At 68.5% G+C, this 56866-nt stretch carries 53 protein-coding genes (2 of these 53 cut by a window edge); 23 read left to right on the top strand and 30 right to left on the bottom strand.

Annotation, left to right across the window (positions count from 1 at the left end; translation table 11 throughout):
- Both rsgA and bcp read left to right on the top strand, forming a co-directional pair.
- Positions 1–729: the 3' portion of a ribosome small subunit-dependent GTPase A gene (rsgA, locus tag WDU93_RS05515; protein WP_337318410.1), read on the top strand. It extends 330 nt beyond the left edge of the window; the window shows 729 of its 1059 coding nt (coding positions 331–1059); the start codon falls outside the window, past its left edge; it ends in the stop codon at positions 727–729.
- Positions 730–748: 19 nt separating this feature from the next.
- Positions 749–1225, top strand: a complete 477-nt coding sequence (bcp, locus tag WDU93_RS05510; RefSeq protein ID WP_337318407.1) for a thioredoxin-dependent thiol peroxidase — start codon at positions 749–751, stop codon at positions 1223–1225.
- A gap of 21 nt (positions 1226–1246) precedes the next feature.
- Here the strand turns inward: bcp and WDU93_RS05505 are convergent, their stop codons facing one another.
- The gene (locus WDU93_RS05505; RefSeq protein WP_337318405.1) at positions 1247–1651 is read right to left on the bottom strand and encodes a hypothetical protein; all 405 of its coding nucleotides are present in this window, start codon (positions 1649–1651) and stop codon (positions 1247–1249) included.
- A gap of 205 nt (positions 1652–1856) precedes the next feature.
- Between WDU93_RS05505 and WDU93_RS05500 the strand changes: the two genes are divergently transcribed.
- Positions 1857–2105: a WhiB family transcriptional regulator gene (locus tag WDU93_RS05500; RefSeq protein WP_071641453.1), complete on the top strand. Its 249-nt coding sequence runs from the start codon at positions 1857–1859 to the stop codon at positions 2103–2105.
- 67 nt (positions 2106–2172) lie between these two features.
- Here the strand turns inward: WDU93_RS05500 and WDU93_RS05495 are convergent, their stop codons facing one another.
- Positions 2173–3648, bottom strand: coding sequence for a sensor histidine kinase (locus WDU93_RS05495; protein WP_337318394.1), 1476 nt, complete (start codon positions 3646–3648; stop codon positions 2173–2175).
- 24 nt (positions 3649–3672) lie between these two features.
- Positions 3673–4059 carry an Rv3235 family protein gene (locus WDU93_RS05490; protein WP_337318392.1) on the bottom strand — a complete coding sequence of 129 codons (387 nt, stop codon included), beginning with the start codon at positions 4057–4059 and terminating at the stop codon, positions 3673–3675.
- Positions 4060–4218: 159 nt separating this feature from the next.
- Here WDU93_RS05490 and WDU93_RS05485 point away from each other — a divergent pair, with 159 nt between their 5' ends.
- On the top strand, positions 4219–4815 hold the full coding sequence (locus tag WDU93_RS05485) for a hypothetical protein (protein WP_337318390.1): 597 nt from the start codon (positions 4219–4221) through the stop codon (positions 4813–4815).
- 19 nt (positions 4816–4834) lie between these two features.
- On the opposite strand, the gene WDU93_RS05480 is transcribed toward WDU93_RS05485, so the two are convergent.
- Positions 4835–5113 (bottom strand): helix-turn-helix domain-containing protein, encoded by a 279-nt coding sequence (locus tag WDU93_RS05480; protein WP_337318387.1) that lies wholly within the window; start codon positions 5111–5113, stop codon positions 4835–4837.
- Between the two features lie 97 nt (positions 5114–5210).
- Between WDU93_RS05480 and WDU93_RS05475 the strand changes: the two genes are divergently transcribed.
- Together WDU93_RS05475 and WDU93_RS05470 are read left to right on the top strand one after the other, a co-directional pair.
- Positions 5211–5831 carry an SAF domain-containing protein gene (locus WDU93_RS05475; protein ID WP_337318385.1) on the top strand — a complete coding sequence of 207 codons (621 nt, stop codon included), beginning with the start codon at positions 5211–5213 and terminating at the stop codon, positions 5829–5831.
- A complete protein-coding gene (locus WDU93_RS05470) occupies positions 5828–7054 on the top strand; it encodes a CpaE/TadZ family protein (RefSeq protein WP_337318383.1) in 1227 nt (408 codons plus the stop codon). The genes WDU93_RS05475 and WDU93_RS05470 overlap by 4 nt, the downstream gene beginning before the upstream one ends.
- Here the strand turns inward: WDU93_RS05470 and WDU93_RS05465 are convergent.
- Complete coding sequence (locus WDU93_RS05465) at positions 7002–8225, bottom strand: pyridoxal phosphate-dependent aminotransferase (RefSeq protein ID WP_337318381.1); 1224 nt, start codon at positions 8223–8225, stop codon at positions 7002–7004. The two genes, WDU93_RS05470 and WDU93_RS05465, sit on opposite strands and share 53 nt — an antisense overlap.
- Positions 8226–8308: 83 nt before the next feature.
- Complete coding sequence (gene secA, locus WDU93_RS05460; protein ID WP_337318379.1) at positions 8309–11101, bottom strand: preprotein translocase subunit SecA; 2793 nt, start codon at positions 11099–11101, stop codon at positions 8309–8311.
- A gap of 209 nt (positions 11102–11310) precedes the next feature.
- Here secA and WDU93_RS05455 point away from each other — a divergent pair, with 209 nt between their 5' ends.
- A complete protein-coding gene (locus tag WDU93_RS05455) occupies positions 11311–11979 on the top strand; it encodes a PadR family transcriptional regulator (protein WP_337318377.1) in 669 nt (222 codons plus the stop codon).
- A 34-nt stretch (positions 11980–12013) separates the two neighbouring features.
- Here the strand turns inward: WDU93_RS05455 and WDU93_RS05450 are convergent, their stop codons facing one another.
- On the bottom strand, positions 12014–13378 hold the full coding sequence (locus WDU93_RS05450) for an HNH endonuclease signature motif containing protein (RefSeq protein ID WP_337318375.1): 1365 nt from the start codon (positions 13376–13378) through the stop codon (positions 12014–12016).
- 145 nt (positions 13379–13523) lie between these two features.
- Here WDU93_RS05450 and WDU93_RS05445 point away from each other — a divergent pair, with 145 nt between their 5' ends.
- The gene (locus WDU93_RS05445; RefSeq protein WP_337318373.1) at positions 13524–14846 is read left to right on the top strand and encodes a coiled-coil domain-containing protein; all 1323 of its coding nucleotides are present in this window, start codon (positions 13524–13526) and stop codon (positions 14844–14846) included.
- 74 nt (positions 14847–14920) lie between these two features.
- Here the strand turns inward: WDU93_RS05445 and hpf are convergent, their stop codons facing one another.
- The 5 genes from hpf to mtrA form a co-directional block, all read right to left on the bottom strand.
- A complete protein-coding gene (hpf, locus tag WDU93_RS05440; protein ID WP_337318371.1) occupies positions 14921–15583 on the bottom strand; it encodes a ribosome hibernation-promoting factor, HPF/YfiA family in 663 nt (220 codons plus the stop codon).
- 65 nt (positions 15584–15648) lie between these two features.
- Entirely contained in the window at positions 15649–16332 is a 684-nt protein-coding gene (locus tag WDU93_RS05435) for a ComF family protein (protein ID WP_337318369.1), read from the bottom strand.
- Positions 16333–16423: 91 nt separating this feature from the next.
- Positions 16424–18127 (bottom strand): LpqB family beta-propeller domain-containing protein, encoded by a 1704-nt coding sequence (locus WDU93_RS05430; protein ID WP_337318367.1) that lies wholly within the window; start codon positions 18125–18127, stop codon positions 16424–16426.
- Positions 18127–19821: an MtrAB system histidine kinase MtrB gene (gene mtrB / locus WDU93_RS05425; protein ID WP_337318365.1), complete on the bottom strand. Its 1695-nt coding sequence runs from the start codon at positions 19819–19821 to the stop codon at positions 18127–18129. The genes WDU93_RS05430 and mtrB overlap by 1 nt, the downstream gene beginning before the upstream one ends.
- Positions 19822–19830: 9 nt before the next feature.
- On the bottom strand, positions 19831–20511 hold the full coding sequence (gene mtrA / locus WDU93_RS05420) for an MtrAB system response regulator MtrA (protein ID WP_337318363.1): 681 nt from the start codon (positions 20509–20511) through the stop codon (positions 19831–19833).
- Positions 20512–20671: 160 nt separating this feature from the next.
- Between mtrA and WDU93_RS05415 the strand changes: the two genes are divergently transcribed.
- From WDU93_RS05415 to WDU93_RS05395, 5 genes are read left to right on the top strand one after another with little or no spacing between them, the layout of a single operon-like run.
- Positions 20672–22009 (top strand): hypothetical protein, encoded by a 1338-nt coding sequence (locus WDU93_RS05415; RefSeq protein ID WP_337318360.1) that lies wholly within the window; start codon positions 20672–20674, stop codon positions 22007–22009.
- Positions 22006–22668: a DUF4129 domain-containing protein gene (locus WDU93_RS05410; RefSeq protein WP_337318358.1), complete on the top strand. Its 663-nt coding sequence runs from the start codon at positions 22006–22008 to the stop codon at positions 22666–22668. Before WDU93_RS05415 ends, WDU93_RS05410 begins: the two co-directional genes overlap by 4 nt.
- On the top strand, positions 22665–23870 hold the full coding sequence (locus WDU93_RS05405) for a DUF4350 domain-containing protein (protein WP_337318356.1): 1206 nt from the start codon (positions 22665–22667) through the stop codon (positions 23868–23870). The genes WDU93_RS05410 and WDU93_RS05405 overlap by 4 nt, the downstream gene beginning before the upstream one ends.
- A 56-nt stretch (positions 23871–23926) precedes the next feature.
- Complete coding sequence (locus WDU93_RS05400) at positions 23927–24850, top strand: AAA family ATPase (RefSeq protein WP_337318480.1); 924 nt, start codon at positions 23927–23929, stop codon at positions 24848–24850.
- A complete protein-coding gene (locus tag WDU93_RS05395; RefSeq protein ID WP_337318353.1) occupies positions 24851–26158 on the top strand; it encodes a DUF58 domain-containing protein in 1308 nt (435 codons plus the stop codon).
- Positions 26159–26231: 73 nt separating this feature from the next.
- On the opposite strand, the gene katG is transcribed toward WDU93_RS05395, so the two are convergent.
- Together katG and WDU93_RS05385 are read right to left on the bottom strand one after the other, a co-directional pair.
- Positions 26232–28445 carry a catalase/peroxidase HPI gene (katG, locus tag WDU93_RS05390; protein WP_337318351.1) on the bottom strand — a complete coding sequence of 738 codons (2214 nt, stop codon included), beginning with the start codon at positions 28443–28445 and terminating at the stop codon, positions 26232–26234.
- Positions 28446–28503: 58 nt separating this feature from the next.
- Complete coding sequence (locus WDU93_RS05385; RefSeq protein WP_337318349.1) at positions 28504–28932, bottom strand: Fur family transcriptional regulator; 429 nt, start codon at positions 28930–28932, stop codon at positions 28504–28506.
- Between the two features lie 165 nt (positions 28933–29097).
- Here WDU93_RS05385 and WDU93_RS05380 point away from each other — a divergent pair, with 165 nt between their 5' ends.
- Complete coding sequence (locus tag WDU93_RS05380; protein WP_337318347.1) at positions 29098–29874, top strand: aquaporin; 777 nt, start codon at positions 29098–29100, stop codon at positions 29872–29874.
- Positions 29875–29880: 6 nt separating this feature from the next.
- On the opposite strand, the gene WDU93_RS05375 is transcribed toward WDU93_RS05380, so the two are convergent.
- Positions 29881–30870: a stage II sporulation protein M gene (locus WDU93_RS05375; protein WP_337318478.1), complete on the bottom strand. Its 990-nt coding sequence runs from the start codon at positions 30868–30870 to the stop codon at positions 29881–29883.
- 16 nt (positions 30871–30886) lie between these two features.
- On the opposite strand from WDU93_RS05375, the gene WDU93_RS05370 reads away from it, so the two are divergent.
- Positions 30887–31696 (top strand): RDD family protein, encoded by an 810-nt coding sequence (locus WDU93_RS05370; RefSeq protein ID WP_337318345.1) that lies wholly within the window; start codon positions 30887–30889, stop codon positions 31694–31696.
- On the opposite strand, the gene WDU93_RS05365 is transcribed toward WDU93_RS05370, so the two are convergent.
- On the bottom strand, positions 31697–31921 hold the full coding sequence (locus WDU93_RS05365; protein ID WP_337318343.1) for a DUF3499 family protein: 225 nt from the start codon (positions 31919–31921) through the stop codon (positions 31697–31699).
- Between the two features lie 68 nt (positions 31922–31989).
- Here WDU93_RS05365 and WDU93_RS05360 point away from each other — a divergent pair, with 68 nt between their 5' ends.
- The gene (locus tag WDU93_RS05360) at positions 31990–32421 is read left to right on the top strand and encodes a hypothetical protein (RefSeq protein WP_337318341.1); all 432 of its coding nucleotides are present in this window, start codon (positions 31990–31992) and stop codon (positions 32419–32421) included.
- A gap of 25 nt (positions 32422–32446) precedes the next feature.
- Here the strand turns inward: WDU93_RS05360 and WDU93_RS05355 are convergent, their stop codons facing one another.
- The 4 genes from WDU93_RS05355 to manA all read right to left on the bottom strand — a co-directional run bounded on the left by WDU93_RS05355 (position 32447) and on the right by manA (position 38380).
- Positions 32447–33832, bottom strand: coding sequence for a DUF5719 family protein (locus tag WDU93_RS05355; RefSeq protein ID WP_337318340.1), 1386 nt, complete (start codon positions 33830–33832; stop codon positions 32447–32449).
- Positions 33829–36726, bottom strand: a complete 2898-nt coding sequence (locus WDU93_RS05350) for a glycosyltransferase (RefSeq protein ID WP_337318338.1) — start codon at positions 36724–36726, stop codon at positions 33829–33831. The genes WDU93_RS05355 and WDU93_RS05350 overlap by 4 nt, the downstream gene beginning before the upstream one ends.
- Before the next feature lie 68 nt (positions 36727–36794).
- On the bottom strand, positions 36795–37112 hold the full coding sequence (locus tag WDU93_RS05345) for a WhiB family transcriptional regulator (RefSeq protein WP_337318336.1): 318 nt from the start codon (positions 37110–37112) through the stop codon (positions 36795–36797).
- A gap of 146 nt (positions 37113–37258) precedes the next feature.
- Positions 37259–38380 carry a mannose-6-phosphate isomerase, class I gene (manA, locus tag WDU93_RS05340; RefSeq protein WP_337318334.1) on the bottom strand — a complete coding sequence of 374 codons (1122 nt, stop codon included), beginning with the start codon at positions 38378–38380 and terminating at the stop codon, positions 37259–37261.
- Between the two features lie 49 nt (positions 38381–38429).
- On the opposite strand from manA, the gene WDU93_RS05335 reads away from it, so the two are divergent.
- On the top strand, positions 38430–39845 hold the full coding sequence (locus WDU93_RS05335; protein WP_337318332.1) for an O-antigen ligase family protein: 1416 nt from the start codon (positions 38430–38432) through the stop codon (positions 39843–39845).
- Positions 39842–41140, top strand: coding sequence for an O-antigen ligase family protein (locus WDU93_RS05330; protein WP_337318330.1), 1299 nt, complete (start codon positions 39842–39844; stop codon positions 41138–41140). Before WDU93_RS05335 ends, WDU93_RS05330 begins: the two co-directional genes overlap by 4 nt.
- A gap of 10 nt (positions 41141–41150) precedes the next feature.
- Here the strand turns inward: WDU93_RS05330 and galE are convergent, their stop codons facing one another.
- Positions 41151–42140 (bottom strand): UDP-glucose 4-epimerase GalE, encoded by a 990-nt coding sequence (gene galE / locus WDU93_RS05325; protein WP_337318329.1) that lies wholly within the window; start codon positions 42138–42140, stop codon positions 41151–41153.
- 77 nt (positions 42141–42217) lie between these two features.
- Here galE and WDU93_RS05320 point away from each other — a divergent pair, with 77 nt between their 5' ends.
- Genes WDU93_RS05320 through WDU93_RS05310 form a run of 3 tightly spaced genes read left to right on the top strand, consistent with a single transcriptional unit; the run spans position 42218 to position 45705 of the window.
- Positions 42218–44128, top strand: coding sequence for a glycosyltransferase (locus WDU93_RS05320; protein ID WP_337318327.1), 1911 nt, complete (start codon positions 42218–42220; stop codon positions 44126–44128).
- Positions 44125–45078: a glycosyltransferase gene (locus tag WDU93_RS05315; RefSeq protein ID WP_337318324.1), complete on the top strand. Its 954-nt coding sequence runs from the start codon at positions 44125–44127 to the stop codon at positions 45076–45078. Before WDU93_RS05320 ends, WDU93_RS05315 begins: the two co-directional genes overlap by 4 nt.
- On the top strand, positions 45079–45705 hold the full coding sequence (locus tag WDU93_RS05310) for a hypothetical protein (RefSeq protein WP_337318322.1): 627 nt from the start codon (positions 45079–45081) through the stop codon (positions 45703–45705). It abuts the gene before it with no gap.
- Positions 45706–45736: 31 nt separating this feature from the next.
- Here the strand turns inward: WDU93_RS05310 and WDU93_RS05305 are convergent, their stop codons facing one another.
- From WDU93_RS05305 to WDU93_RS05275, 7 genes are all read right to left on the bottom strand, one after another.
- Positions 45737–46825 carry an acyltransferase family protein gene (locus WDU93_RS05305; RefSeq protein WP_337318320.1) on the bottom strand — a complete coding sequence of 363 codons (1089 nt, stop codon included), beginning with the start codon at positions 46823–46825 and terminating at the stop codon, positions 45737–45739.
- 65 nt (positions 46826–46890) lie between these two features.
- Positions 46891–47625: an ABC transporter ATP-binding protein gene (locus WDU93_RS05300; protein WP_337318319.1), complete on the bottom strand. Its 735-nt coding sequence runs from the start codon at positions 47623–47625 to the stop codon at positions 46891–46893.
- Entirely contained in the window at positions 47625–48416 is a 792-nt protein-coding gene (locus tag WDU93_RS05295; RefSeq protein WP_337318317.1) for an ABC transporter permease, read from the bottom strand. Before WDU93_RS05295 ends, WDU93_RS05300 begins: the two co-directional genes overlap by 1 nt.
- A gap of 10 nt (positions 48417–48426) precedes the next feature.
- Complete coding sequence (gene glf, locus WDU93_RS05290) at positions 48427–49563, bottom strand: UDP-galactopyranose mutase (protein ID WP_337318315.1); 1137 nt, start codon at positions 49561–49563, stop codon at positions 48427–48429.
- A 63-nt stretch (positions 49564–49626) separates the two neighbouring features.
- A complete protein-coding gene (locus WDU93_RS05285; protein ID WP_337318313.1) occupies positions 49627–50733 on the bottom strand; it encodes a hypothetical protein in 1107 nt (368 codons plus the stop codon).
- Complete coding sequence (locus tag WDU93_RS05280) at positions 50730–51863, bottom strand: glycosyltransferase (RefSeq protein ID WP_337318310.1); 1134 nt, start codon at positions 51861–51863, stop codon at positions 50730–50732. Before WDU93_RS05280 ends, WDU93_RS05285 begins: the two co-directional genes overlap by 4 nt.
- Before the next feature lie 37 nt (positions 51864–51900).
- Positions 51901–53196, bottom strand: a complete 1296-nt coding sequence (locus tag WDU93_RS05275) for a nucleotide sugar dehydrogenase (protein ID WP_337318309.1) — start codon at positions 53194–53196, stop codon at positions 51901–51903.
- A 65-nt stretch (positions 53197–53261) separates the two neighbouring features.
- Here WDU93_RS05275 and WDU93_RS05270 point away from each other — a divergent pair, with 65 nt between their 5' ends.
- On the top strand, positions 53262–54437 hold the full coding sequence (locus WDU93_RS05270; protein ID WP_337318307.1) for a glycosyltransferase: 1176 nt from the start codon (positions 53262–53264) through the stop codon (positions 54435–54437).
- Here WDU93_RS05270 and WDU93_RS05265 read toward each other — a convergent pair.
- Positions 54421–55530, bottom strand: coding sequence for a glycosyltransferase (locus WDU93_RS05265; RefSeq protein WP_337318305.1), 1110 nt, complete (start codon positions 55528–55530; stop codon positions 54421–54423). The genes WDU93_RS05270 and WDU93_RS05265 overlap by 17 nt on opposite strands.
- Positions 55531–55568: 38 nt before the next feature.
- Positions 55569–56645, bottom strand: a complete 1077-nt coding sequence (locus WDU93_RS05260) for a glycosyltransferase (RefSeq protein WP_337318303.1) — start codon at positions 56643–56645, stop codon at positions 55569–55571.
- 56 nt (positions 56646–56701) lie between these two features.
- On the opposite strand from WDU93_RS05260, the gene WDU93_RS05255 reads away from it, so the two are divergent.
- Positions 56702–56866, top strand: the 5' end (the start) of a protein-coding gene (locus WDU93_RS05255; RefSeq protein ID WP_337318301.1) for a glycosyltransferase family protein. It continues 825 nt past the right edge of the window; 165 of the gene's 990 nt are visible here — the first part of the coding sequence; its start codon is at positions 56702–56704; its stop codon lies beyond the right edge, outside the window.

The following is a 56866-nucleotide window of genomic DNA, read 5'->3' as shown; positions in this document are numbered from 1 at the left end:
CCGCGCACCTCCCTGCTGCGCCGCAGCGCAGACGACACGGATCAGGTCGAGCGTGTCATCGTCGCGAACGCCGATCAAATGCTCGTGGTCGTGGCCGCCGCGGATCCGGAACCGCGGGAGCGCCTGGTCGATCGCTACCTGATCGCAGCTCTGGATGCCGGCATCCGGCCGCTCCTCGTGGTGACAAAGACCGATCTCGCTGACCCCACCGCCTTCCTCAGCCACTTCGACGGACTGGACGATCTGCGCGTGTTCACCAGTGCACGGGGCAAGATGCCGGTCGCCGAGATCGGCGAGGCACTGGTCGGGCATTCGACGGTCTTCGTCGGGCACTCGGGTGTCGGCAAATCGACGCTGGTGAACGCGCTCGTTCCGACCGCCCATCGAGCGACAGGACACGTCAACGAGGTCACGGGTCGTGGGCGCCACACCTCCTCGTCGACCGTGTCGCTGCGCTATGAGGGCCCGAGCGGCTCGGGGTGGGTCATCGACACTCCCGGCGTGCGATCGTTCGGCCTGGGGCACGTCGATCCGGCGAACATCCTCGCGGCGTTCACCGAGCTCGCTGTGATCGCCGAGAACTGTCCCCGGGGCTGCACGCACCTGCCCGACGCCGAGGATTGCGCTCTGAATGAGGCAGCGGCCGCCGGCGAGCTCGGCGCCAGCGAGCGCGCACGTCTGGACTCGCTGCAGCGTCTGCTCGAGACGTTCTCCTCCCCCGGTCGCTGACCGCCGGTAGGCTGACCAGGTGACGAACGAGCGACTCGAACCCGGTGCCCCTGCTCCCGACTTCACGCTGCTCGACCAGGACGGCACTGCGGTGTCGCTGGCCGATCTGCGCGGCACGAAGACGATCCTGTACTTCTACCCGGCGGCGATGACGCCCGGATGCACGACACAGGCCTGCGACTTCCGTGACAGCCTCTCCTCGCTCGAGGGCGCCGGCTATCGCGTGATCGGCATCTCCCGCGACGAGCCGGCGAAGCTGGCGGAATTCCGCGCGCGCGATGGGCTGTCGTTCACCCTGCTCAGCGACCCCGACCATGCCGTGCACTCGGCATATGGCACCTGGGGCGAGAAGATGAACTACGGCAAGGTCGTCGAGGGCGTCATCCGCTCGACCTTCGTGCTCGATGAGGACGGCATCATCACCGAGGCGATGTACAACGTCAAGGCCACCGGCCACGTCGCGCGTCTGCGCAAGATGCTGGGCCTGGACGCGTGATCTGCGACCGTCCCGGCGCGCTCAGTCCGCGTCGGGGCGGTGCGTGCGCGGGTCGGAGCCGCCCTCGCGACGTGCGGTGAGGATGAGCAGCACGAGCCCGGCGACTCCGGCGACACCGAGGCCCAGTGTGAACGTCCACGGCACCGGCTGCAGCGACAGCGACGACAGCGCCAGGGCGATCGCAATCACCTGGAAGAGGATGCCACCCGAGCGCGCCCATGAGACGCCGCGCAAGACGCCGAAGCCGAAGGCGACCAGGGCCGCCGCGCCGATGAGCGTCAGCACCACCAGCGCTGCACCGGTGGGTGTGGACGAGGCCCGGCCCGAGGTGAGGGCGAAGAGTTCGAGCAGCGAGACGACGCCGAGGGCGACGCCTTCTGCCATGAGGACAACAGCGGCGGCGAGGGCCACTCCCGATCGACGCACGCATGCTCCTCTCAGGGGTTAGTCACAAAACCCTTGATTTCAGATTGTTTCTGTAACACAATGGAAACAGCCATGTGCTCCCACATCGGAGTGGGGCGAGCACTCGCTCGCATCACCAGGGTAGCGGAACCCGAACCGACGCCCGAATTCGAGCGCCGCAGATGCGACCGCCCACACCGAAAATCTCGATAAGAGGAGCCCCCCTATGGATTGGCGCGACAAAGCCGCCTGCCTGACCGTCGACCCCGAACTGTTCTTCCCCGTGGGGAACACCGGCCCCGCTGTCGACCAGATCGAGAAGGCCAAGGCAGTCTGCGCCACCTGCACCGTCACCGAGATCTGCCTGCAGTACGCTCTCGAGTCCGGCCAGGACTCGGGCGTGTGGGGCGGCCTGTCCGAAGACGAGCGCCGCGCCCTCAAGCGTCGCGCCGCCCGCGCCCGCCGCGCCGGCTGAGCCGCGACACCCCGACGAAGAAAAGGCCCCCGATCTCTCGGGGGCCTTTTCCATGTCTTCGGTCGCGTCAGGCCTTGATCCAGCGCAGCGGAATCTCGATGGTCACCTGGGTACCTTCCCCCTCCGCGCCCTTCCACTCGATCGTGCCGCCCAGCTCGCCCTGGATGAGGGTGCGGACGATCTGCGTGCCGAGCCCCTGTCCCACGCGCCCCTCTGGCAACCCGTGACCGGTGTCGGTCACGGTGACGCGCAGCGTCTCATCGGTGCGGGTGGCCTCGATCCGCACGACGCCCTCCTGACCGGCGAGGCCGTGCTCGACGGCATTGGTGACGACCTCGGTGAGCGCCAACGACAGCGGCGTCGCATACTCGCTGGGCAGCACCCCGAAGCGCCCCGCGCGCTCGGTGCGCGCCCGAGTGCTGGGCGCGGCGGCGACCTCGGCCACGAGCTTCAGCACGCGGTCGAACACTTCGTCGAAGTCGACCGTCTGCGACAGGCCGCTGGCGAGTGTGTCGTGCACCACGGCGATCGCCTCGACCCGGCGCATGGCCTGCGTCAGCGCATCGCGAGCCTCTTCAGAATGCGTGCGGCGGGCTTGGATACGGAGAAGTGAGGCCACAGTCTGCAGGTTGTTCTTCACCCGGTGGTGGATCTCGCGGATGGTCGCATCCTTGGTGATGAGTTCCTGCTCCTGGTGACGCAGCTCGGAGACATCGCGGCAGAGCACGATCGCGCCGATGCGTGTGCCGTGGTCTTTCAACGGAATCGCGCGCAGCGACACGGTCACCCCGCGCGCCTCCATGTCGGTGCGCCAGGGCGCCCGCCCGGTGACGACCACCGGCAGCGTCTCGTCGACCTGACGCGACGGCGGCAGGATGCGCGTGATCACCTCGGCCAGGGACTCGCCCTCGAGCTCGTCGTCGAAGCCCATCCGGTTGAACGCCGACAGGGCGTTGGGGCTGGCAAAGGTGGTGATGCCGTCGACGTCGATGCGGATCAACCCGTCGGAAGCGCGCGGAGCGCCACGGCGAGGGGCGGTCGGGGCGGCAAGGTCGGGGAACTCACCCGAGGCGATCATCCGGAACAGGTCATTCGCGCATTCGTCGAATGACATCTGCTGGCGTGAGGGCATCCGAGCTTCACCGAGGTTGGTGTGTCGGGTCAGCACGCCGACCACCGCGCGACTCGCGCCGGATCCGCGCACGATGGGCACCGCGCGCACCCGCGTCGGGGTCTCTTCGAACCAGTCCGGCGAGGAGGAGTCGACGATCTCTCCGCTCTCGAACGCCGCCTGCACCTGCGTGCGCCACTGCGGGCGAACACGCTCCCCCACGATGTCGCGGTAGAACAGGGTCGCCGGGCCACTGGGCCGGGAGTGAGCGACGGCGATGAAGGTGCCGTCTGCGGTGGCCACCCAGGTGACGATGTCGGCCGAGGCCAGATCGGCCAGCAGCTGGCCGTCGCCCGCGAGCCGATGCAGCCACTCGATATCGAGGTCGTTCAGCAGGCCCTGGGCTTGGATGAGATCACTGAGGGTTGACACCCCACCAGCCTAGGGGCGCGACGTTCAGAGGATCGCCAGCGACGTGGCGCGCCAGCGCCGGTCGAGTCCTTCTAGTCGAATCGCGACGGCCCTCGTGCGCCCGGGTCCTGCGACCACGATGGCGGCTTCGACCACCCCGTCGGCGGGTGCCGAGTGCCGGATCGACAGGATCTGGAAGTTGGGGCGGATCGGTGCCGTCCCTCGGGCGCTGCGAGCGCGGGCCGAGAGGTTGGCCCGCGTGACGAGCACACGATACGCATCCTCGTTGAACCAGCGGGCGAGTTGATCGACCTCCCGAACGCCGGCGAGCACCTCCAGAGCACCGTGCGTCAGGCTTCTCAGCAGCGGCTCCGGATCCGGCAGCTCCGCAGCCGGCGTCGGCTGTGGTGCGAAGTACTCGTTCAACATCATCGTCCGTGCCCCGATCCCCCCGGTCGTGGATGTGCCGCCCCCGTTTCGCGGTGCGGCGTCCTGAAAAGTAGAACACGAGTCACCGATATTCTGAACCCGACCCAAGAACCTGTGGATAACTCGCCCGGACGCGACGAACGATCCCCTACTGTCGGGCAGGTGGAATGGGAGCATCTCTTCGATGACCTCGAGGGTCAGCTCGCCGCGGAGTGGGAAGCTGAGCGCGCGGCGCTGGACGCCGAGTCTGAACGCCTGCGCATCTCCCGGCTTGCGCTGCGGGAGCGGTTGCGGATTCTCGCGTCCTCCGACGCCCGCGCGACGGTCGCACTGGCCTCGGGTGACCGGCTGACGGCCAGGGTCAGCGGACTGGGTGCCGACTGGGTGGGGCTGACGCCAGCCGATGACCCCCGACTGATTCTCGTGCCGATCGACGCGATCGAGCAGTTCGGCGTCGACCATGGCACTCTGCTGGCCTCCTTGGATGCCGAGCAGCCGGCAGCCTCGCTGCGCGAGCGGATGACGCTCGGCTTCGTGCTCCGTGATCTCGCCCGGCGGCGCGTTCCCATCCGCATGTCACTGCGTCAGGGCGACCCCCTCCACGGCACGATCGATCGCGCGGGCGCCGATCACCTCGACCTGGCTGTGCACGACCCCGGGGAACCCCGACGCACGCACACGGTGCGGGCACACCTGATGGTGCCGTTCGCCGCCATCGTGTGGGTGCGCGCAGAGTGGGCGGATGCCGGGATGCCCTGAACGCGGAAACCGCGCCCGCTCAGGCTCCGCGGAACGGCGTGGTACCCCACACCTCGGGGAAGCTCGCTTCGCTGGCCTGTCGCCATAGCGCCATCCGCCTGGCCTCTTCCGACTGCTCCGCGAGGTAGTCGGCGATGCTGGCCTCTTCCACGCGCCACCGCGGCGGCGAGCCGAGCTGCGCACCTCGCAACCGTCCTTCGAGCACGAGGGCGACGACCTCGTCGACCTCGATGTTGAGCAGCTCGGCGACCTGCGCGGGGGCAAGGAAGCGAGGTGCCGATGCGGGCGTGTGCGGCATATGCCTATTCTCCACCGAGAGGCCCGTTTCCGTCTCCCCCGACAGGCGTTGTGGATAACTTCTTCGACTCGATCGGGCGATCTGTGACGATGTCTGCATGATGACTCGCTCCCGGCCTCGACGCGCCTACTTCGTCGACGTTCGCTTCATCGTCGGCATCGTGCTGGTGATCGCCTCCATCGCCGGGGTCTGGGCCCTTGTCGCGGCGTCACGGCAGACCACGCCGATGCTGCAGGCGACGACGACGATCGTCGTCGGCGAGGCGCTCGATTCCGAGGACTTCCAGGTGGTCGAGGTGGGTCTGGGAACGCTGACTGACGACTACCTCGCCCCGCAGGATCTCGAAGCCGGCATGGTCGCCAGTCGTACCCTCGCCCGTGGAGAGCTGGTGCCGACAGCAAGCGTGACCGACGCCGACAGCGCCCGCACGACGACCATCGTCATCCCCAGCGCTGCCGCGATCCCGGCCGGGGTGAAGGAGGGCACGGTGGTCGAGCTCTGGCAGGCACCGCTGAAAGAGGATGGCCGTAGCTTCGACACACCGCGGATTCTGGTGGCCGATGCGGTGGTCGCCACCGTGGCCGAGAGCGAAGGGATGCTCAGTCAGGAGCGCACCGACGTCGAGGTCGTGATCGACCGCGCCGACGTCGCCTCCGTCCTGGAGGCGATGACCGGCGGCGCAGCGATCTCGCTCGTGCCGACGGGTGACGGCTCATGAGCGTCGTCATCCTGGCCGTCAGCCCCGAACAGTCGGCGGCGCTGGCCGCGGACCTCGAACTCGACGGCGCCGTCGTGATCGCCGTGTCAGGACCGGAACATGCCGGCGAAGCCGACCTGCAGGCTGCGGACGCCATCGTGCTGAACCCTGACCGTCGCACCCTCACGGCCGGCTTCGTGCGGGCCTGTGACCGTGCGGGCACGCGGATCATCGCCATCGCTGCGTCCGGCGCCGCTGACCCCGGCTCGTCCCGTCTGCTGGCCCGGTACGGCCTGCCCGCACCGCTTCCGGCTGACGCGGCAGCCTGGCAAGTGCTCGGCATGCTGGCCGAAGACGTACCGCCGGCACCGCAGACAGGCCGAGCGCCGTCACGGCTTCTCGCCGTGTGGGGGCCGCACGGCGCGCCCGGACGCTCGACCTTGGCGATCCAGCTGGCCGTCGAACTCGCCAGGGCCGGTCGGCGGTCTGCGCTGATCGATGCTGACACGACGGCGCCATCGCTCGCACTGCTGCTGGGGCTGGGAGACGAGTCGCCGGGGCTGGCGGCCGCCTGCCGCCGCGCCGAGCTCGGCAGTCTGGATGCCCCGGAGCTGGACCGACTGTCGACGCCGGTGGAGACCTCCGCCGGGGCCGTCGAGGTGCTCGGCGGCCTCAATCGCCCTGGGCGCTGGCCCGAGCTGGCGGCGGGGCGTCTGCGCTCCACGCTCGAGGCGACGCGGGGCTGGGTCGACGACAGTGTGGTCGACGTGTCGGCATCCTTCGACGACGAAGATGACGGCCTCGACCCTGGTGCGCCGTCGCGCCATGCGGCGACTGCCGTGTCATTGCGCGAGGCCGACCAGATCGTGGCCGTGCTCTCGGCCGACCCGCTGGGGGTGAGCCGCTTCCTGCGTGGGCACGCCGAACTGCGCCACCTCGTCGGCGCGACCCCGATCAGGGTCGTCGCCAACCGGGTGCGCCCCGGTCCGCTGGGCATTGACGCGCGCGGTCAGATCCGGCGCACCCTGGAGCGTTTCGCCGGGATCGACGAGGTGACCTTCCTCCCCGACGATCAGCGCGCGGTGGATGCCGCCGCGCTGCACGCGCGCCCGGTAGGCGATGTCGCCCCGCGCTCGGCGTTCGTGGCCGGCATCCGTCGCCTGGCCACGTCGCTGTTGCCGCGTGAGGCGGTCACTGCCGATAGCTCGAGAGGAAGTTCCCGAGTCGCTCGACGGCTTCGCTGAGCACGCGGGCCTCGGGCAGAGTGACCACCCGCAGGTGGTCGGGGGTGGCCCAATTGAAGCCGGTGCCCTGCACGAGCAGGATCTTCTCCGACACGAGCAGGTCGTAGACGAGCTTCTCGTCGTCACGGATCTCGTGCACGTTCGGGTCGAGGCGGGGGAACGCGTACAGCGCGCCTGCCGGGCGGACGCAACTCACGCCGGGGATCGCCTCCAGGCCCTGCCAGGCGATGTCGCGCTGCTCGGCGAGACGCCCCGTGGGCGCGATGAGGGCGTCGATGCTCTGCACACCGCTGAGCGCGGCCTGCACGGCGTGCTGGGCGGGGACGTTCGGGCACAGGCGAGTGGAAGCGAGCAGCGCGATGCCCTCGAGGAAGCCCTTGGCGTGCGACTTGGGGCCGGTGATGACGAGCCAGCCCGAGCGGTAGCCGGCGACGCGGTAGGTCTTGGACAGGCCGTTGAAGGTCAGGCAGAGCAGGTCAGGCGCGAGGGTCGCGGTGGGGATGTGCACCGCGTCGTCGAACAGGATGCGGTCGTAGATCTCATCGGAGAGCAGCAGCAGGCCGTTCTCCCGAGCGATCTGCACGATCCCCTCCAGGATCTCGCGGGAGTACACCGCGCCCGTCGGGTTGTTCGGATTGATGATGACGATCGCCTTGGTCTGCGGCGTCACCTTCGACCGGATGTCTTCGAGATCCGGCTGCCAGTCGTTATCCTCATCGCACACGTAGTGCACGGGCGTCCCCCCGGCGAGCGAGGTCATCGCGGTCCACAGCGGATAGTCCGGTGCCGGGATGAGCACCTCGTCACCCTGGTCGAGCAGCGCCTGCATGACCATCGTGATGAGCTCGGAGACACCGTTGCCGAGGAAGACGTCGTCGGGCGTGAAGCGGGGAAAGCCGGGCTCCTGCTCGTAGCGGCTGACGATCGCCCGACGTGCGGAGATGATGCCCTTGCTGTCGCTGTAGCCGTGCGCGGTGGGCAGCGTGGCGAGCATGTCGTGCACGATCTGGTGCGGAGCCTCGAACCCGAAGGTGGCAGGGTTGCCGGTGTTCAACTTGAGGATCTGGTGGCCCTCGGCCTCCAGACGCGCCGCCTCGATCAGTGCCTTGCCGCGGATCTCATAGAGAACGTTCTTCAGCTTGGAGGACTGGTCCAGGGTGCGGCGGGTCATTGATCCACACTACCGCCACGACGAGGTCGCCCCGACCGCCGTGACTCCCCTGAGCGGGGTGCCGCGGCGGTCGGGGCGTCGTGTCACTTCTTCTTCTTGGCCTGGGCGCGGCGCTGTTCGCGGTTGCCCGCGGCCGCCTCGGCGCCGGCGTCCGTGCGCTGGCCGAAGGCACCGCGCGGGGCATCCTCTGCCTGCTCCTGCGCCGCGGTCTCCTGCCGCAGGCGCGCGGTCGCCGCCTGCTGCACCTGGCCGCGCTCATTGCGCACCTCGACATCGCCCGAGTCGTTCGGCGCCGAGTACTCGAGCTTCTGCTCGGGCTGGCCATCGGCGAGACCCTTGGCCTCGACCTCGGTGACCTGGTCGTCGCCCGCGCGACGCACCTCGACCTCGAGGTTGTAGAGGTAGCCGACCGACTCTTCCTTGATCTGGCCCATCATCGCCTGGAACATGGCGTAGCCCTCGCGCTGGTACTCGATCAGCGGGTCACGCTGGGCCATGGCACGCAGGCCGATGCCGTCCTTGAGGTAGTCCATCTCGTACAGGTGGTCCCGCCAGCGACGGTCAAGCACCTGCAGCACGACGCGGCGCTCGAGTTCACGCGTGGCCGCCTCACCGAGCGACTCCTCGCGCTTCTCGTAGGCGATCGTCGCGTCGCTGAGCAGCTCCCGGGTCAGCCCGTCGGCCGAGATGCCGCCCTTGCGGCCGCCGGCCTCGGCGACGACCTCGTCGATCGTCACGCCGACGGGGTAGAGCGTCTTCAGCTCGGTCCACAGCGCGTCGAAGTCCCAGCTCTCGTTGTGACCCTCGCCGGTGTGATCCCGCACGACGCCGCCGATGGCATCTTCGATGAAGTGCTGCACGCGGTCTGCGATGTCGTCGCCCTGCAGGATGTGGCGGCGGTCTGCGTAGATCGCCTCACGCTGACGGTTGAGCACGTCGTCGTACTTGAGCACGTTCTTGCGCATCTCGGCGTTGCGCGCCTCGACCTGCGACTGGGCGCTACGGATCGCGCGGCTCACCAGCCCCGATTCGATGGGCACATCGTCGGGGAAGTTGGTGCGGGCGAGGATCGCCTCGGCGGCACCGGACTGGAACAGCCGCATGAGGTCGTCGGTGAGGCTGAGGTAGAAGCGGCTCTCCCCCGGGTCGCCCTGACGCCCGGAGCGACCGCGCAGCTGATTGTCGATACGACGCGACTCGTGGCGCTCGGTGCCGAGCACGTAGAGGCCGCCGGCCTCGGTGACCTGCGCGCTCTCCTCCTCGACCTGGGCCTTCATCGCCTCGTAGGTCTCATCCCACGCGGCCTCGTACTCCTCCGGCGTCTCGGCCGGGTCGAGACCCTTGGACTTCAGCTCCTGCACGGCGAGGAACTCGGCGTTGCCGCCGAGCATGATGTCGGTGCCTCGACCGGCCATGTTGGTGGCGACCGTGACGGCGCCCAGCTTGCCGGCACGGGCGACGATCTCGGCCTCACGCGCGTGGTTCTTGGCGTTGAGGACCTCGTGCTTGACACCCTTCTTCGCGAGGAGCCGCGAGAGGTACTCGCTCTTCTCGACGCTGACCGTACCGACGAGCACGGGCTGGCCGGCGGCGTGACGCTCGGCGATGTCTTCGACGACCTGCGCGAACTTGGCCTGCTCGTTCTTGTAAACGAGGTCCGGCTGGTCCTTGCGGACCATCGGCCGGTTGGTCGGGATGGGCACGACGCCGAGCTTGTAGGTCGACATGAACTCGGCCGCCTCGGTCTCGGCGGTACCGGTCATGCCGGCGAGCTTGTCGTAGAGGCGGAAGTAGTTCTGCAGCGTGACGGTGGCGAGGGTCTGGTTCTCGGCCTTGACCGGCACGCCCTCCTTGGCCTCGATGGCCTGGTGGATGCCCTCGTTGTAGCGGCGGCCGACGAGGATGCGGCCGGTGTGCTCGTCGACGATCATGACCTCGTCGTTCATGACGACGTAGTCGGTGTCCTTCTTGAACAGCGCGAGCGCCTTGATCGAGTTGTTCAGGAACGAGATGAGCGGGGTGTTGGCCGACTCGTAGAGATTGTCGATGCCGAGGTAGTCCTCGACCTTCTCGATACCGGGCTCGAGCACGCCGACGGTGCGCTTCTTCTCGTCGACTTCGTAGTCTTCGCCGGCCTCGAGGGTGCGGGCGATCTTCGCGAACTCGGCGAACCAGCGGTTGGCCTCGCCCGACGACGGGCCGGAGATGATGAGCGGGGTACGGGCCTCGTCGATGAGGATCGAGTCGACCTCGTCGACGATCGCGAAGAAGTGCTCGCGCTGGACGAGGTCTTCCTTGCGCCAGGCCATGTTGTCGCGCAGGTAGTCGAAGCCGAACTCGTTGTTGGTGCCGTAGGTGATGTCGGCGGCGTACTGCTCGCGGCGCACCGCGGGGGTCTGCCCCGAGACGATGATGCCGGTGGTCATACCGAGGGCGCGGTAGACGCGGCCCATGAGCTCGGCCTGATAGCTGGCGAGGAAGTCGTTCACGGTGATGACGTGCACGCCCTTGCCGGCGATCGCGTTGAGGTAGGCAGGGAAGGTGGCGACGAGAGTCTTGCCCTCACCGGTCTTCATCTCGGCGATGTTGCCGAGGTGCAGGGCAGCGCCGCCCATGATCTGCACGTCGTAGGCGCGCATGTTCAGGGTGCGCTTGGCGGCCTCGCGGACGGCGGCGAAGGCCTCGGGCATGAGCTGGTCGAGCGTCTCGCCCTTCTCGTAGCGGGCCCGTAGTTCGGCGGTCTCGTTGCGCAGCTCGTCGTCGGTGAGCTTCTCGAAGTCGGACTCGAGCTCGCCGACGGCCTTGACGATCTGCTTCAACCGGCGCAGCACGCGACCTTCGCCTGCGCGCAGGAGCTTCTCGAGAGGGTTCGCCACGGATGTCTCCTTGGTTTCGGGTGCCGGCGTTGTTCCGCGCCGGGCATATGGTGCCATGTTACCGGCCCGTGACCTGCGCAGAACCTACGAGCCGACGTGCGCCGCGACGCCCAGGGCGAACACGACACGCCGCACGGTCGTTGTATGGGTGGTGTTTTCCGAGTACGCATATACCGAGAAACCCGATACCCGCAACGCACGGAGCGCCGATGTCAGTTCGCCAGAGTCTGCTGGCCATCCTCGACCAGGGGCCGTGTTACGGCTACCAGCTGCGGGCGGAGTTCGACCGGCGGACCGGGTCGACCTGGCCACTGAATGTCGGTCAGATCTACAACACCCTCGAACGGCTCGAACGCGACGGCCTGGTCGCCAAGGGCGAGGTGGATGCCGCCGGGCATGTCTACTACCAGATCACGGATGCCGGTCGCGACGACGTGCGGGCCTGGCTGGCCGCCCCGGTGGAGCGCGCGACGGGCACGCGGGATGAGCTGACGATCAAGCTGGCACTGGCGGCGACGCTGCCCGGCGCAGACGTCGCTGCGATCGTGCATGACCAGCGTGTGGCATCGCGCGCGGCCCTGGAGCGGCTGCGCAAGGAGCAGGATGCCGCGCCCGCGGCGGAGACCGCCGCGGCGCAGCCGGGGGCGCAGCCAGACGGCGGAGCGCTCGCTCGCCGGCTCGTCACGGAGGCCATGGCCCTGCAGATGGAGGCCGAGCTGCGCTGGCTGGATCAGGTGGAAACAGCCCTGGGTGGCCACGCGCCGCACGCGCTGGCCCTGCACATCAGCGCAGACAAGCCGCGCCGGGGTCGTCCACCACGGCTTCCCGACGCCGGGAGCGGCGTCACAGAGCCGGCCATGCCACTCCTTCGCGGCTAGCTCACGCCTTCTCGGCTAGCTCACGCCTTCTCGGCTAGCCGACCGCAACCGCCGCCATGTCAAGGTCGAACCGCGCACGACCACCCAGACGCGGTGTGCGCTCCGGATCGACATGTGGCGGCGGAATGAACCACACGCGGGCGGCGACGCCGCACCCGTCAATCCGAATCTCCCAGCCATTGTCGTGAATCCGGTGATGGCACGTCTCACATAGCAGAATGCCGTTGCGCAGGTCGGTCCGACCTGTGTCACGCTGCCACCAGTCGATGTGATGGACCTTCGTCATCTCCGGAGGCAGCGCGCACATCGCGCACCCGCCGTCACGCTCGGTCAGCGCCAGCTTCTGGGAGCGGCTGAACAGCCGACGTCGGCGCCCCCAGTCGAGCACCTCACCCTCGCCACCCATCACCCAGGGAATCACACCGCCGTCTGCGGCCATCCGCCGCACCGCGGAGATACTCACCGGCTGATCGGTGCCATCGATCCTCGCGACGCCGTCACCTGCACACAGGTCGTCGAGGCCGACACGCACGATCACGGTCGCCCCGGCCAGCGGCAGCTCGTCGCCCTGGCGCTCCAGCGCCTGCGCGCAGATCAGACTCAGAGCGTCCGCCTGCAGTTGCTCGACCGAGCGGCGATCAGCATCTACGGCATCCGGCTCCACCGCAGCCGTCCGCGCGGCGAACGCCGCCGTCACGTACCCGCGAACGGCCGCCTTCACCGGGGCGGCCGTGGCCGCATCGGCCACCAGCTCGAGATGGAACAGGCCGTCGCGCTCCCACATCCGGGTAGAGCGCTTCGCGCGCAACTCCTCTTCGCGCGGAGGCATCCCATCGGGGTCCAGCCAGGCCTCTGCGCGCTGCAGCAACCGCCGCATGTCGTCCACCGCGAGCCCCGGAGCCTGGCGCACCAGCAACCGCTCCCCCTCGGCGATCCGCACGGCTCCCGCCGCGACGCGCACCCGCTCCAACATCGCGACGATCAGGGCAGCGACCTGCGCACTCACCGTTCCTGCCGCGAGCGCGGCCTGCACAGCCGGATACCGCGAGGGCAACCGATCGCCGATGAGGTTGGTGCGTGCCGCCGTCGCCTCCCCCACCTTCACCAGGCGCAGGGCATCTCCCGTCGACCCGCCGGTCGTCGCCGCGATCAGTTTCGCGGGCGTGCGAAAACCCTGCTCCTTCGCCAGCGACCCGGGGCCGAGCTCCGGCCGTGACTCGTGCGCAATGCCCGCCGCGACCTCAGCATGCACGGCATCGACCCGCCGCTGGAGCACCCCGATCGCAGCATTCACGGCCACCAGCTGTGCCCGCGACAGCTCGGTCGCATCGGCCGCCGCGCCCCACGCCGCATCGAGCGAGGCAACGGCCTCGCGAAGCGGGGAGAGGTGGTTCGTCATGCATCCATCATCTCAGCGACCACCGACATTATCGAAGATATCTTTCGTCTTTTTGTTCTAGATATCGGCATTCCGGCATCCTCCGTTCACCCAGGGCGAAGTCGACACTCGGCATCCTTTCGACCCACGCCCGTAGGATCGATCCATGGCCGGATTCTGGGGCAAGCGCAAACGTGAACAAGAAGCTCAGGATGCACAAGACGCCGATCTCGCGCGTCGCGCACAGCAGGCGCTCGTCGCCGCCGACGAACGCATCCGCACCACCACTGACGAGCTCGCCTTCGCCCAGGCCGAGCTCGGCGACGTTCTGACCTCCGATCTCAAGGCTGCGCTGGACGCGGTGCGCACGCACCTGCAGGAGGCCTTCCACCTGCACCAGCTCAACCACGACGAGATCCCCGACACGGCAGAGGAGCTACGCACCCGCAACGCGCGGATCATCCAGCTGTGCGACTGGGCGGAAGACCTGCTCGACGAGAAGACGTCCGCGCTCGCCGAGACCGTCGCGAAGGTGCGTCGCGCGCCGGAGATCATCGCGCAGCTGCGCACCGAGGCGGAGGCGCTCAGCGCACGCCTCCCCCAGGCCCGTGCCACCATCGAACGGCTGTCGACCCGGTACGCCGAATCGGCCATGCACCGGATCGCGTCATCGGCCGACGAGGCCGCGCAACTCATCTCCTTCGCCACGCATGGCGCCGACGTCTCCGAGCGCCGCCGCGCGGCGAAGCAGAACGCCGAGGCGAACCTCGCGCTGGAGACCGCAACCGAGGCCACGCGGCGCGCGAGCGCGATGCTCGACGCCGTGGAGGACTTCGAGATCGAGGCGCTGCGCGCCGAATCGACTCTGGCCGACGTCGTCGCCGACTCGCGCGGCGATATCGTCGCGGCTCGCAACGCCCCGCAGACCCCCGAGGTACAGGCCGCCACGGTGAAACTCGAAGCAGCGCTCTCCGCGCTCGCCCCGACCGGGTCGATCAACGATCCGTTCACCGAACTCTCCTCGCTGCGCGGCGCGAACACCGCCCTCGACGATGCGATCGCCAAGGCCCGTTATCGCCTGGAGAACCCGCTCCCTTCGCTGCAGCAGGTGCAGCACGCGCTCGACGATGCCGACCGGCAGCTGGGTGTCGCGCGTGGCCTGATCGCCGGGCACCGCGGTTGGATCGGCGCCGATGCGCGCACGCGTCTGGCCGAGGCCGAGCGCCTGCGCGTCGACGTTCCCGCGCTGCTTCCGGCCGAAGACACGCGTGAAGAAGCACTGGCCGGCGCCCGCCGTGTGGCACAGCTAGCCTCCGAGGCGCTGCAGCTCGCCCAGCGCGACATCGACTCCTCGCGTCCCCGCGACGACGGCTGGGGTGGTGGCGGCGGCTGGGGCGGTGGACGCCGCGGAGGTGGCGGAGGCGACATCGTGCAGGGTGTGCTCGGCGGCCTCGTGATCGGCAGCATCCTGGACGGCATCTTCGACTGACGCCGATCGCCACAGGCATCCGCAGACAACGAAAGGCCGGCCCCGAGAATTCTCGGGGCCGGCCTTTCGTCAGGTCAGGACGCCAGTTCCTCCTCAACCGGCGGGGCCTGGGTGGTCAGTGAGATGACGCCGTAGTCCCAGCCCTTGCGCCGGTACACGACGCTCGGGTGGTCGCTGCGGGCGTCGACGAAGAGGAAGAAGTCGTGTCCGACGAGTTCCATCCGGTCGACGGCCTCTTCGACGGTCATCCATTCGGCATCGAAGTTCTTCGTGCGGATGACGACGGGCGAATAGACATCTTCCTCAGCGTCGACCTGCACGGGCACCGACCCGGTCGCGACGGCCCGCAGCACATCGACCGATGCCGGCTGCACGTCGATTCCTTCGAGCGAGCCGCTGCCCTTCTCGAAGTGCGCACCGCGCGGGTGGTTGCGCCCATCGATGCGCTTCTCCTTGGCCCGGCGCAACTGCTCGGCGAGCTTGTCGATGGCGAGATCGAAGGCGGTGAACTTGTCTGCGTCGATCGCCTCCGCCCGCACCACCGGCCCCTTGCCGAGGAGCGTGAGCTCGACGGTCTCATCAGGAACACGGCCGTTGCGGTAGGCGCGATGAGTGACCTTGATCTCGAGTCGCTGTGCCCGCGGGGCGAGCGTCGCAATGCGAGCGATCTTCTCCTCGACAACCGTACGGAACCGATCGGAGATGCTCACTCCGACGCCGACGATGCTCGTTTCCATCACTGCCTCCTTGTCCCGGTCCGCCCGGCCAAGGGCGGACCGTGGTCGCCTTGTGAACCCCTACGCTAGTCGCCCCTCCCCCTGTTGTCACCATCCATTTCTGCCGTGTCGCGAGAGGTTCGATCGAGCCGCGGAGTGGCGGCGAGCGCGACCGCGCCACGCACCCGATGACCGGCCGCAGACAGCGCCCTGGCCGCCTCATCGATCGTCGCCCCGGTGGTCACGACGTCATCGACGATCACGACGTCCTGCCCTCCCCGAGGGGCGGATGCACGCATGCTCCCGGCCACGTTCCGGGTTCGCTGTGCGCGTCCGAGTCCGCGCTGGTCACCGACGGTGCGCACGCTGCGCAGCAGTCGCTCCGGCCTCGCCCCTGCGCGGCGGATGAGGAGTTCTGGCACTCGGTACCCGCGTCGCCGGAAGGAGACGCGACCGGTGGGCACCGGCACCAGGAGGGCAGGTTCGTGTGCCGCGAGAAGGTCACGCAGCGCCAGCCCGAGCGGCCGGGCGAGCAGGGTCATGCCGTCTTCTTTCACCCGCCGGATGCAGCGCGCAGGCACCCCCTCGTACCGCAAGGCCGCACGCACCGGGATACCGCCGGGCGTGCGCGTTCCCACGGGATGCGGGCGCAGCTGCAGGCGGCAGCGCTCGCACAGCAGCGTGCCTCCCCTCGCGCACCCTGGGCACTCTGCGGCGAGCAGAAACGCAAGCACCTCCGCACCGAGGTCACGCCAATCGTCGGCATCCATCCCTCGAGCATCCCCGACCGGCACCCGGCGCGGGCGCCGAGCGCCGGAGCCTGTGGACAACTCGGTCGGCTGCGTGCGGTGAGGAGGACGATCAGAGTCCGGCGTGCGTGCCGAGCACCAGGATGCCGTCGACACCCTCCTGCCACGACGAGCCGCGCTGGGCGTAGACGACGCCGTCGTCACCGAGCACACGCACCCAGGCCATCGCCTTCGCCCCCGCGATGGACTGCGCCCGCGGTGGGGCCGCGACGAAGGATGCGGGGCCGCCCACCTGCTGCGTGATCACGAGGGCGTCCTCGCCACCGGTGAGCACCATGACCGCGTCGGGGCCGAGCCAGGCGAGACCTTGGGCGGGAGCGGCGACGCGGCCGATCTCGTGCACCTCCCCGAACCCCGTGGGTGCCCCGTTGTCATCGCGCAGCACGGCGGCCACCACGATGCGACGTTGACCGCCGACGGTGACGATGGCGGCGATCCTGGTGCCGTCGGCAGCGATGCGCTGGTGACTGATCGCCGAGGCATCCGGCCACGCCTGAGCGATGCGTTCGCTCTCCACCTGGGGTGTCCAGGCGAGTACAGCCTGCGGGTCGTCGCGGGGAACCGTCCAGGTGTAGCCGAACGGGTCCATGGTGGGGGCGATGAGCCCGGGACGGGCGTCGAGTTCGACGCGTTCACCCTCACTCACGCCGAACACGGCTCCGTTACCCAGACGCGCGGCCGCGCGCGTGCCGTCGGCCGCGACATCGATGTCCAGGATCGGATCGGTGATCTTCGCGATCTCGGCCGTAATGCCGGGAAGCGGCACGACCTCGTCGCCCACAGCGCTGCCGAACGCCTCGTCGGTGAGGACGAGCACACTGGGTTCGGGGGCGGCCTGATCGACCTCGACCAATCCCGCCTCGAGCGGAGCGCCGTCGACCGTGAAGCGCACCTGGGTGATGCCGAGCTCCGACAGGCTCGCCTCTAGTTGTGTGCGCATGCGGGCAAGCGTCACCGGCTGCACGGCCAGCGCGGCGCGGCCCAGCGCGACCTCGGCGACCTGTGAGGCATCCACCGGCACCGAGTCACGGGCCAGCTCCACATCGCCACTGAAGGCGGTGCGCACGGCTGGCGCCAGCCAGCCGCTGGGGTCGCCACCGATCACCGCCCTGGTGATCGACGTGGCCATCGAGCCCAGTCGCGGAAACCAACGCGCATCAGGCACCAGGCGTGACCAGGTGGAGTCGAAGTACTGCAGCACATGCTGGTCGTAGACCTGCGCGAAGCTTTCCTGGTCGAGCACGATCCCGTCCGGGGCATCGTCGATGCGCCACTGCTCGTCTTCACCGAGCACCAGACGGAACGCGCTCTTTGCTGTGCCTGGCGCCGGCGTGTACGCCCCGGCTTCGTCGAGGCCGGCGACCTGGTCGAGTGTCACCGAGACGTCGGCGGCACTGCCGACCTCTTCGGTACTCGGTTCTTCGGCGGTGAACTGCCGAGAGGAGAGCGAGGCGTCAATGGTCACACCGGTGTCCGGATGCCACTCGCTCGCGAACTCCGGCGTCAGAAACTGCCGGGCCGTGCTCCAGCTCTCGGTCGGCGTGACACCGGCCTCGAGGAACCCGACGACAATCTCTTCCGGCGAGGCCCCGGGCGCGGGGCCCGAGGCCTCGAGGTTGGGGTCGAACTCGGAGAGTTCGTCATCGAGCGCGAGACCGACATTCACCGGGCCACTGGTGGGCAGACCGGTACAACCGACGACGACGAGCCCCGCCGCCACGACGGCGATGGCCCTGCCCAGTCGCGACTTCCTCATCACCGCGGACCCCCCAGATCGTCGATCGGATCGGTCAGCTCGTCGAGCCGCACGATCGTGGTGATCGGCATCGTCGCCGTACCCAGGTCCGTCAATGTCTCCTGCGGCTCGAGGGGCACGGGGCTCGGACCGGAGAGACCCTCGGCCGAACGCGGAATGGTCAGCACGAAATTCGTGCCGACCCCCAGTTCCGACCACACCTCGAGCGCACCGCCGTGCAGCTTGGCGTCACCGAGTGCGATCGAGAGGCCGAGGCCCGTGCCGCCGATCGTGCGCTTGCGCGACGGGTCGGCCCGCCAGAAGCGGTCGAACACCCGCTCAGCATCCTCGGGGCGCATGCCGAGCCCGAAGTCACGAACTCCGGCAGCCACCGCGTGCTGGTTGCTGTCGACCGTCACCACGATGGGGCGGCCCTCACCGTGCTCGATCGCGTTGCCGACGAGGTTGCGCAGCACCCGACGCACCCGACGCGGATCCATATCGACGGGCGAATACCCGCCGGGCGCCACGAGGCGCAGCTCGGTGCCGTGGGTGTCGGCGAGCGGACGCATCTGCTCCACGATCTCTTCCGCGAGCTGGGCGAGGCTCGTCGCCTCTTCTTCCAGCTGTACCGAGCCGGCGTCGTACCTGCTGATCTCCAGCAGGTCGGCGAGCAGGGTCTCGAAACGCTGCACCTGCGTGTGCAGCAGTTCGGCCGTGCGGGCCGTGGTGGGGTCGAAGTCCTCGCGCTGATCGTTGATCATCTCGGCGGCCAGCCGGATCGTCGTCAGCGGCGTGCGCAGCTCGTGAGAGACATCCGAGACAAACCGCTGCTGCACCAGTGACAGTTCGCCGAGCTCCTTGATCTGCGACTCGATGCTGTCGGCCATCGCGTTGAACGACCGGCCCAGGGTCGCCATCTCGTCTTCGCCACGCACCGGCAGACGCACCTCGAGGTCGCCAGCCGCCAGACGTGCGCTCGTCTCTGCCGCTTCGATGATCGGCGTCGACACCGCGCGGAGCACGAGCCAGGAGATCGCCGCGACAATCGCGACCAGGCTGATGCCAGCGACCCACAAGGTGCTCTGCACGAACAGCAGGGTGTTGTCGGCGTCGATCAGGTCGTAGGCGATGTACAGCTCATAGACACCGATCTCCGGCACTCGCAGCTGCTGTCCGACGACGATGCCGGGCGCACTAGAACCGTCCGCCTGCGGGATGGGGATGGACTGCCAGGCCTGCCGGTCGTCAAGGTCGGTCACCCGGGCCCGCAGCGCATCGCTGAGCTGATCGGCGGAGAGGTTGTTGGTGAAGCCGCTGGGGGCCAACGCACCCTGATTGATGTCGGAGGGGAACGCCGCGACCATCGTCGACGACGACGACCGGCCGATCTCCTCCTGCACGTCGCGCCACAGCGCGAGCATGGCCCCGCGGTCATCGCCCACCTCGCCGGAGTCGAGGATGCGCTGCGCCTGAAGCGTGGCACGCCAGGCATTGTCGAGCGCCTCGTCCTTGCGCGACTCGAACAGGTCGTTCTGGATCACGAGGGCCGTGATCACACAGGCGATGAAGATCGCGAAGGAGGTCAGGGCGAGGGTGACCGCGACCGCCCGGAAGCGCATCGAGTGGCGCCACAGACCGACCAGGCTCGTCGGCCAGGATCGCATGTCGCGCCACAGCGCTGCCTGCTGGGGCGTCGAAGTCGTCCCCGTCATCGGAGGCTCCTAGCTGACGCTCCCGGCGCGATAGCCGACGCCGCGCACCGTCATCACGATCTTCGGGTTGTCGGGATCGAGCTCGACCTTGGCCCGCAGGCGCTGCACGTGCACGTTCACCAGTCTGGTGTCGGCCTTGTAGTGGTAACCCCAGACCTGCTCGAGCAGCATCTCGCGCGAGAACACCTGCTGCGGCTTGGATGCCAGCGCCACCAACAGCTGGAACTCCAGGGGCGTCAGCGCGATCGGAGCAGTGCCGCGACGCACCTCGTGCGCGTCGACGTCGATCACGAGGTCGCCGATGCGGAGCACTTCGCTGGCCGTCTGCGGCGCAGGGCGCAGCCGGGTGCGGATGCGGGCGACGAGCTCTTTGGGATTGAACGGCTTGACCATGTAGTCGTCGGCACCGACCTCCAGTCCGCGCACGACATCGGCGGTGTCGCTGCGAGCGGTGAGCATGATGATCGGGATGCCGGACTCAGCCCGGATCCGGGTGCAGATCTCGATGCCGTCCATGCCGGGAAGCATGAGGTCAAGCAAGACCAGGTCAGGACGAGTGGTGCGCCATTCCTCGACGGCTCGCGCGCCGTCGGCGCAGAACGACACGTCGAATCCCTCGGTCCGCAGCACGATGCCGATCATCTCGGCAAGTGCTGTGTCGTCATCGACCACGAGGATGCGTGAGGTCATTTCCGCCCAGCCTCATCTTTCTTCACGGGTGCGCTGCCGAATCCCCCCGAGCCGACAACCTTTCTCAGCCTACTCAATAAACGTGCTGCTCCGGCGTTGCCTGCGGCGGGCCGCGTCAGGGGCGTGTGGCACGATGGGAGCGCACACGGAGGGAGGGCGCGTGAGCGGCCAGACTTGGACACCAGCCCCGAAGCGGGGCGCGATCCCGCTGCATCCGATGACCTTCGGCATGCTGCTGGGTAAGGCGTTCGCGGCCCTGCGTCACAACCCGAAGGTGCTGTTCGGTTTCGCGGTGACCGTGCAACTGGTCGTGGTCATCATCACGACCGCGATCATGACGACCGTCCTGTTGGCATCCGCACAGCGCCTGGAATCCGTGCCGGAGACGTCGCCCGACTACCCGACTATCGTTGCCGGCACCATCGCGCTGAACCTGATCATCGGTGTGGCCCTGGCCTTGGCATCCGTCGCCTTCACCGCCGTCGTGCAGGGCGTGGTGGCCGCTGATGTGTCCTTCGCCGCCGTCGGTCGCGCGGTCGGGCTGCGGGCACTGTGGAACCGGATGAAGCCGGCGTTCTGGCGCCTGTGGGTGTTCGCACTGCTGCAGGGGTTGGTGGTCGTCGCCGCGATCCTCCTCGCCTCAGGGATCATCTTCGGGCTCGCGGCGGGCGGGTTGATGGGAAGTGGCAGCACATCCGACGCGTTCGCGGCGGCTGGCGTGGTGATCCTCGCACTGCTCGGCGTGATCCTGGTGCTCACGCCGCTGGTGATCTGGCTGTCGACCAAGCTGCTGCTGGTGCCGTCGATCCTGGTGATCGAGCACGCGACACTGCGGACGGCGCTGGTGCGGTCGTGGCGGTTGACCCGTGGGCGCTTCTGGCCGGCGCTGGGCGTCATGTTCTTGATCGGCGCGATCATGGGGCTTGCCGCGCAGGTCGTCGGCGTGCCCGGCACGATCCTGAGCATGGTGCTCGTCGGCATATTCGCCCCCACCGGCGCCGTGGATGCGGTCAGCATGATCACGGTGCTGGCGCTGATGATCATTCCGCAGATTCTCGTCTTCGCCGTCCAGGCGATCACCCTGGTCGTGCAGGCAACGGGCGGTGCTCTCATCTATCTCGACTCCCGCATGCGGTACGAGGGGCTCGACCAGGCTCTGCTGTCGTATACCGAGCGCAGCTCCCTGGGTGTGAGCGATGAAGATCTCGGCGATCCGTACCGCGTCGATCCCGAACGAGCGGTCTCGAGTGCGCCACCGCCTCGCGCCGCGCCGGCCCCCGCCCCCGTCCCCGGGTATGGTGCTGCCCCCGGCTACGGCCCGCCTCCTGGCTACGGCGCCCCGGGTCCGTACGGTCCGGCAGGACAGTACGGCACGCCCGGCCCGCCATATGCCCCGGTGCCCGCACCGGTTCCGCCGCCCCCTGCCGTCGCTCCGCCGCCGCAGGCGCCTGGGCAGGCCGACTCCACCTGGGCACCGCCGGGCGGCGGCAGCGCATGAGCTGGCGGCTGGCCTCCGCGGGCGTCTTCATCCCCGACGGAGACGAGGCCCAGAAGTGGGCTGAAGACGAGCTGGAGAAGGCTGCCTATCAAGAGGCCAAGCCGAACTGGTTCGATCAGCTCGCCCGTGACATCGTCGACGCGATCATCGGTCTGTTCTCCGGTGACGGCAGCGGCAACATCGCCCCGTTCGCGGCCACTCTGATCGTCATGGTGCTCATCGCGGCGATCGTGGTCGCGCTCATCATCTGGGGACGCCCGCGCGCCTCCCGCTCTATCCGGCGGCGCACCGATCTGCTCGGGGAACGCGACGACCGCACTGCTGCGCAACTGCGCGCGGAAGCCGATCGCGCCGCGAAGAGCGGCGATCTCGACTCCGCCGTCGTCCTGCGGTTCCGGGCGATCGCCCGCGCGCTTCTGGAGCGCGACCTGATCGACCCCGCCCCCGGCGCCACCGCGCAGGGCATCTCCCGCGAGGCATCCACCGTCTTCCCCGTGCTTTCCGCACGCCTGCATGACGCGGCGGTGCTGTTCGACCGTGTCCGCTATCTCGACGTCGCAGCCGCCGCGGATGACTATCGCGCGATCACCGAGATCGATGCGGCCGTCTCGGCGGCCGCTCCGGTGCATGCGGCCGAGCCCGAGGGGGTGCCGGCATGAGCATCGCCGAGCGCACTGTCGATACGACAGCCGAGCCCCCTGTCTCCACGGCCGCCGCGCCTCCGGCAGGACGGTGGGGGAAAATCCTCGGCTGGCTGTTCGTGGTGGTGTTGCTGGTGGGAATCGCACTCACAGCGATGCGCTTCGTCGCGACGGCGCCGCCGCTGGACGGCACCCTCAACCCCGATGTGAGCAACCCCTACGGCGCGCAGGCTCTGGCCGAGGTGCTTCGCCAGCAGGGGGTCACGGTCGATGTGGTCCGTACCCGCGATGAGCTGTACAACCGGCTGCGAGATGACACGACGCTCGTGATGACCGATCCCTATCCCCTCAGCGACGATTCCGTCGTGTCGCTGCTCAACGATTCCGAGCGCACGGTCTTCCTCTCGGTGAGTTCGCGCCTGTTGCGCCTCACCGCCCTCGGCGAACCATCGCAGACGCAGGTCGACACCGCGGAGGTCGGCTGCGAGATCGAGTATCTGTCCCGCGTCGGCGAAATCGCGCCCGAGCGGCTGTTCACTCCGTCGGCCGGCACCACCGGATGCTTCACCGCGCCCGACGGCAGTGCCGCGGTGCTGGTGGACTCATCGCTCGAGCGCGTCACGCTGGTCGAGGGCACCCGGCTCTTCTCAAACGCGCAGCTCGCCGAAAACGGCAACGCCGCCCTCGCCCTCGGCCTGCTCGGTCAGACCGGGCACGTGCTCTGGTACGTGCCCAACATCGATGACGGTGACCACACCGCTGATGACGCCGACACCCTCGGGTCGCTCACGCCCGACTGGGTGACCCCTGCGCTGGTGCTGCTCGCGATCGCCGGCCTCACGGCGATCGCCTGGCGAGGTCGGCGCTTCGGACCCCTGGTCGCCGAATCGCTGCCGGTGACGGTCCGTGCGTCCGAGACGATGCACGGACGCGCTCGCCTGACGGCGAAGGCGGCGGATGCCGGTCATGCGGCGACCGAGATCCGGACCGGCACCGTGCTCCGTCTCGCGCGCCGGCTCGGACTCAGCTCGCGCGCCACCGCGCAGGAAGTTGCGGATGCTGCCGCCGACCGCCTCCGGGTGCCACGCGGCTCGCTGTACGAGCTGCTCGCCGGACCGCTGCCACAGAACGACCCCGACCTCATCGCCCTGGCCCGTGGCCTCGCCGATCTGGAGGCGGCGGTGGAAACCACCGCCCGCACTGAAAGGAACGACCAGTGACCGATGTGAACACCCCCGACGCGACCGCGGCGACAGATGACGCGCTCCGCCACGCGATGCACCGCGTGCGTCTCGAGGTCGACAAGGCCGTGATCGGCCAGGCAGGCACTGTCACGGGCCTGTTGGTCGCGCTGCTCGCGCGAGGACACGTCCTGCTGGAGGGCGTGCCTGGTGTCGCGAAGACACTCGTCGTGCGGTCGTTCTCACGCGCTCTCGGGCTCGACACCAAGCGGGTACAGTTCACTCCCGACCTCATGCCGGGTGATGTGACCGGCTCGCTGGTGTACGACGCACGCACGGGAGAGTTCGAGTTCCGCGCCGGTCCGGTGTTCACCAACATCCTGCTCGCGGATGAGATCAACCGCACACCCCCGAAGACGCAGGCGGCGCTGCTGGAGGCCATGGAAGAACGTCAGGTCTCGGCCGATGGTGAGAGCCGTCGCCTGCCCGACCCGTTCCTCGTGGCCGCCACCCAGAACCCGGTCGAGCACGAGGGCACGTACACACTCCCGGAGGCACAGCTGGACCGCTTCCTGATGAAGCTCGTCGTGGCCATGCCCGAACGCGATGCCGAGGTATCGGTGCTGCGCCTGCACGCCGATGGCTTCTCACCCCGTGCGCTGAGCGGCATCGAGGCTGTCGTGACCGCCGACGAGATCCGCGCTGCACAGGACGCCGCGGCCCGCGTGCAGGTCACCGACGATGTGCTCGCATACATCGTCGACCTCGCCCGCGCGACCCGACAGTCACCCTCGGTCGAGCTGGGCGCGAGCCCGCGTGCGGCGACCGCACTGCTCGCGGCGGCGAAGGCGTGGGCATGGCTGAACGCGTCCAGCGCCGTCACCCCTGACCACGTGCAGACGATGCTCATGCCGGTCTGGCGGCACCGCCTGCAACTGCGGCCGGATGCCGAGATGGAAGGCGTCTCGGCGGATGCCGTGCTGCAGTCGGTCGTGCAGCAGACCCGGGTGCCGATCTAAGTGTTCGTGACCGGCCTGTTCGCGCTGCTGGTGGGACTCGGGGTGATCCCGGTCGTCCTGCTCAGCACGATCGGGGTGCCCGCCTGGCTGGTGGTCGGTGGATGGCTGGTGCTGTGCGCGGTGCTGCTGGCAGCTGACGTGGCCCTCGCCGCGAGCACGCGCAGTCTCGTGGTGACCCGGCGGGTGCCGAACCGGGCACGTCAGGGCGAGCCGGTGACCGTGAGCGTCGCCGTGCTCAATCACGGCGCCCGCACCCTCCGCGGGTGGCTCCGCGATGCGTGGCAGCCCACGGCAGGCGCCCCGACAGAGCGTCCGCGCATCACGGTGCCGCCCGGCGAACGACGTCGCGTCGAGGTGCCGCTGCTCCCGCGCCGGCGTGGAGAGCTGGAGAGTGACTTCGTGATCGTGCGCTCGCGGGGTCCGCTGGGTCTGGGCGGCAGGCAGAGCAGACACGACGTGCGCGGGGCGCTCCGGGTGCTCCCGGCCTTCCGCTCACGCAAGCATCTTCCCTCTCGCCTGGCCCGCCTGCGCGAGCTGGACGGCAACACCTCGATTCAGGTACGAGGCCAGGGCACCGAATTCGACTCGCTGCGCGAGTATGTGCGAGGCGACGACATCCGCTCGATCGACTGGCGCGCGACCGCACGCGCCGGCACGACGATGCTGCGTACCTGGCGACCCGAACGCGACCGCCACGTGGTGATCCTCATCGACACGGGGCGCACAGCGGCGGCTCGGGTCGGTGACGGCACCCGGCTGGATGCCGCGCTCGAGGCGACGCTGCTGCTCGCGGCGCTGGCCAATCGGGCTGGCGACCACGTGCACGTGCTGCTGTTCGATCGTGTCTCTCGCGCTCGGGTCACCGGAGTCGACGGGGCCGCACTGCTGCCGGCGATCACCGATGCGATGGCGCCGGTGCACGCCCGCCTCGTCGACACCGACTGGCCGGCCGCCTTCGCGGCGATCCGCTCGATGACGACGCGCCCGTCGCTGATCGTCGTCCTCACCGCGCAGGATGCCGCGGAGTCCGCGCGAGGCTTCCTCGGCGCGTTCCCGACCTCGTCCCGCGCGACGACCGTGCTCGTCGGGTCGGTCACCGACGAGGCGATCGGTGAGCTCGCCCGGCGCCGTGATTCTCGGGAGGACGTCTATCTCGCCGCGGCGGCCGAGCGCAGCCTGCGTGACGCCGAGATCGTGGCGGATGCCGTGCGGCGGGCCGGCGGAGAGGCCGTGGCGGCCGATCCGGAAACCCTGCCCCCACGCATCGCAGACCGCTACCTCGAGCTCAAGGCGGCGGGCCTGCTCTGAGTCCGATGCGCCCCGGCGTCCGGACGCACGATGCCCCGCACCTCAACGGGTGCGGGGCATCGTGGGTGTGGGCTCAGCGCAGGTCGAACCGGTCGAGTTCGGTCACCTTGCCCCAGGCCAGGGCGAAGTCGCGCACGAACTTCTCGGTGGCGTCGTCGGCGGCGTAGACCTCGGCGAGCGCACGCAGTTCGGAGTTCGAGCCGAACAGCAGGTCGACGCGCGTGCCGTAGCCGACCAGCTCACCTGAGCCGTCCTTGCGTCCCTCGAAAGCGTGCGAGCCCGGGTCCAGCGGCTTCCACGTGGTGCCGAGGTCGAGCAGGTTCACGAACACGTCGTTCGAGAGCACACCCGGCCGCTCAGTGAACACGCCGTAGGGCGAGCCGTTCCAGTTGGCGTTCAGTGCGCGCAGGCCGCCGACGAGCACGGTCATCTCCGGCGCCGTCAGGGTGAGCAGGTTCGCGCGGTCGAGCAGCATGTGCTCGGCCGGGACGGCTGCCACCTCGTCTGCGACGTAGTTGCGGAAACCGTCTGCTGCCGGCTCGAGGAAGGCGAACGACTCGACGTCGGTCTGCTCAGCGGTGGCGTCGGTACGCCCGGGGTGGAAGACCACCTCGACCTCGACGCCACCGTCGGCTGCCGCCTTCTCGACTGCGGCGTTACCGGCGAGCACGATGAGGTCAGCGAGCGAGACGCGCACGTCGTCGGTGCGCGAGGCGTGGAAGTCGGCCTGGATGCCTTCGAGCACGCCCAGCACGCGGGCCAGACGCTCGGGGTTGTTCGCCTTCCAGTCCTTCTGCGGGGCGAGCCGGATGCGGGCGCCGTTGACGCCGCCGCGCTTGTCGCTGCCGCGGAAAGAGGATGCCGCTGCCCACGTCACCGAGACGAGGTCGGCGACGCTGAGACCGGATGCCAGCACCCGCGCCTTGAGATCGGCGATCTCGGCCGCACCGATGAGGGCGTGCTCGACCGCGGGGACGTTGTCCTGCCAGATGAGCTCCTCTGCGGGAACCTCCGCGCCCAGGTAGCGGACGCGCGGGCCCATGTCGCGGTGGGTGAGCTTGAACCAGGCGCGAGCGAAGGCGTCGGCGAAGGCGGCGGTGTCGTCCTTGAATCGACGCGAGATCTTGTCGTACTCGGGGTCCATCCGCAACGCCAGATCGCTGGTGAGCATGCGCGGCTCACGACGGCCCTCGGAGTGCGCCAGCGGCACCATGTCGGCGCCGCCGCCCCCGACCGGCCGCCACTGCTTGGCACCGGCCGGGCTGTCGAACAGCTCCCACTCGTAGCCGTAGAGGATGTGGAAGAACTCGTTGTCCCAGCGGGTCGGGTGGTAGGTCCACGTGACCTCCAGGCCAGAGCCGATCTGGTCATCGCCCTTGCCTGTACCGAAGGAGTTCTGCCAGCCGAAGCCCTGCTGCTCGAGTCCTGCTGCCTCAGGGTCGGCGCCGACGTGGTCGGCGGGAGCCGCGCCATGAGTCTTTCCGAAGGTGTGGCCGCCGGCGATGAGCGCGACGGTCTCTTCATCATTCATCGCCATGCGGGCGAAGGTCTCGCGGATGTCGCGGGCGGAGGCCAGCGGGTCGGGCTCGCCGTCCGGCCCCTCCGGGTTGACGTAGATGAGGCCCATCTGCACGGCAGCCAGGGGGTTCTCCAGCGTGCGATCACCCGAGTAGCGGCCGTTGGCGAGCCAGGTCGTCTCCGGGCCCCAGTACACGTCGTCGTCCGGCTCCCAGGCATCCACCCGGCCGCCGGCGAAGCCGAAGGTCTCAAAGCCCATGGTCTCCAACGCGACATTGCCGGCGAGGATCATCAGGTCGGCCCATGAGATCGACTGGCCGTACTTCTTCTTGATCGGCCAGAGCAGGCGGCGCGCCTTGTCGAGCCCCACGTTGTCGGGCCAGCTGTTCAGCGGCGCGAAACGCTGCTGACCGGTGCCGCCTCCGCCACGGCCATCGGTCACGCGGTAGGTGCCGGCGCTGTGCCAGGCCATTCGGATGATCAGCGGGCCGTAGTGGCCGAAGTCGGCTGGCCACCAGTCCTGAGAGGTGACGAGCGTCTCGGCGATGTCCTTCTTCACGGCATCCAGGTCAAGCGCCTCGAAGGCCGCCCGGTAGTCGAAGTCCGCTCCCAGCGGGCTGCGCTCAGCGGTGTTCTTGGCGAGGATCTTCACGTTGAGCTGCTCGGGCCACCAGACGCGGTTGGCCGATCCCATGGTGGGGTGCGGCTGGGCGTGCACGACGGGGCAGCTGCCCGCCTCGACAGTCTCGTGGGTGTCGACGTCGGTCATGTTTGTCCTTCCTGTTCTGCGGATATGTGCAGAATGTGGGGACCTGACAGCGCAGGCGTCAGGCCGGGTCCGCCGCCTGGGCGCAGTCGGCGCAGAGGCCCCAGTAGGTGATCTCGGCGGTCGCGAGGCGATAACCGTGGGTCTCGCTGGGGATGAGGCAGGGCGCGTGCCCGACGGCACAGTCGACGTCCTCAATGGCGCCGCACCCGGTGCACACCAGGTGATGGTGGTTGTCGGCGACCCGCAGCTCGAACATCATCGGATGCCCTGCCGGTTCGATCCGCCGCACGAGCCCCGCCGTGGCGAAGTCGCCGAGGGCGTTGTACACCGACTGCAAGCTGACCTCGGGCAGCTGCGCATGCAGGTCTTCCGCACTCGCGTGCGGGTGCCCGGCGAGGGCGGTGAAGACCGCTCGGCGCGGCTCGGTGACCCGGAGACCGGCGGCGCGGATGGCGTCGGCGGCGGAAACGGGAACAGCGGCGGTCATGCATCCAGCGTAGCTTCTTTTGAATAGTTCAAGAAAAGACGGACCCTGCCTGGGCGTGTCGCGCCCTGGTTCCGGGCGGGGGCACGGCGCGCCTCCTGCCGACAGCAGCGGCGAACGGGATCATGTGGAGCGACCGGCATCGTGCCGCGAGCGGAAGGACACGCAGTGAGCGACAAGGCGGCCCCGACCATTCCCGCCCTCGGTTCCAAGCTCGCCGCCGAGGGGTTCGGCACCTTCCTGCTCGTGTTCGGCGGCGTGGGCACCGCCCTGTTCGCGTCGAACCACTTCACCGACCCGGGAGCGAATTCCGCCGTCTACGTCGCCGTGGCACTGGCCTTCGGACTCACGGTGATCGTAGGCGCGTACACCTGGGGACCGATCTCGGGCGGACATTTCAATCCGGCCGTGACCCTCGGCGTCGCTGCCGCGGGTCGGGTGCCGTGGCGCGACGTCGGCCCGTACATCGCCGCCCAGATGGTCGGCGCCGTGGTCGCGAGCACCGCGCTGACCCTGATCGGGCTGTTCGGTCCCGACGCCTGGTTGCCCGCGGCGCAGGATGCCGGCTTCGCCAGCACCGGCTGGGACGCGCTCTCCCCCGGCGGCTTCGGCATGATGGCGGCGATCATCATCGAGTTCGTACTGACCGCGTTCTTCCTCTTCGTCATCCTGGGCACCACGCATCCGGAGCGCGGAACACCGTTCGCCGGACTCGCCATCGGCCTGACGCTCGCGCTCATCGTCTTCATCGCGATCCCGGTCGACAACGCGTCGGTCAACCCCGCCCGATCGCTGGCGACGGCGATCTACGGAGGCACGGACGCCCTGGCGCAGCTGTGGGTGTTCCTCGTCGTCCCCGTCGCGGGCGCGATGGTCGCCGGCCTCGCCTATCGCGCGCTGTTCGACGGCACGGTCAGCGCACCGTCGGCCGACCTGCAGCGCTGACGGTCGTCAACCGGCGACGAGCGTGGGCGTTCCCGCCTCCTGCTCGACGAGGTCGCCGCTCTCGCCACGACGAACTGCTCGGCGACCAATCACCAGCATGTAGAAGAGGAAGATCCCCAGGGCTGCCGCACCGATGCCGATCTTGACGGGCCAGGGCAGCGCGGAGCCGGTGATGAACCCCTCGACGAGGCCCGACAGACCGAGCGCGAAGACGAGCCCGATGGCGACGGTGGCCAGTGCGCGCCCCTCCTGCGCGAGCGCCTCGCCCCTGGTGCGTCGCCCCGGGGCCGCCCACGCCCAGAACACGCGCAGACCTGCCGCACAGGCCACGAAGATGCAGGTCAGCTCGAGCAGACCATGAGGCAGCAGGTGCAGCACCATCAGGTCGAGGTGATCGTAGGCGGTCATCACTGCCGTGGCCACCCCGAGGTTCAGCGCGTTCTGCATGAGCATCCACACCGGCCAGACACCGGTGACCCCGAACAGCACCCCTTGCATGGCGAGCCAGGCGTTGTTGGTCCACACCATCCCGGCGAAAGACGCGGTCGGCGCGTAATACGCGGTGAACTCCTCTTCGGCGTACTGCTTCAGATACTGCGGCTCTCCGAGCGCCGCCAGGTGGGCGGGGTCTGAGACGATCCACGCCGCGGTGATCACCCACACCAGCAGGAACAGCACCGCGATGATCAACGTCGTCCATCGGATGCGATACAGGGCGGCGGGCAGCTGCGAACCGAAGAAGCGGCCGGTCTGAGCGATGAAATTGCTCGGTGCTCCCGTCAACCGCAGGCGAGCGGCCGCGAGGATCGTCGACACGTAGGTGCCCTGCGGCGAATCCCCGACCGAAGTCTTGAGTTCGGCGAGGTCGGCGGATGCCGCGCGGTAGCGCACGATCAGCTCATCGACCTCGGCGCCGGAAAGTCGCCGCGTGCGGCTCAGTTCGTCGAGCCGCTCCCACTCGGGGCGGCGTGCATCGCTGAGCGCATCGGCATCCACCTGATTTACTGTACTCATGTCGACCCCGATCGCAGACGACCAGGAGATCCTCTCCGGCGAAGCCGTCGCGATCGACGTCCAGCCGATCGGCTTCCTGCTCCGCGCGGCCGGCGGGCTGGTCGACATGCTGATCAGCTTCGTCGTGTACTTCGCCTTCGTGCTGCTGCAACTCTGGCTCACCTTCAACGGACTGCTCGATCAGAACACCGCACGCATCTACCTGGTCGCGACGCTGGTCACCAGCTTTCTCGTGCTTCCGGTGACGATCGAGATGGCCACCCGGGGCCGCTCCCTCGGCAAGCTGATCGTGGGCGGACGGATCGTGCGAGTCGACGGCGGAGCGATCACCTTCCGCCACTCGTTCATCCGTGGACTGATCGGCGTGCTCGAGGTGTACGCGACGCTGGGCGGCCTGGCCGTCGTCGTGGGCGCCCTCACCGCGCGCTCCCAGCGCCTCGGCGACCTTGTCGCCGGCACGTACAGCCAGCGCGTGCGCACGCCGCCACTGCCGCCGCACGAGCCGGTGATGCCCTATTCGCTGGCCGAGTGGGCGACGATCGCCGATGTCGCGCGCCTGCCCGATCGCCTGGCCCGTCGCATCTCCCAGTTTCTGCGCACAGCTCACCACCTCGCCCCTGCGCCCCGCACGCGCATCGCTCACGAACTCCTCGTCGAAGCGACGCCGTACATCTCCCCCATGCCCGCCGCGCCGGCCGAGGAAATCCTCCAGGCGGCGACCGTGCTGCGCCGCGAGCGCGAACGCCGCGCACTGGCACTCGCCGACGCACGCACCGAGAAGCTCACCGGTCGGCGCGTGGGCGTCTGATCAGGCGCGCAGCGCCTCGTGGCGCACGACCAGCCAGCCGGCGGGAACCGAAAGCCGGTCGGCATGCGTGGCACACAGGTCATGCGCATGCGGCGCCCCGGCGGGACCGAGCGGCCCGAGGGCGGCCATCTGGTCGCCGTAGTCGTAGGTGAGCGTCGCCACGGCTTCGCGGGCACAGGCGACTTTCGAGCAGAGCCGCTGGTCGGTGCTGAGTCGATCATCCATCCCGAACACGCTACGGCGGCACACCGATGGTCGGTGCGCGCCGCGCGGCAGCGCCTAGACTTCACAGCATGCCTCGTCGCCGTTCCACCCCGTCAGCAGCCCCGCGCCCTGCGCGGCATGGCCGGCACGGGCGTCTCGGCCGCAGCGAGGTCGTCCGCCCTCCCCTGCCGCCCCTGGACGGGCGCCTGGACCGGTTCGAGATCACGGTCGGCAGCGCGGTGGAGTACCTGCGCGGTACGTGGCCAGAGCTGCGCGATGTACGCTTCGAGATCTCCGCCATGCCGACCCACGACAACGAGGCCGGTCTGGCGCGGTGGCGTGTGGATGTGCCGGGCAAGCGCATCTCGCTCTACCGGATCCCGATCGAGCGGCTCCTGCCGAAGGGCCACGATGACGCCGCGCACCGTCGGATGGCCGTCGAGGGTGCCGTCTTCCAGGCAGCGGCCCGGTACATCGGCCGGGAGCCCTGGGAACTCGACCCCGACGGTCCCCGCTACTGACGCGGGAACGTCGGCCGGGTCAGAATCACGGGCGCACGTCGATCGGTTGCTGATTCACCGCACTCGGGGTCAACGGCCAGCCGGCGACCTTCGCGTCGGCGTCATCCCCGACCATGGTCACCGCGGCGCGCACCGGCCCCGACGGACTCAGACGCCAGGACGAACCCGCGCGGACGGGCACGCTGACTGACGAACCCGCCGGCACCAGTACCTGCTGGTCCTCGCCGCCGCCGGCGAGTCCCACGCTGACGTCGGCGGCTCCGTTGTTCTTCAGCAGCAGTGTCGCGGACGGGCCGCGGGGCACCGTGAACGCGGTCTCAGCGACGATCTCGGGAGCGGCGGTCATCCAGGCGAAATCCGCCTGGGTCCCCGCGCGCACGGTCTGGCGGACGGCAGCCACGATCGGAGCGGTGCCGGTAACCTCGACATCGTAGACGCCGGGCTCGAGTCCCGACAGCGCCACCTCGGCGGGAACATCAGCGGTGAGCGCGACCGGGAACTCCTCGACGTCAGACGCCGCGCCGCCCACCGGCCGAACACCCACCACGGCCTGCGCGTCGGCTTCGAGTGAGAGCACGCGCAGTACGACGGCGGTCGCGTCGTCACCGGGTGCGTGTGAGGCCTGCACACCCAGCAGTGTCAGGCGGTCCTGCGGTCCGGTCACGCCGTCTTGCAGGTCGATGCCGACCGGGTCGAGGGTACGGATGAGCGACGACTGCAGCGAGGCCCGAATCGGGACGCCGTCAGAGGTCACCTGCACGACGGGGCGCGGCTCACCCGCGGCCACCGAGGCCAGCGGTACACCGAGCTGTGTGCCGGCCGGAACGACGGCCGTGGAGGCCGCTCTGGCCTCGCCGTAGACATCGATCTGCACGGTCGCCGGCACGTCGCCGGGGTTGGAGAGCACGATCACATCGGATGCACCTGTGGATACGTCACCACCGACGAGCCACGACGTGGTCGCCGGTTCGCGACAGGGTGCCGCCGCGAAGCCCCGCATATCGTCGGCATCCACCGTCATCGACTCCGACGCCGACAGCAGGGGCGCGACGCGGTCGACGACGACTCCGGTCAGACTCTGCGCGCCTGCACCGCCGGTGACATCGGGCATGGCCAGCTCTGCCACCTCCGGCTCGGCCTGCGTGCGGTCGACCGTGAGGGTCGGGCCTGCCGCCGAGACCATCGCCTCGGCGCGCACGCTGTCGCGGCCGAGTGCCCGGAATGAGCCGTTGCACACGATCACCGTGTCGCCCGGTACCGGGCTGACGGTTGAGACGGCCGGCGTGTTGCGGATGCCGGGAAGCGGTGCGCTGGCACCGAGCACCACCGCCAGCACACAGCCGGCGGCGACGACGGCACCGGCGACCACACGGGCGCCAGTGACGATGCGGATGCCGCGTCGGGTGCTCATCGCGTCTCCTCTGCTTCCGGCTGCTCGGCCACGTCGTTCGGCTCCTCTTCGTCTGACGAGACGTCGTCGTCGCGCCGGCGAGGAAGCACCAGAGGCTCCTCCGGAGCACGGCCGACCACGCGCGATCGGGATCGCGCCGCACGGCGGGACGCCCGAGTCGGGATCGACAGCAGCAGCGCGGCGAGGATCACCAGCAGCTGCCCGGCGACGACGGCGCGCGCGGTGGCCTGCTGCGCGTCGGTCAGAGCCGGGCGTTCGGCGATGGCACCCTCGATACGCCACAGCGTGCCTCGCTCGGTCTCACCGGCCTTGACGAAACCGGCGCGCTGATCGATGGCAGTGGTCGCCGCGCCCCGCATCGTTCGGGCCCGGTCGCCCTCGCCGTCGACCTGGGCGAGCAACACGAAGCTCACCCCGTCGGCGGCCAGCGTCGCAGCCGCATCGAAGTCGCGGGCGGACAGCAGGTCGACGGCATCGACGGCGAGGTCGTCTTCGGCGACCGAACCGGTGCTGATCATCGTGGTCTGCGCACCGAGGGTGTCGCTGGAGCCCCAGACCAGGCGCGTCGAGAGCGAGCCGTCGTTCAGCGGTGTGAGCACGAGAGTGCCGCGTTCCACCTCCGCGGTCGACTGCGCCGCGACGAAGGCAGGCAGCGTGCTCTCGGGGCCATCGCGCAGCGCCGACTGCCCGAGGTGCACGGCGGAGAGGGCGGGGACCGCACACGCCGCGACGGCGAGGCCGGTCACCAGAGAGGCGGCCGTGCGTGCCCAGCCGAGCGACAGCACGGTGTCGGCAGCCACGAGGGCGCCGCCGAGCAGACCGATCCACGCCAGGCTCAGGCCGGTGCCGGGCCAGATGGCCACGCCCACGCCCTCGGCGAAGGAGACCACGACCCCGACGGCGAGGTAAGCGGTTGCGAAACCGCAGACCGCGACGACGAGCAGCGAGATCCCCGCGCGCCAGCGCGGCGACAGCGCCGCGACGAGCGCAAGCAGTGCGAGCGGCGCAAGCAGCAGCGGAATCCAGGCGGCCATCTCGGGGCCGGCGAACCAGGTCCAGCCGGCGACGTCATCGGAGGGGAAGCCGGTGGCGAGGATCGCGCGCCCGCCGGCATCCGCTGTCACGGACGTCGTCGGACGGATGACGGCGGGGTCAGCCAGCAGTGCCCAGGCGTCGCCGTGACGCACCTGCCAGTACACGAGCGGTGCGAACATCACCGCGCTGGGGATCAGCACCCACATCAGCCGGATGGCGCCGCGGATGCGACCGGCCGACAGCGCGAACACCAGAGCGATCAGCCAGAGCAGCCCGAAGGCAGGCGCGAGGGAGGGCGCACAGGCGAGGGCGGCTGCGGTCAGCAGCGATGCCGCACCGGCGGCGCCCCAGGAGCGATGGGCGACGACGGCGGAGTGGAACACCCACGGCAGCAGCAGGTGCAGCAGGACGGCGCTCGGTCGCCCCTGCACGAGGGCGGTCAGGAAGGTCGGGGCGAGTGCCCAGACGACACCGCCCAGCACGCGCAGCCCGGCGCGATCGGTCACGCGCGTCGCCGCGAACCATCCCCCGAGCACGGCCAGAGGCAGGGCCAGCAGCCAGACCAGCAGCAGCGCGGTCGAGGGCGCGCCCGGCCACAGCGAGCCGAGCACGGCGAGCACCGCGCTGAACGGATCGGCAGGGCCCACGAGGTCGAGACCGAGTCCGCGCGAGCCCCAGGCGGCGTCGGCCCAGAGCGCGGTGAGTGTGTCGCGCAACGGCAGCAGGCCTCCCCCGCCGAGCACAGGCCAGGCGAGCAGGGAGGTGAAGGCGGTCAGCCCCACGACGAACGCGGCGATCACGGCCCAGGCCGCCCCGCCCGAGAAGAAGTTGAGTTCGCTGACCGCGCCGCCCTCGCTGCCGTGCCCGTCATCGAGCCGCTGCCGCAGTTGCTCCCGTGAGACTCGCAGGGGCGCGATGCTCGACCAGGACGCGTGCCGGAATGAGCGGATGGCGGCGCGCGAGCGGGCCACGGACGGCAGCCGCACCATGGCGGCGAGCGCGGCCCCCCACTCGGGGCCGACCTCGGCGGGGCGTTTGCCCACCAGGTGCGTGATCGATCGCCAGAGCGCGAGCGGCAACAGGCTGAGCCAGTGCAGCGGCACCGCGGGAGCCGGAGCGTAGGAGAGGCGCCGGTGCAGTTGCGCCCGCCGCACGGCCCACGCTCGAGCCACGTCGCGACGGGGCAGGGCGGCGGGGCCGTCCGGTGCCACACCGACACGGGCCTGGGGCACGAGCACGACCCGGCCGCCGCCGAGGCGCGCGCGAACACCCAGGTCGAGACCCTCGTCGGCATCGCCGAGCGCCGGGTCGGGTTGCAGATGACGTCGCGCCTCGGAACGGATGAGCATGCCGCGAATGTCTGCGGAGAGGACGTCTTCGATGCCGTCGTGCTGTCCCTGGTCGAGCTCATCGGCGGCCAGTTCCACCGTGCGCCCGTACCGGCTCATGCTGATGCCGAGCGAGACGATCTCTCGATCGTCCTTCAGGCTGACGAGCTTGGGAGCAGCGATCAGTGCCGACGGGGAGCGTTCGAGGGCACCGGTGAGGTGGCCGAGGGCGCCGGGGGCTGGAGCGGTGTCCTGTGCGAGGAGCCAGACGGCGCTCTCGGCGGAGACCCGAGGCTGGGCAAGGGCGATCGCCTCGGCGAAGGACATGCCGCCACGCCCCTCGATGATCCCTTCGACGAAACCATCGAGCCCATCGCCACGGCGGAGCGCTTCCGCGCTCCCGGTGACGACGATGGTCACCGCGGCGGGGCGGACGGATTGCGCACGGAGCGCGTCGAGCGTGTGGAGCAGGTGCGCGCGGGCGGATTCACCGGGGCGCGCGACGACGATGGCATGGACTCGGGCTGGCATGACCTGGCCAGCCTAGGCAGGGTGCGGGCGGCGAGGCGTGAGCCGACCCGGCGCGCCTGCCAAGCCGTTCAGCTCGCGCGGCGCTTGAGCTTGCGACGCTCGCGCTCGCTGAGACCGCCCCAGATGCCGAAGCGCTCGTCGTTGTTGAGCGCGTACTCGAGGCACTCACCCCGCACGTCGCACGACGTGCAGATGCGCTTGGCGTCTCGCGTGGAGCCGCCCTTCTCGGGGAAGAAGGCTTCGGGGTCGGTCTGGGCGCAAAGCGCGTCAGCCTGCCAGGCGAGTGCCTGGTCGTCATCCTGCTCTACCCGACGTACACCGGGAACCCCGAGATTGACCGGATCAACGAACCAGTTCTCGGGGACGTCCGAACGGTAACCCGTCATCTCGATCTCCCAACCCAGCCTGTGCCCCCCACGGGCCGTACTTCACCTAATTACACCCGTGTCATTCGCTGGGGTCAAGTCGCAGATGGTAAACCCTCAAGATGCCCTTTAAGGTTCATTGACGCGCATCGGCGTGTCGCGCCCGGTCAATCCGCTGCGTGACCCGGCTGGGCGATGAAGGCCTCGCCTGCGCCGGAGAAGAGCAGCGAGTCCTCGTCTTGCGAGACGTACACTGCCGTCCCCACCGGCACCACGACCGCGCTCTGGGCAGCCGCGACACGCACATCGCCGGCAGTGGCCAGCACGATTGCCGGGCCGGTGATCTCGACGGAGACCGCACCATCGATGCGCACCCGACGCAAGCCGAAGTCGGCGACGGGCACGGGATACTCGGCGACGGGCGCGGTGAGGTCGGGGCGCTGCACGGGAACGTCGCCGGGGGTCGTGTCAAGCACGGAGAGTAGCTCGGGCACATCGATGTGCTTGGGGGTCAGTCCACCGCGGAGCACATTGTCACTGGCGGCCATGATCTCGACACCGATGCCAGAGACATACGCGTGCAGCAGGCCCGCGCGCAGGAAGATCGCCTCTCCGCGGCGCAGTTCGACGAGATTCATCAGCAGCGCGACGACGACGCCGGCATCGCCCGGGTTCCGGGCCGCGATGTCGCGCACGACCGCGAGTTCGGCGGCGAACTCGTCAGAGGTCGCCGTGTCCAGTCCGGCGATGACCCCGGCGACGACGTCGTCCGCCTGCCCGCCGAGCAGGCGCGCGATCACGTCGCGCAGCACGTCGCCGTCAGCGCTCAGCCAGCCGCGCAACTGGTCGGCCGCAGGCTGCGAGCCGAACGCCAGCAGCAGACGCTGGGTGTCGGCGACCGGGCGCAGACCTGCCAGGGCGAGGAATCCGTCGCGCAACGCCACGATCAGTTCCGGCTTGTGGTTGTCGTCGCGGTAGTTACGAGCGGGGGCGTCGACGGCCAGGCCCTGCTCGCGAGCGAAGCCCTCGACGGCCTGCTCGCGGGTGGGGTGCACCTGGATGGACAGCGGGTCGGCCGCGGCGAGCAGCTTGAGCAGGTACGGGAGGCTGCCACCGGTGACATCCGCGAGCGTGCCGCCACCGGAAACGTCGGCGGGATCGCCGGGGTGGTCGCCGAACCAGACCTCAGCCTCGGGCGCGGCGGCGGGAGCGCGGTCCTCCAGGTCGGCGAGCAGGGTGGTCGACCCCCAGGCGTAGTCGCGCGGCACGTTCGAGATGGGGAGCAGCATCTGTCCAGCGTACGGTGCGCACCCGAGTCGGCGCGGTAGCCTGAACGCGATGGCCCAGTACACCAAGCATCCCGCCGCTCCCCTGCCTGCGGCGCCTGCACGCGAGACCACGGGGCACCTGATGGTGCGTGGCCTCGGCATCATCGCGCTGTTCTGCGTGTTCGCGCACACGGCGGTGTACAACCTGGTCGGACCGATCGGCGCCGGCATTGTCACCCTGGTGGTGACGGCGGCCATGCTCGCGGTGTGGATCCCCGCGATCGCGCACCAGCGCCCGACGCGCTTCCCCTGGCGGCGACTGCCCTGGACCGCCCTCGGCTATGCCGCGCTGGCGTTGATCTCACTGCTCTGGTCGCGCTGGCCCGCTGCCACCGCAACCACCTGGCCGGTGCTGCTCGCGGTGACCGTCACTGCCCTGTTCGTGGCGAGCATGCTCACGTGGCAAGAGATCATCCGCGCGCTGTCGACCGTGATGAAGTTCATCCTCGCCCTCTCTCTGGCCATCGAACTGTGGGTCGCGCTGGTGCTGCAGCATCCGCTCCTGCCGAACTTCCTCGAGGTCCCCGATGAGATCGATCCCCACCTGTACTGGGTCCGCGGGAATCTGTTCGACGGCGGACGCATTCAGGGCATCGTCGGCAACGCGCACACTCTGGCGATGATGTGCCTGTTCGCGCTGATCGTTTTCGGTGTGCTCTTCGTCGCCCGAGCGCGACGTCGCGGTGCCCTCCTAGTGTGGGCCGCGCTCGCGCTCGTGCTGCTGGTGAAGGCCGCCTCGGCGACCGTCTACCTCAGTGCCCTTGTGGTGCTGGTCGTGCTCACCGCGGCACTTCTGGCCCGCGCCGCCACGAGCCCCCGCAAACGCCGCAATGTCTACATCGGCTTCGGCGCCGTGGCACTCGTCGGCGTTGTGGCGGCCTGGGTCCTGCGTGATGCCCTGCTCGACGTGCTCGGCAAGGGATCAGACCTCACCGGGCGGATCGAGATCTGGAACGCGGTCTGGGCACGCGCGGCCGAACGCCCCGTGTTCGGCAACGGGTTCTCCTCCCCCTGGGTCCCCTGGGACCCCACGTTCGACGGCTGGATCCTCAACCACGGGATCACGGTGTTCCATGCGCACAACATGTGGCTCGACGTCTTTCTGCAGCTCGGCGTCGTGGGCGTGATCCTCATGGCGATCGCCTGGCTTGCTCTGCTCTGGCGCTCGTGGTTCTTCGCCGTCGACCGCCCTCGCTGGGATCTCGACGCGCAACGCCCGTACTCGGCGATCGCGCTGGCGCCGGTGCTGCTGGTCGCCGTGCTGCTCATTGAAGGCCTGGCTGAGTCCGCACCGATCATGCTGTGGGGCTGGTTGCTGCTGGTGATGCTGTCGTTCAAGATCAAGTCGGTGCCGCTGGTGGGTGTCGGACTCAGCGAGCGCACGCCGCTGATCAGCCACGGCGCCAAGGCGCGACAGGTGCCATGACCCCCAGACGGTACCTCGGGGCGCTGCTGTCGTCGGCGGAGTTCGCGCAGGCATATGCGCTCACGGCACTCGCCGCCACCTTCGCGTCCTTCGCGATCCAGCGTCTGACGTCGACCGTGACGTTGGTCGCCGGCATCTCACTGCTCGCCGTCGTCGGCCTCGGCATCCTGTGGGTGCGGCGCGCGGAGCTGACGCTGCTGAGGTTCGCCCCGTCGTCCCTGCTCGCCTTCCTCGCCCTGGCGCTGCTGAGCGCACTGTGGACGACCGACACCGGCGACACCCTGAACGGGTGGATCGCGCTGCTCGGGTACACGGTGATCGCGATCACCATCGGGCACGTCCGCGACACCCTGCAGACGGTGCGCGCCATCGGCGACACGCTGCGCTGGCTGCTAGTCCTCTCGCTGGGCTTGGAGCTGCTCTCGGGTGTGCTGCTCGACATGCCGTTCCCGTTCCTCGGCATCCAGGGCAATCTCGCCGGAGGCGGCCCGATCCAGGGCATCTTCGGCACCCGCAACATGCTGGGGTTCGTCGCAGTGATCGCGCTGATCACGTTCGTGATCGAGTGGCGCTCGCGGTCGGTCACGCGGGGGGTGGGCGTCGCGTCGATCGCGCTGGCCGGGATGCTCGCGCTGCTGTCGTCCTCGCCGTCGGTCGTGGTGCTGGCGGCCGGTGTCGGCGTCGCCACCGCTGCGCTGTCGATCGTGCGCCACGCGCCACCGGAGCGACGCGCCCTCGCACAGTGGGCGCTGGGAGCGCTGGTCACGGTGGGGCTGCTCACCGCCTTCGCGCTGCGTCATCAGATCATCCGCGTGCTCGACGCCGGGTCGGACTTCTCCACCCGGGCGGATCTGTGGAATCAGCTGCTGGAGTTCATCGCCGAGCGTCCGGTGCTCGGTTGGGGCTGGTTCGGGCGCTGGCCGGCCGACGAGTTCCCGTTCGTCTATGTGAACATCCTGCTGGAGGACACCCACCGCTCTGCGCTCAACGCCTACTTCGACGTGCTGCTGCAGCTCGGCTGGGTCGGACTCGTGCTCTTCCTGGTGCTCGGCGGTGTCGCACTCGTGCGGTCTTGGCTGGTCGTCAGCGTGCGTCGCTCGGTGGTCTACGCCTGGACGCCGCTGGTGCTGGTGACCCTGGCGATCGAGTCGATGTTCGAGAGCTTCACCCTCGCCGGGGCGGGGTGGCTGCTGCTCGTGTTGTGTGCGCTGCGCGCAGGGCAGACGCGGTCATGGCGAGAAGACCTCGACGCCGCCCAGACAGAGACGATGCCGACACTGCCGCCACAGGAGTGACGGCCGGCCCTTAGCCCAGCGTTGCGAGCTTCTGTGCCCAGGCGAGGGCGTCGCGCACGCCCTCGGCGGTCAAGCGCTCTGCCCGCCAGCCGAGCAGATCGCCGGCACGGTCGACGATCGCGAAGGCACCGGCCTGATCGCCAGGGCGTCGGTCGACCTCGACCACCTCGAGCGGCTCACCTGTGACCGCCTCGAAGGCCGCGATGAGCTCGCGCACCGTGACGCCTGAGCCGGTGCCGAGGTTGATCGCCTGATAGGGCTCGTCGGCCGTCGCGATCTCGTCGAAACGTTGCACGGCGATCACGTGAGCCCGGGCAAGGTCCCAGACGTGCACGTAATCGCGCAGTCCTGATCCGTCGCGTGTGGGCCAGTCCGTCCCGGTGAGCGGGAACGGTGTCCCCGCCGCGGCGGCCGACATGATGCGCCCCAGTGCGTGCGACGGCTGGGGGTTCTGCAAACCGGATCGCAGCTGCGGGTCGGCGCCGATCGGATTGAAGTACCGCAACGAGATCGCCCTGACGGCACCGGATGCCGCCGCATCCTGCAGAATGCGCTCGACCATCCACTTGGTGGTCGCGTACGGACTGCCGGGCGCGATCGGTGCACTCTCGTCCACCCCCTCACCCGACTCCCCCAGGTAGATCGAGGCCGACGAGCTGAAAACCACCCGCGTGATGTCACGGTCGCGCAGATGCTGCAGCAGTGCGACGGTCTTGGCGACGTTCGCGTCGTAGTAGCCCAGTGGATCAGCCACGGACTCGGGCACGACGATCCGCGCCGCACAGTGGATCACCACGTCGAGATCGGGGTGATCGGCGAGGATGCGATCGAGCAGCGCGGCGTCGGCGATATCGCCGTCATAGAACGCGCGACCCGTGCAGAAGTCGGCGCGGCCGGTGGAGAGGTCGTCAAGGATCACCGGCGTGATACCCGCGTCTTCGCAGGCCGATGCGATCGTCGCGCCGATGTAGCCGGCACCGCCGGTGATCAGAACCTTCATCGCGGTCAGCCTACCTTCGCCACCCGGCCATCCGCTCACCGGTGTTCCGAAGGCATCGCCCGGTAGGCTGTCTCCTCGTGACCACCGTGCTGCAGAACGTCGTCTTCCCGCTTGACCGAGACCCCGACCTGCTGCCTCTGTACGCGGACCCCGAGACGTGGTCGGTGATCGACGATGAACCCGTCCGCGTGTCGAACCGGGCACACCTGGGCAACATCCTCGACCGCACGCGCGCACGCATCCAGGCCGGCCGCCGCGTCTCGCTCGGCACCTACTTCAACGGGTTCCCCGCCTCCTACTGGCAGCACTGGACGAGCGTGCGCGAGATCCGGCTCACGGTGCGCACCACCGGCTCGGCGACCATCCTCGTCTACCGGTCCAACGGCTCCGGCATCCGCCAGCGCGTCGCGACCGAAGAGGTCACCGGCGACGCGACGACCTCCTTCGACCTTTCGCTGACCGAGTACAGCGACGGCGGATGGATCTGGTTCGACGTCGTGGCCGACGAGAGCGCCGCCGTGCTGGAGGGCGCGGAGTGGACGACCGAGCACGAGCCGCCGCGCACCGGCAAGGCCTCGCTGGGCATCACGACCTTCAACAAGCCGGACTACTGCGTCGAGACGCTGCAGGCGCTCGCCGATGCCCCGGAGGCGCTGGAACTGGTCGATCGGATCTTCCTGATCGATCAGGGCACCCGGCTTGTCGCCGACCAGGAGGGCTTCGACGAGGTGGCGGGCCGTCTGGGCGAGACGCTGCAGGTGATCCGGCAGGCGAACCTGGGCGGGTCGGGCGGGTTCTCGCGTGCGATGCACGAGACGCTGCAGCGGCCCGAGAGCGACTTCGTGCAGCTGCTCGACGATGACGTGCGGGTGGAGCCCGAGTCGCTGCGCCGTTCGATCACGTTCGGCCGCTACGCGACCACCCCCATGCTCGTCGGCGGGCACATGTTCGATCTGCTGGACCGCCCGAAGCTGCACGGCTGGGCCGAGGTGGTCGACGAGCAGCCCTTCATGTGGCGCAACCTCTTCCAGGAGGAGATGCCGCACGACTTCGGCGTCGCGAACCTGCGCCAGTCGCCGCTGCTGCATATGCGGATGGATGCGGACTACAACGGCTGGTGGATGTGCCTCATCCCGCTGGACGCCATCCGCAAGGTCGGCCTCGCGCTGCCGGCGTTCATCAAATGGGACGATGCGGAGTTCTGCCTTCGCGCCGGCGAGGCCGGGTTCCCGACCGTGTCGCTGCCCGGCGTCGCCCTGTGGCACGTGTCCTGGGTGAACAAGGACGACACGATCGACTGGCAGGCGTACTTCCACGCCCGCAACCGCATCGTCGCGGGTCTGTTGCACTCCAACGCCCCCGCGGGCGGCCGTCTGCTCACCCACAGCTTCCGCATGGACCTCAAGCACCTGATGATGATGCAGTACTACCCGGCGGCCCTGCGGGCCCGGGCGCTGCGTGACGTGCTGTCGGGCCCGGCGCACATGCGTCGCAATCTCGCGACGGCCATGCCCGCCGCTCGAGAGCTGGCCGCCGAGTTCCCCGAGACGGTGGTGCACCGCGACCCGAGCACCGTGCTGCACTCGCGGCGCGGCCGTCAGGTGTTCCAGCACCGCGATGTCAAGAAGCTCGACACTCCTACCGGGATCCGACTGCGACTGTTCACGATCCGCACGATGGTGAAGCACTGGCTGCACACCCCCGACCCCGCGAACCTCGCCCGCCCGGAGGTCGAGTTCGGCAAGGACGACGCCTGGTGGTGGCGGGTGCCGAACTTCGACAGCGCGCTGGTCAGCGCCGCAGACGGCTCGGGCAAGAACATCTATACGCGTGACCGCCGGGCCTACCGGCGCATGCTCATCGACTCCCTGCGGTTGCACCGCCGCCTGCGCAAGCAGTGGCCGGCGCTGCAGAAGCAGTACCGCGACGCGCTCCCCACGCTCGTGTCCCAGGAGTCCTGGGCGAAGACCTTCGAGGAGCAGGCATGACCGACGCATTCGACCCGGCATCGGCCGCGATCGTCATCGTCACCTACAACCGTTCGCATCTGCTGTCGGGGCTGCTCAGCAGCATCCGTGCGATGGATCCGAAGCCCGGCCGGGTCGTGATCATCGACAACGACTCCGCTGACGACACGACCGCGGTGGTGGAGTCGTTCCGCGACGACATCGGCACCGAGATCGTCTACCGGCGCCTGGCGACGAACACCGGCGGCTCCGGCGGCTTCAGCGAGGGGATGCGCACGGCGTACGAGCTTGGCGCCGAGTGGATCTGGATGATGGATGACGACGTCGAGGTACTTCCCGACGGCCTCGCCCGTATGGGCAAGTGGGCTCCGCGCTTCCGCAGCATCCAGGGGCGCCGGTACGACTACGACGGCAGCGAGTTCTACTGGCAGTACCGCATCGCCGAGCGCATGGGCATCCCGATCCCCTTCGCGCCGTCTGGATTCGATGCGGCGGGGTTCAAAGAGATGAACAGCGGATGCTTCGAGGGCATGTTCATCCACCGCTCGATCGTGCAGCAGATCGGCCTGCCCGACCCGCGGTTCTTCATCTACTGGGATGACCAGATGTACGGCTGGCTGGCCTCACGCAAGACCACGGCGGTGATCGTGGACGACTTCGTGCTGCGACGCACCCGCGAGATCAAGCAGTGGGACATGGGCATCCGCCACATGAACGCGTCCAGCAACGCCTACCGCTACTACATCATGCGCAACCGCGCCTTCATCAAGCACTACTACCGCGAGCACGGGGTCTACAACCCGGTGATCTTCGGCCTGGGCACGACGGCGACGTTCTTCAAAGAACTCATCCGCCTCTTCTTCGTCGAGCGCACGGTGCGCGGCACCAGCAACTTGTTCCGCGGCCTGCGCGACGGCGGCCGAATCGGCCGTGACCGCAGCTGGCGGCCGATGTCGCCGCTGGAGGCCTGAGTGAGCGAGCCGCAGCCCGAGTACGTCTGGGTCTTCCCGCCCGAGCGTCGCCGCAACGCCGGCCGGATCTGGCTGATCATCGGCCTGTCGGTCGCGGCGATCGCCATCGCCGCCGTCGCGGTCTGGTTCTTCTTCCGCCCCGGGTCCGCGACGACCGACCCGTCCCCGTCGCCGACGACGTCCGTCTCGGCGTCGCCGTCACCGGCGCCGTCTCCCACCGCAGGGTCAACCGCGACCCCGTCGCCGACGCCGAGCCCCGGTGCATCGTCGCCGCCGAGCGCGACGGACGGGCCGACTCCTCCGCGCCCGTCTGACCCGACGCTAACGGCGTTCCGGCAGGAGGTGGAGCCCGTGCTCGACTCCGCGGAGACGGGCTTGCGCTACGCGCGCGAAGACGGCGGCATGTCGGCCATGCAGGACGTGATGCTGCTGCAGGATGACGCGAACCGACTCAGCGAGAAGATCGCCCCGGCGTCCATCGCGTCCCGCTGGTCGTCTGCGTTATCGGCGTACAGCCGCAGCCTCGAACCCCTCCGCGCCGCCTACGAGCGCGGTGAAGACGCCTCAGCCGAGGATGCAGCGGCGTCGACGGCCCTGGCCCGCCTGAACGACGTCATCGGGCGCTGAGCGCCGGTGAACCTGGAGATCGAAGCGCTCCTCAACCCTTGAGCGGTGTCGTGACCGCAGCCTCGTCCGGCTTGAAGACGAGCTTTCGCAGCCACGCGAAAGTACCGATGGGATCAACAATCCACTTGGTCAGGTACTGCACGGGCCTGGTCCCGAGCAGGAGTGCATAGAGCACGCCGGCGACCATCAGCAATAGCACGGTGGGTGCTGTCCAGCCGTCCCATTGAGCAATGTAGTGACGCGGAATGAGTAGCGTCGCCTCCTGCAAGAGATACATCGTGAGCGTCGCTGAACCCATATACGTGAAGAACAGGCGACGCTGCGGGACGAGGATCAGGATGGCGACGAGCATGCTGGTCGTGAAAGTCATGATGGCCAGCCGCAGCACGACATGCTCAAGGTTGGTGAAGTCGCCCTTGATCGCAGACACGCCCGACATCATGAACAGTGCGCGCTGTACGCGATCGCCGGCGAGATACAGTCCCACCGCAACTGCACTGACGTAGCCCGCTGCGGCGATCCGGACGAGAGGCATCCTGGCGATGCGCTTGAAGCGCTCGAGATGCTCGGGAGTCACGCTGAGACCGAGCACGAAGAAGGGAAGATACGACAGAATTCTCGCCCCGCTCAGACCTTGGTCGATGCCGCCGTAGATGACAGACAGCAGGGCGATGATGACCGAGAACAGTAGCGCGAAGCGGAGCTTCTGCAGAACAGGAACAAGCAGTCGCCAGGCGAACAGCGCCAGCAGGAACCAGTTCGACCACGCGGGTACGAAGAAGTTCAGGTGGAGCGGCTCGCCAAACAACAGCCAGGGCTCGACGCGGACGACCACCTGGAAGACCAGATACGGCACGAGAACTCCGCTTACGAGGGAGCGAATCTGGTTCGGTGTGCCGCGATAGGACCGCGAAAGGTAGCCCGTGATCACCACGAAGGCGGGCATGTGGAATGAGTAGATCCACTTGTATGCCGCTTCCGAGAATCCTGAACCGGAGACCACTGCGAGGAGGTGACCGACGACGACGAGGATGAGCAGAAGCACCTTGGCGTTGTCGAGATATGCGTCACGCTGCCTGGGCGGGTTTGCTGCTACGAGGGAAGTGTTCTGAGAAGTCACGCGGGAAGATGCTCGGTTCGATGTGGGATGGACAAGGGTTCAGAATAGCTCAGCCCAGCTGACAGTCAGGCGCTGTAGTCGGCGTTGTAGCGGTCGAGCACCTCGCCGATGGTGCCATCAAGCGCCAGCACGCCCTTGTCGAGGTACAGGCCGCGCGTGCAGAAGCGCCGCAGGTCGCGTTCGTTGTGGCTGACGAAGAAGAGGGTGCGCCCCTCGGCGAGCAGCTCGTCGATGCGCTTGTAGCACTTGTCGCGGAACGCCTTGTCACCGACGGCCAACACCTCGTCGACGAGCAGGATCGGCTCGTCGAGCTGGGATACGACCGAGAACGCCAGGCGCACCTTCATGCCGTTGGACAGGTGCTTGTAGGGGGTGTCCTCGAAGCCGGCGAGCTCTGCGAAGGCGATGATGTCGTCGTAGCGGCGGGACACCTCCCCGCGTGACATCCCGTGCAGCCCAGCGGTGAGCCGCACGTTCTCGCGCACGGTGAGATCGCCGACGAAGCCGCCGGTGATCTCGATCAGCGGTGCCACGCCGCCGTTGACGCGCACGGAGCCCTCGTCGGGCAGGAGCACGCCGGCCACCAGGCGCAGGAGGGTGGACTTGCCCTGGCCGTTGCGCCCGACCACACCGATCGACTCCCCAGGCTGTACGGCGAAGGTGACGTCGCGGAGCGCCCAGAACTCGCCGGGGCGGCCCCGCCGGCGAGCGCCGGCGAAGAGATCCTTGATGCTGCGACGGCCCCTCCTGTTGCGTCGGAACCGGACTCCGAGTCCGTCGACTTCGATCGCTGCTGCCATCACAGCTCCTTCAGCACGGGGCGCTCGAGACGGGAGAAGGTCCAGACACCGAGGGCGAGGATGCCGATGCACATCGCCACGCTGATGAGGATCGGCTGCGTCTGCCACTGGTCGGGGAAGAACCCGACCCGGTAGAGGGTGAAGATTCCGGCGAGCGGGTTGAACGCGCCGATCGTGTCGAACGGCGCGGGCAGATCGGCGACGCTATAGATCACGGGCGAGGCATAGAAGAGCGCGCGCAGGATGAGCGCGGTCGTGCGCTCGAGGTCGGAGTACAGCACGCAGAGGGGCGCCACGAGCAGTCCCAGGCCGACGAGCAGCATCGTCTGCAGGATCACCGCGACCGGGAACCACAGCAGCATCCCGTTCACGGTCGCGCCGGAGAAGACGGCGAAGAGCACGAGCACGGGCAACGAGAAGAGGAACTCGATGCCTTTGCTCAGCACGATCCGGTTCACCCAGATGGAGCGCGGAATGGCGGTGGAGCGCACGAGGCGGGCGTCTTTGCGGAACGCCCGGGTGAAGTCGGACACCGATGCGTTGAACCACACCCACGGCAGAAGCGCGACGATGAGGAACACGATGTATGGTTCCTCACCGACGTCACGGTGGAACACCTGCGTGAAGACGAACCAGTAGATCAGGCTCATCACCAGCGGGTCGAGCACCGACCAGAGGTACCCGAGCATGCTCGTGGCGTAGCGGACGCGAAGGTCACGCGCCGACAGCAGCCAGAGCGAGTGCAGGTAGCGCCGGGGCGTTCCTGGCGCGCCGACCGTCGTGTGACTCACGGTGCCGAGTCTAGGAGAGGGTGTTGTTCCACATCGACAGCGCCGAGCCGATGGCCATGTGCATGTCGAGGTATTGGTAGGTTCCGAGGCGTCCGCCGAAGTGGACGTCCTTCTCCCCCTTCGCGAGCTCGCGGTAGGCCAGCAGCCCGTCGCGGTCGGCCGGGGTGTTCACCGGGTAGTACGGCTCGTCGTCACGGTTCGCGAAGCGCGAGAACTCCCGCATGATGACCGTCTTGTCGCCGGCGAAGATGTCCTTGCGCTCCGGGTGGAAGTGCTTGAACTCGTGGATGCGGGTGAACGGCACGTCCAGGTCGGGGTAGTTCATCACGCTCGTGCCCTGGAAGTCCTGCACCGGCAGCACCTCCTGCTCGAAGTCGAGCGTGCGCCAGCTCAGGGCGCCCTCGGTGTAGTCGAAGTAGCGGTCGACAGGGCCGGTGTACACGACGGGGAGCTGCCCGACGGTGGCTTTCTTGTTTAGCGGCTGGGACTCGTCGAAGTAGTCGACGTCGAGCTTCACGTCGATGTTCGGGTGATCGGCCATGCGCTCGATCCAGGCGGTGTAGCCGTCGGTGGGCAAGCCCTCCCACGTGTCGTTGAAGTAGCGGTTGTCGTAGGTGTACCGCACGGGGAGCCGGCTGATGATGTCGCCCGACAGCTTGTGCGGGTCGGTCTGCCACTGCTTCGCGGTGTAGTCACGGAAGAACGCCTCGAACAGCGGGCGACCGACCAGGGCGATGCCCTTCTCCTCGAAGTTCGCCGCCGTCTTCACGTCGAACTCGCCGGCCTGCTCACGCACGAGCGCGCGGGCCTGATCGGGCGTGTACGCGGCCTGGAAGAACTGGTTGATCGTGCCGAGGTTCACCGGCATCGGGAACACCGTGCCCTTGTGCGTCGTGTACACGCGGTGCACGTAGTTCGTGAACGATGTGAAGCGGTTGACGTACTCCCACACCGTGGCGTTCGACGTGTGGAACAGGTGCGCGCCGTAACGGTGCACCTCGATGCCGGTCTCCGGCTCCGCCTCGCTGTAGGCGTTGCCGCCGATGTGTGAGCGACGGTCGATGACCGTGACCTTGCGGCCCGCCGCAGCGGCGCGCTCGGCGATGGTGAGGCCGAAGAAGCCCGAACCGACGATGAGGAGATCCATTCCTCAATCGTATCTGCCGGACTCCGTTTGCTTGGTCGGCCAGGATGCGGCGGACCGTGCGCGTTATGGCGAGTACGGAGCGTGGATGAGCAGGTACGTGCCGTACCACGCAGAAATGAGGGTAAGAACGCTCAGAACAAGAAATCGCGTGGTCGGACGCATGCGCGATACCCAGGTGGCGACGGGGATGAGAAGTGTGAATGCCGGCATCAGCAGTCGTGCTTTCGATTGGTAGTAACCGGCGACGCCGAGAGCCAGGATGATGACGAGCAGACCGTAAAGCTGCAGTTCCCAGCGCACACGCTCGGATGCGGATATAGCGGCGAGTGTGACCGACGCAACGATGACGGCCGAGACCATCAGATACTGCAACGGCGCGTCACCATCCAGCAAGACGAGAAACGTTCGCGCCGTGTACCGCCCCGCATCGAAACTCGACCCCCAGCCGGCCTGGATGGCTAGATAGCCGTCCAGACCACCCGTCCTGGCGGACACCCAGACGATGTAGCCGAGCATTCCCAACGGCGCCATCAGCCCGGCTATCCAGGCCCTCCAGTCTCTGCCTCGCGTCCTGACCAGCTGCACGATCATCGCGGTACCCGTAACCGCGATCAAAGCGGCCGCGGTAGGACGCGCGAGACCAGCGAGAGCCGTCAGCGCACCCGCCAAGATCCACTGACGCCCGAGCAGAGCGAAGAGCGTCCATGCGGCAAGAGCGGTGAAGACGGTCTCGGTGTACGCCATCGACTGTGTTACTGCGTGCGGCAGTACACCCCAGAGCACCGCCATTGCGGTGCCCATTGACGGGTTGCCCATGCGGCGACCAATCGCATAGAGGGCGACCGCGCAGGCTAACCCGGCCCCCCAGCTGACGACGAGTCCGCCCGCGGGGATTCCGACGACGGCACCCACCCCACGCACCAGGGCCGGATACAGCGGAAAGAAGGCAAGATTGCTTGGGGCATCGCGACCGTCGTCGTACCCCGAGGACGCCACAGCCAGCAACCAGTCGGCGTCGTACTGCTCGGTGAGCGAGCCCCAGAAGGCGGGCCACGAGTATCCCCCCGCACCCCAGAGGGCGACAAGCCCGACCATGCGAACGGCGACGTATCCGAGAACCGCTGGCGCCGCCGGGCGCACCTGGACGGCAATGTGCCGCTGAGTGGTCATGGCTTGGGGAGGCTCCCAGCCGAAGCGGGATCCGGTACTGCATCGATCCCACCAGCGGAGACCGCGGGGTCACGCGGCCGGTAGACGACGAGCGCGTGGAACACGAACCGCACGATGAATGCGATTCCCAGAGTCAGGGCAGTTGCCAGCACGGCGGAGACGTGCCATCGCTCAACCAACAGCGCCACGAGTGGTATGCGAACGGCGGCCTCCGCGTTGTTGAACACGAACGACTGAGCGAATCGCGCCGGAAAACGGGCTGCGCGCCCCTTCAGGTCATTGAAGACGAACCGGTCGATAACGAGGAAATTGCCGATGATCGTCACTTCCGCGGCGATGATGGCGGCACCCAGGTACCCGGTGCCCAGCGCGGTCAGCAGCCAGACAAGAAGAATGTTCACGACCGCGCCCACGGCCCCGACGAGGGCGAAGGCAGGCATCTTGCCGAATCGGAGTGACGCGAGCTGTCGCAGGAATCGCGCGCCCTGGCGCAGCGAGGCTTTGGATTCTCCCGCTTCCCGGTCCGCGAATCGGAACGGTACTTCGCTGACGCGCAGAGTGTGCCTGGCCAGGATCTCCAACAAGATCTTGAACCCCCGCGGGCGCAGGACGCGGGCGTCCACGGCACGCCGATCGACCAGGAAGAAGCCCGTCATCGGGTCGGAGCAGCCCTGAAGCCGGCGTGGAAACATCGCCTTGGTAACCCACGTCGAGGCGCGAGAAACCATCATGCGGAACACACCGGCAAGTCCTCCGGCCGAGCCTCCACCGGTATAGCGGGATGCCACGACGACATCGGCTCCGCCCGACTCGTAGCGCTCGATCAAGAGCGGCACAACTTCAGGTGGATGCTGCAGGTCTCCGTCCATCACGATGCAGACATCGGACACAGCTGCGGCGAGACCTTCCAGCACCGCTCCTCCGAGGCCGCCTGTCGCCTGCTCACGATGGATGACGCGGACAGGAACTGGTGAGGTCAGAGCTACTCGGCTTATCTCGGCCGTGGTGTCATCGGTCGAGTCGTCGACGAACAGAATCTCGGCGAGGTCCGTTGCCGCACTCAGCCGTTGGACGAGCGCCGCAACGTTCGGCCCCTCATTGAACGTGGGAACGATGACGGAGTAGCCCATATGCGCAGTCAGCCGTGGTCGCGGATGAGGAGATCCCTCAGGCGGCCGTTCCGACGACGATCCGGGGGGTACCGGCCCACAGCTCGGCGTCGGAGGCGTTACGCCCGTCGACGAGCAGCTTCACACCGGGGATCTGCTCAGGAGCGAGCGTCTTGTAGTCGGCGTGGTCGGTCTGCAGAATGGCGAGGTCTGCCGAGCCCCCGATCGCATAGGGCTCGAATCCGAGCGCGCGCAGCTCGTCATCCGTGTAGAGCGGGTCGTGCACGACGACCTCGGCACCGCGCGCCCTGAGTGCGTCGACCGTCGGGAAGACGCCCGAGAACGCGGTCTCCTTCACACCGCCGCGGTAGGCGGCGCCGAGCACGAGGGCACGGCGGCCTGTCAGGTCACCGAGGATCCCCTCGGCCTGTGCGACCAGGCGCTCCGGCATGGAGGCGTTCAGCTGACGCGCGACGCGGACGATGTCGGCGTCGGGGTCGGTCGACAGGTACAGACGCGGGTACACCGGGATGCAGTGGCCGCCGACGGCGATACCGGGACGGTGGATGTGGCTGTACGGCTGCGAGTTGCACGCCTCGATCACCTTGTACACGTCGATGCCGTGCGAGGCGGCGAACAGGCCGAACTGGTTGGCCAGGCCGATGTTCACATCGCGGTACGTCGTCTCGGCGAGTTTCGCCATCTCCGATGCCTCGGTCGAGCCGAGATCCCATACGCCGTTCGGCTGAGCGAGGTCGGGGCGCTCGTCGAACTGCAGCACGGCCTCGTAGAACTCGCGGGCGCGGCGGTTACCCTCCGCCGAGAGCGCGCCGATCAGCTTCGGGTATTTGCGAAGGTCCTCGAAGACGCGGCCGGTGAGCACCCGCTCGGGCGAGTACGCGAGGAAGAAGTCTTCGCCTTCGACGAGGCCCGAGCCCTCTTCGAGCATCGGCTTCCAGCGCGTGCGCGTGGTGCCGACAGGCAAAGTCGTCTCGTACGAGACGAGCGTGCCGGGCGTCAGGTGCTCGGCAAGCGAACGCGTCGCGGCATCCATGTACTTGAAGTCGGGTTCCCACGTCTCGTCGTTGACGAACACCGGGGCGACGAGCACGACCGCATCGGCGCCGGGAATCGCCTCGGCATAATCGGTGGTCGCGCGCAGGCGCCCCGCGGGGATCAACTCCGACAGGCGCTCCTGCAGGTGCGCCTCGCCGGGGAACGGCTCGATGCCGGCGTTGATGGTGTCGACGGCCTTCTGGTTGACGTCGACACCGATCACCTCATGACCGGACGACGCGAACTGGACAGCAAGAGGAAGCCCGATCTTTCCCAGGGCCACGACGGCGATACGCATGCGTTCTAGTCTATGGGCGCGCGGGGGAACGAAAGCCCTCGACGATAGTGCGGCAGAATCGGAGCATGACCTCTCTGACGGGCCGCCGGATCGCGATCACGAGCAGGATCTTCGCTCCGGAACCGGGAGCGGCGTCGTTGCGGCTGGCAGCGCTCGTGACAGCACTCGCCGAGTCAGGCGCCGAGGTCACAGTGCTGACCAGCACGGTGCCTGCCGCGGTAGATAACCCTCCTCTCACCTTTCCTGAGTCGGTCCGTGTGCGGCGCGCGCCGGTTCTTCGAGACAAGGCCGGGTACGTGCGCGGCTACGTTCAGTACTTGAGTTTCGATATCCCGTTGTTTTTCCGCATCCTCTGCGGTCGGCGCTTCGATGTGATCGTCGCCGAGCCACCCCCGACGTCTGGTCTCGCCGTATGGCTCGCCTGCACGTTGCGCCGCACACCGTATGTCTATTACGCCGCCGACGTCTGGTCGGAGGCCGCCGCGGTCGCTGGCGCACCCAGGTTCGTCACCCGTGCGGTCGCCCGGCTGGAGAGTTTCGTCGCTAGCGGCGCCTCCGCTGTCGCGGCGGTCTCCGCTAGCGTCAAATCCCGCATGGAGCACCTTGCGCCCTCAGCGCGCGTGGTCGACGTCGGGAATGGATACGACGCCGACGTCTTCACCCCCACGGGCGCCGCCCACCACGAGCGACGTCCCTATCTCCTGTACGCCGGCACGGCCTCCGAAGTTCACGGTGCGATGATCTTCATCGATGCGCTGCCAGCAGTCGTCGCCGCAGTGCCGGACGCCCTCGTGGCGTTCATCGGTCAAGGATCCGAGTGGCAGGCGATGCAAGAACGCGCCGAACTCATCGCCCCCGGGAGTACGCTCTTTCTCCCGCGAATGAGCCCAGAGGACACGGCAACCTGGATCCGTGGCGCACGGGGAACGTTGGCCAGCGTACTCCCCGATGGTTACGACGCTTTCCCGACGAAGATGCTCGCTTCTGTCGGGTGCGGCACACCGGTGGTGTATGCCGGCCCCGACCCGGGGCGCGCCTTCGCTTCCGATCCGCACGTGGGACGGGCGGTGTCCTTCGACGCCGCCGATGTGGCGGACGCGATGATTGCGGCGCTTCAGTCCGCGCAGACCGAGGCAGGCCGAGAGCGCCTGGCCGGATGGGCAAGAGCGCAGCACTCGCTCGAATCCGTGATGATGCGGATGCGGCAGCTCATCGCCTCGACGCTCAACCGCGCTGGCTGAGGAAGTTCGGTGGAAAGAACCTCGACGCGCCCACCTTGATCAGAGACGTCGCGATCATGAAGCGAGGCTGCCCTTGCGAATGCAGGACAAAGCGCCACCGAGCGGGGCGCAAGGCATCGAGAGTGCGGTAGCGCAGCGACGCAGCATCGAGATCGAAGACGCGCTGCAGGTCGGGAGAGGGCGATTCGAGCTCATCGAACATGCGGGCCTGGGCAATGGAGAGCATCCCCCTCGCGTTAGGAGCGAAGTCTGAGATCGCCCGGAGCAGCAGGCGCATGGCGGCACAGTCGTCGGCGTCGAGCTGGAGGCCCCCGCCACGCTTTCGGATCGAGTCCGTCAGGTTGCGACGCAGGAGCTTGGTGGCGAGCGCGTGACGATTCGCCGAAGGCATGGCCGCGGTGTCGGCGTCTGCCAGCAAGAGGCGAACCGGCTCGAGCTCTTCCGCAACGGGCTTCGCGACGTGAGTGACCCGCACCGGCGCGTCCGCATGTTCGATGTAAGCCGCGGTCCCCGTAGCGGCGACGACGCGCCCCCGTGACCACAATCGTGTGACGAACGGCAGGTCACCGCCGTTACGAGCACCCGGCAGAAGTTCGAGGTGGAGTTCGGACACGGCAGCCCGACGCATCAGGCCCAGCGGCGCGCTGCGGTATGACAGTCGATCTTTGGTGAAGTCGAGGACGCCGACGCGCCACAGGCGCTTCGGCGGCGAGCGCACGAGCGTGCGCTGCGTTCCGCGGACCACCTTCGCAATGACCGCGTCGGCGCGGAAGCATTCAGCTCGTTCGCGCCATTGCGCGATCGCAGCGCTGTCGAGCTCGTCGTCCGACCCCATGATGCCGACGTAGTGAGCGTCGGACTGCTGCATTCCGAACATGAAGGGACCAGAGGGACTAGGAATTCCGTCACCGAGCTCTTCGATTCGTACACGACCGGGATGGGCACGGATGCTATCGTCCAGCGCCTGCGCCACGTCCGAACGTGGAATGTTGTGAGCGACGATGAACACGCGGATTGAGGGGTCTGGATCGGAAAGGATCGACTCGACGGCGCGGACGACGTTTCGTCGCAGGTCGTGCACGGCGATAATCATGTCTGCGCGGGGAGCTGAACTCCCCGCCCTGCTCAGAGTCATCCGTTCGTCACCCTTTCGTAAATCTTCGTGTACGCGTCCACGAACCGCTCCGCCGAGTAACGCGTCAAGAGCTGCTGCCCGTGAAGGCGAACCCGCTCTCGGTCGAACGTTGCGGCTTTCCGGATGGCGGAAGCGACGGCTGGCGCCGTGCGATCGGTGTGCACGCCTGCCTCTGGGGCCAAGAAGTCGAGGTGTCCACCGACGCCGGTCGCAACGACGGGCACGCCCGCCGCGAGCGCCTCGGCCGTTGCGAGCGAGAACGTCTCCGAACGCGTGGGGAGAACAAAGACATCCGCGTGTTCGAGTGCCGATCGAACGTCCGCTGCGCTGACCTGCCCCGGAGCGACGACATCTCCCGCGGCCGCCCGCTGGGCAAGCGCCTCCGAATCCGGTCCGCTGCCCAACCAGAGGAGCTCAGCCGCGGTCCCCGCCGCACGGATGCTCGTGACCGCGTCCACGGCGATGCGCCACCCCTTGTGCTCGTTGACGGTTCCGATGCCGAGCACCTTGAGGGCAGGGGTTTCGGTGAACCAGGTACCCGCCTCGACGGCGTGCACGGGCTCGATGATGTTCCCAATCACCTCCACGGGCCCACGGCGAAGAGGACGCACGGCTTCCGCCAGGTACTCACTGACCGCCACCAACTCGTCAGGCCGCCCGAATGCCCGCCGACTCAGGGGCAGTGCGAGCCGCGCCTTGGCAGATTGCCGCAGCTTTGCGACGCCGCTCCAATGCTCCGTGTGCACCCATGGCGCAGTGGGTCGCCTCAACAAGAAGGGCAACAGCGCCGGGGCTGCCATCGTGTGCACGACGTCAGCTCCAGAGGTGAGCTCGGGCATGCGACGCGTCGCGGTGATCAACCCGGCGGGCGTGCGGACATCAATCGCGGGAGACACGACGTCATAACCATCACGGGCAGACGCGCGGATGCCATCGTCGAGCTCTGGAGGCACTAGGTGCACGACTTTGACGTCGTGAACCGCGGACAGCGCCTCGATGTCGCGCTGAATGAAGCTCCCGGCGCCGGGATGACGGTTCGTCGGGAACCAGGTGGTGACCACGACGATCTGCACGCTTCGATGATACAGGGGTGGAATCCGCGCGCCGTGCGCGCGTCTAGCATGGAGGGATGGCGAAGGCGACCCGCGTGCTCCACCTGAACGACTGCGCTTTCGTGGGGCGCAACCTCGTTCGTGTGGCGCAGAACCAGGGGCGCCCCTGGCGGCTTCTGCCGCCGGAGCGCACGTGGCCACCGGTGAGACCCGGTCGTACGACACCTACCCGAGCCGCGTCG

Source organism: Microbacterium istanbulense (genome assembly GCF_037204145.1).
GTDB lineage: Bacteria > Actinomycetota > Actinomycetes > Actinomycetales > Microbacteriaceae > Microbacterium > Microbacterium istanbulense.
This window is presented reverse-complemented; position numbering and strand designations above follow the sequence as displayed.

Excerpts from the sequence above, each read along its gene's own strand:
- WDU93_RS05330 (WP_337318330.1), top strand. The coding sequence starts at position 39,842 with ATGACCCCCAGACGGTACCTCGGGGCGCTGCTGTCGTCGGCGGAGTTC.
- WDU93_RS05455 (WP_337318377.1), top strand. The coding sequence starts at position 11,311 with ATGTCAGTTCGCCAGAGTCTGCTGGCCATCCTCGACCAGGGGCCGTGT.
- WDU93_RS05385 (WP_337318349.1), bottom strand. The coding sequence starts at position 28,932 with ATGACCGCCGCTGTTCCCGTTTCCGCCGCCGACGCCATCCGCGCCGCC.
- katG (WP_337318351.1), bottom strand. The coding sequence starts at position 28,445 with ATGACCGACGTCGACACCCACGAGACTGTCGAGGCGGGCAGCTGCCCC.
- WDU93_RS05475 (WP_337318385.1), top strand. The coding sequence starts at position 5,211 with ATGATGACTCGCTCCCGGCCTCGACGCGCCTACTTCGTCGACGTTCGC.
- WDU93_RS05345 (WP_337318336.1), bottom strand. The coding sequence starts at position 37,112 with ATGACGGGTTACCGTTCGGACGTCCCCGAGAACTGGTTCGTTGATCCG.
- WDU93_RS05315 (WP_337318324.1), top strand. The coding sequence starts at position 44,125 with ATGACCGACGCATTCGACCCGGCATCGGCCGCGATCGTCATCGTCACC.
- WDU93_RS05335 (WP_337318332.1), top strand. The coding sequence starts at position 38,430 with ATGGCCCAGTACACCAAGCATCCCGCCGCTCCCCTGCCTGCGGCGCCT.
- WDU93_RS05300 (WP_337318319.1), bottom strand. The coding sequence starts at position 47,625 with ATGGCAGCAGCGATCGAAGTCGACGGACTCGGAGTCCGGTTCCGACGC.
- mtrB (WP_337318365.1), bottom strand. The coding sequence starts at position 19,821 with ATGACGGGGACGACTTCGACGCCCCAGCAGGCAGCGCTGTGGCGCGAC.
- WDU93_RS05490 (WP_337318392.1), bottom strand. The coding sequence starts at position 4,059 with ATGATGTTGAACGAGTACTTCGCACCACAGCCGACGCCGGCTGCGGAG.
- WDU93_RS05280 (WP_337318310.1), bottom strand. The coding sequence starts at position 51,863 with ATGGGCTACTCCGTCATCGTTCCCACGTTCAATGAGGGGCCGAACGTT.
- WDU93_RS05350 (WP_337318338.1), bottom strand. The coding sequence starts at position 36,726 with ATGCCAGCCCGAGTCCATGCCATCGTCGTCGCGCGCCCCGGTGAATCC.
- WDU93_RS05360 (WP_337318341.1), top strand. The coding sequence starts at position 31,990 with ATGCCTCGTCGCCGTTCCACCCCGTCAGCAGCCCCGCGCCCTGCGCGG.
- WDU93_RS05370 (WP_337318345.1), top strand. The coding sequence starts at position 30,887 with ATGTCGACCCCGATCGCAGACGACCAGGAGATCCTCTCCGGCGAAGCC.
- WDU93_RS05365 (WP_337318343.1), bottom strand. The coding sequence starts at position 31,921 with ATGGATGATCGACTCAGCACCGACCAGCGGCTCTGCTCGAAAGTCGCC.
- WDU93_RS05405 (WP_337318356.1), top strand. The coding sequence starts at position 22,665 with ATGAGCATCGCCGAGCGCACTGTCGATACGACAGCCGAGCCCCCTGTC.
- galE (WP_337318329.1), bottom strand. The coding sequence starts at position 42,140 with ATGAAGGTTCTGATCACCGGCGGTGCCGGCTACATCGGCGCGACGATC.
- WDU93_RS05355 (WP_337318340.1), bottom strand. The coding sequence starts at position 33,832 with ATGAGCACCCGACGCGGCATCCGCATCGTCACTGGCGCCCGTGTGGTC.
- WDU93_RS05500 (WP_071641453.1), top strand. The coding sequence starts at position 1,857 with ATGGATTGGCGCGACAAAGCCGCCTGCCTGACCGTCGACCCCGAACTG.
- WDU93_RS05410 (WP_337318358.1), top strand. The coding sequence starts at position 22,006 with ATGAGCTGGCGGCTGGCCTCCGCGGGCGTCTTCATCCCCGACGGAGAC.
- WDU93_RS05465 (WP_337318381.1), bottom strand. The coding sequence starts at position 8,225 with ATGACCCGCCGCACCCTGGACCAGTCCTCCAAGCTGAAGAACGTTCTC.
- WDU93_RS05470 (WP_337318383.1), top strand. The coding sequence starts at position 5,828 with ATGAGCGTCGTCATCCTGGCCGTCAGCCCCGAACAGTCGGCGGCGCTG.
- WDU93_RS05480 (WP_337318387.1), bottom strand. The coding sequence starts at position 5,113 with ATGCCGCACACGCCCGCATCGGCACCTCGCTTCCTTGCCCCCGCGCAG.
- WDU93_RS05435 (WP_337318369.1), bottom strand. The coding sequence starts at position 16,332 with ATGGATGCCGACGATTGGCGTGACCTCGGTGCGGAGGTGCTTGCGTTT.
- WDU93_RS05270 (WP_337318307.1), top strand. The coding sequence starts at position 53,262 with ATGACCTCTCTGACGGGCCGCCGGATCGCGATCACGAGCAGGATCTTC.
- WDU93_RS05285 (WP_337318313.1), bottom strand. The coding sequence starts at position 50,733 with ATGACCACTCAGCGGCACATTGCCGTCCAGGTGCGCCCGGCGGCGCCA.
- WDU93_RS05430 (WP_337318367.1), bottom strand. The coding sequence starts at position 18,127 with ATGAGGAAGTCGCGACTGGGCAGGGCCATCGCCGTCGTGGCGGCGGGG.
- WDU93_RS05400 (WP_337318480.1), top strand. The coding sequence starts at position 23,927 with ATGCACCGCGTGCGTCTCGAGGTCGACAAGGCCGTGATCGGCCAGGCA.
- WDU93_RS05275 (WP_337318309.1), bottom strand. The coding sequence starts at position 53,196 with ATGCGTATCGCCGTCGTGGCCCTGGGAAAGATCGGGCTTCCTCTTGCT.
- WDU93_RS05265 (WP_337318305.1), bottom strand. The coding sequence starts at position 55,530 with ATGATTATCGCCGTGCACGACCTGCGACGAAACGTCGTCCGCGCCGTC.
- mtrA (WP_337318363.1), bottom strand. The coding sequence starts at position 20,511 with ATGACCTCACGCATCCTCGTGGTCGATGACGACACAGCACTTGCCGAG.
- WDU93_RS05445 (WP_337318373.1), top strand. The coding sequence starts at position 13,524 with ATGGCCGGATTCTGGGGCAAGCGCAAACGTGAACAAGAAGCTCAGGAT.
- hpf (WP_337318371.1), bottom strand. The coding sequence starts at position 15,583 with ATGGAAACGAGCATCGTCGGCGTCGGAGTGAGCATCTCCGATCGGTTC.
- glf (WP_337318315.1), bottom strand. The coding sequence starts at position 49,563 with ATGGATCTCCTCATCGTCGGTTCGGGCTTCTTCGGCCTCACCATCGCC.
- WDU93_RS05450 (WP_337318375.1), bottom strand. The coding sequence starts at position 13,378 with ATGACGAACCACCTCTCCCCGCTTCGCGAGGCCGTTGCCTCGCTCGAT.
- manA (WP_337318334.1), bottom strand. The coding sequence starts at position 38,380 with ATGCTGCTCCCCATCTCGAACGTGCCGCGCGACTACGCCTGGGGGTCG.